At 48.7% G+C, this 57671-nt stretch carries 31 protein-coding genes, 2 tRNA genes and 19 pseudogenes (2 of these 52 cut by a window edge); 22 read left to right on the forward strand and 30 right to left on the reverse strand.

The window, feature by feature from the left end:
* The 4 genes and pseudogenes from topA to JCM16496_RS00220 all read right to left on the reverse strand — a co-directional run.
* Positions 1–2290 carry the 5' portion of a type I DNA topoisomerase gene (topA, locus tag JCM16496_RS00205; RefSeq protein WP_128809367.1) on the reverse strand. The gene continues 119 nt to the left of window position 1, outside the view, so the window shows 2290 of its 2409 coding nt (coding positions 1–2290); the start codon lies at positions 2288–2290; its stop codon lies off the left edge, out of view.
* Positions 2291–2435: 145 nt separating this feature from the next.
* The gene (locus tag JCM16496_RS00210; protein ID WP_025831517.1) at positions 2436–4067 is read right to left on the reverse strand and encodes a TonB-dependent receptor; all 1632 of its coding nucleotides are present in this window, start codon (positions 4065–4067) and stop codon (positions 2436–2438) included.
* A gap of 222 nt (positions 4068–4289) precedes the next feature.
* A pseudogene (locus JCM16496_RS00215) lies at positions 4290–7333 on the reverse strand (tetratricopeptide repeat protein).
* Positions 7334–7532: 199 nt separating this feature from the next.
* A complete protein-coding gene (locus tag JCM16496_RS00220) occupies positions 7533–8063 on the reverse strand; it encodes an NUDIX domain-containing protein (protein ID WP_025831519.1) in 531 nt (176 codons plus the stop codon).
* Between the two features lie 310 nt (positions 8064–8373).
* On the opposite strand from JCM16496_RS00220, the gene JCM16496_RS00225 reads away from it, so the two are divergent.
* The 4 genes and pseudogenes from JCM16496_RS00225 (at position 8374) to JCM16496_RS00240 (ending at position 11038) form a co-directional block, all read left to right on the forward strand.
* The gene (locus tag JCM16496_RS00225) at positions 8374–8868 is read left to right on the forward strand and encodes a 3'-5' exonuclease (protein ID WP_025831520.1); all 495 of its coding nucleotides are present in this window, start codon (positions 8374–8376) and stop codon (positions 8866–8868) included.
* A gap of 78 nt (positions 8869–8946) precedes the next feature.
* A complete protein-coding gene (locus JCM16496_RS00230) occupies positions 8947–9420 on the forward strand; it encodes a hypothetical protein (RefSeq protein WP_025831522.1) in 474 nt (157 codons plus the stop codon).
* 11 nt (positions 9421–9431) lie between these two features.
* Positions 9432–10228: pseudogene (locus tag JCM16496_RS00235) on the forward strand (inositol monophosphatase family protein).
* A gap of 105 nt (positions 10229–10333) precedes the next feature.
* Positions 10334–11038: a ComF family protein gene (locus JCM16496_RS00240; RefSeq protein ID WP_025831525.1), complete on the forward strand. Its 705-nt coding sequence runs from the start codon at positions 10334–10336 to the stop codon at positions 11036–11038.
* Position 11039: 1 nt separating this feature from the next.
* Here JCM16496_RS00240 and JCM16496_RS00245 read toward each other — a convergent pair whose 3' ends face one another.
* The 3 genes from JCM16496_RS00245 to JCM16496_RS00255 all read right to left on the reverse strand — a co-directional run bounded on the left by JCM16496_RS00245 (position 11040) and on the right by JCM16496_RS00255 (position 11999).
* On the reverse strand, positions 11040–11648 hold the full coding sequence (locus JCM16496_RS00245; RefSeq protein WP_244440160.1) for a putative outer membrane beta-barrel protein: 609 nt from the start codon (positions 11646–11648) through the stop codon (positions 11040–11042).
* A gap of 182 nt (positions 11649–11830) precedes the next feature.
* A tRNA-Asn gene (locus tag JCM16496_RS00250) sits at positions 11831–11904 on the reverse strand.
* A 21-nt stretch (positions 11905–11925) separates the two neighbouring features.
* Positions 11926–11999, reverse strand: a tRNA-Asn gene (locus tag JCM16496_RS00255).
* Between the two features lie 81 nt (positions 12000–12080).
* On the opposite strand from JCM16496_RS00255, the pseudogene JCM16496_RS00260 reads away from it, so the two are divergent.
* Together JCM16496_RS00260 and JCM16496_RS00265 are read left to right on the forward strand one after the other, a co-directional pair.
* Positions 12081–13063 (forward strand): annotated as a pseudogene (locus JCM16496_RS00260) (adenosine kinase).
* A gap of 22 nt (positions 13064–13085) precedes the next feature.
* Positions 13086–14851, forward strand: a pseudogene (locus JCM16496_RS00265) (S41 family peptidase).
* A 185-nt stretch (positions 14852–15036) separates the two neighbouring features.
* Here JCM16496_RS00265 and JCM16496_RS00270 read toward each other — a convergent pair.
* The 5 genes and pseudogenes from JCM16496_RS00270 to rpoN all read right to left on the reverse strand — a co-directional run bounded on the left by JCM16496_RS00270 (position 15037) and on the right by rpoN (position 20420).
* Positions 15037–16841, reverse strand: a pseudogene (locus JCM16496_RS00270) (4-hydroxy-3-methylbut-2-en-1-yl diphosphate synthase).
* 180 nt (positions 16842–17021) lie between these two features.
* Positions 17022–17530: pseudogene (purE, locus tag JCM16496_RS00275) on the reverse strand (5-(carboxyamino)imidazole ribonucleotide mutase).
* Positions 17531–17680: 150 nt separating this feature from the next.
* Positions 17681–18061 (reverse strand): glycine cleavage system protein GcvH, encoded by a 381-nt coding sequence (gcvH, locus tag JCM16496_RS00280; RefSeq protein ID WP_025831529.1) that lies wholly within the window; start codon positions 18059–18061, stop codon positions 17681–17683.
* A gap of 112 nt (positions 18062–18173) precedes the next feature.
* Positions 18174–18835, reverse strand: a pseudogene (locus JCM16496_RS00285) (hypothetical protein).
* Between the two features lie 94 nt (positions 18836–18929).
* Entirely contained in the window at positions 18930–20420 is a 1491-nt protein-coding gene (gene rpoN / locus JCM16496_RS00290) for an RNA polymerase factor sigma-54 (RefSeq protein ID WP_025831531.1), read from the reverse strand.
* Positions 20421–20655: 235 nt separating this feature from the next.
* Here rpoN and JCM16496_RS00295 point away from each other — a divergent pair.
* Positions 20656–22028 (forward strand): annotated as a pseudogene (locus tag JCM16496_RS00295) (aminopeptidase P family protein).
* A 96-nt stretch (positions 22029–22124) separates the two neighbouring features.
* On the opposite strand, the gene JCM16496_RS00300 reads toward JCM16496_RS00295, so the two are convergent.
* From JCM16496_RS00300 to JCM16496_RS00345, 12 genes and pseudogenes are all read right to left on the reverse strand, one after another.
* On the reverse strand, positions 22125–23420 hold the full coding sequence (locus JCM16496_RS00300; RefSeq protein WP_025831533.1) for an HlyD family secretion protein: 1296 nt from the start codon (positions 23418–23420) through the stop codon (positions 22125–22127).
* A gap of 24 nt (positions 23421–23444) precedes the next feature.
* A pseudogene (locus JCM16496_RS24805) lies at positions 23445–24643 on the reverse strand (peptidase domain-containing ABC transporter).
* The gene (locus tag JCM16496_RS24810) at positions 24640–25635 is read right to left on the reverse strand and encodes a cysteine peptidase family C39 domain-containing protein (RefSeq protein WP_369346644.1); all 996 of its coding nucleotides are present in this window, start codon (positions 25633–25635) and stop codon (positions 24640–24642) included. The pseudogene JCM16496_RS24805 and the gene JCM16496_RS24810 overlap by 4 nt, the downstream one beginning before the upstream one ends.
* A 9-nt stretch (positions 25636–25644) precedes the next feature.
* Entirely contained in the window at positions 25645–27240 is a 1596-nt protein-coding gene (locus JCM16496_RS00310; RefSeq protein WP_025831535.1) for a cysteine peptidase family C39 domain-containing protein, read from the reverse strand.
* A gap of 9 nt (positions 27241–27249) precedes the next feature.
* Positions 27250–28575 carry a TlpA family protein disulfide reductase gene (locus tag JCM16496_RS00315; RefSeq protein WP_244440161.1) on the reverse strand — a complete coding sequence of 442 codons (1326 nt, stop codon included), beginning with the start codon at positions 28573–28575 and terminating at the stop codon, positions 27250–27252.
* A 278-nt stretch (positions 28576–28853) separates the two neighbouring features.
* The gene (locus JCM16496_RS21200; RefSeq protein ID WP_128809368.1) at positions 28854–29054 is read right to left on the reverse strand and encodes a TIGR04149 family rSAM-modified RiPP; all 201 of its coding nucleotides are present in this window, start codon (positions 29052–29054) and stop codon (positions 28854–28856) included.
* Positions 29055–29129: 75 nt separating this feature from the next.
* Complete coding sequence (locus JCM16496_RS00320) at positions 29130–29531, reverse strand: DUF3244 domain-containing protein (RefSeq protein WP_025831537.1); 402 nt, start codon at positions 29529–29531, stop codon at positions 29130–29132.
* A 115-nt stretch (positions 29532–29646) separates the two neighbouring features.
* A complete protein-coding gene (locus JCM16496_RS00325; protein ID WP_128809370.1) occupies positions 29647–31053 on the reverse strand; it encodes a tetratricopeptide repeat protein in 1407 nt (468 codons plus the stop codon).
* A 137-nt stretch (positions 31054–31190) separates the two neighbouring features.
* Positions 31191–31391, reverse strand: coding sequence for a hypothetical protein (locus tag JCM16496_RS21205; protein ID WP_128809371.1), 201 nt, complete (start codon positions 31389–31391; stop codon positions 31191–31193).
* Positions 31392–31429: 38 nt separating this feature from the next.
* Positions 31430–33149: pseudogene (locus JCM16496_RS00330) on the reverse strand (ATP-binding protein).
* Positions 33150–33649: 500 nt separating this feature from the next.
* Positions 33650–35154: pseudogene (locus JCM16496_RS00340) on the reverse strand (sensor histidine kinase).
* Positions 35155–35196: 42 nt separating this feature from the next.
* Positions 35197–36869 (reverse strand): annotated as a pseudogene (locus tag JCM16496_RS00345) (nucleoside kinase).
* Between the two features lie 83 nt (positions 36870–36952).
* On the opposite strand from JCM16496_RS00345, the gene JCM16496_RS00350 reads away from it, so the two are divergent.
* Positions 36953–38650, forward strand: a complete 1698-nt coding sequence (locus JCM16496_RS00350; protein ID WP_025831539.1) for a Na/Pi cotransporter family protein — start codon at positions 36953–36955, stop codon at positions 38648–38650.
* On the opposite strand, the gene rd is transcribed toward JCM16496_RS00350, so the two are convergent.
* A complete protein-coding gene (gene rd, locus JCM16496_RS00355; RefSeq protein ID WP_025831541.1) occupies positions 38647–38808 on the reverse strand; it encodes a rubredoxin in 162 nt (53 codons plus the stop codon). The two genes, JCM16496_RS00350 and rd, sit on opposite strands and share 4 nt — an antisense overlap.
* A gap of 107 nt (positions 38809–38915) precedes the next feature.
* Here rd and JCM16496_RS24815 point away from each other — a divergent pair.
* From JCM16496_RS24815 to JCM16496_RS00410, 12 genes and pseudogenes are all read left to right on the forward strand, one after another.
* Positions 38916–40080: pseudogene (locus JCM16496_RS24815) on the forward strand (sensor histidine kinase).
* A 91-nt stretch (positions 40081–40171) separates the two neighbouring features.
* Positions 40172–41797, forward strand: a pseudogene (locus tag JCM16496_RS25175) (HAD-IC family P-type ATPase); the annotation flags it as partial.
* A 15-nt stretch (positions 41798–41812) separates the two neighbouring features.
* Positions 41813–42928 (forward strand): annotated as a pseudogene (locus tag JCM16496_RS25180) (HAD-IC family P-type ATPase); the annotation flags it as partial.
* Between the two features lie 3 nt (positions 42929–42931).
* Positions 42932–43552 (forward strand): HAD family hydrolase, encoded by a 621-nt coding sequence (locus JCM16496_RS00370; RefSeq protein WP_025831542.1) that lies wholly within the window; start codon positions 42932–42934, stop codon positions 43550–43552.
* Positions 43536–44477: a bifunctional riboflavin kinase/FAD synthetase gene (locus JCM16496_RS00375; RefSeq protein WP_025831543.1), complete on the forward strand. Its 942-nt coding sequence runs from the start codon at positions 43536–43538 to the stop codon at positions 44475–44477. The genes JCM16496_RS00370 and JCM16496_RS00375 overlap by 17 nt, the downstream gene beginning before the upstream one ends.
* 224 nt (positions 44478–44701) lie before the next feature.
* A complete protein-coding gene (locus tag JCM16496_RS00380) occupies positions 44702–45187 on the forward strand; it encodes a DUF3836 domain-containing protein (protein WP_025831544.1) in 486 nt (161 codons plus the stop codon).
* Positions 45188–45367: 180 nt separating this feature from the next.
* A complete protein-coding gene (locus JCM16496_RS00385) occupies positions 45368–46162 on the forward strand; it encodes a CPBP family intramembrane glutamic endopeptidase (RefSeq protein WP_025831546.1) in 795 nt (264 codons plus the stop codon).
* Positions 46159–46826: pseudogene (locus JCM16496_RS00390) on the forward strand (DUF2975 domain-containing protein). The gene JCM16496_RS00385 and the pseudogene JCM16496_RS00390 overlap by 4 nt, the downstream one beginning before the upstream one ends.
* Positions 46827–46840: 14 nt before the next feature.
* Positions 46841–47482 (forward strand): DUF2975 domain-containing protein, encoded by a 642-nt coding sequence (locus tag JCM16496_RS00395; protein ID WP_025831548.1) that lies wholly within the window; start codon positions 46841–46843, stop codon positions 47480–47482.
* 26 nt (positions 47483–47508) lie between these two features.
* Positions 47509–47964 (forward strand): DUF2975 domain-containing protein, encoded by a 456-nt coding sequence (locus tag JCM16496_RS00400; protein WP_244440164.1) that lies wholly within the window; start codon positions 47509–47511, stop codon positions 47962–47964.
* 20 nt (positions 47965–47984) lie between these two features.
* Complete coding sequence (locus JCM16496_RS00405) at positions 47985–48203, forward strand: hypothetical protein (RefSeq protein WP_025831551.1); 219 nt, start codon at positions 47985–47987, stop codon at positions 48201–48203.
* Positions 48204–48221: 18 nt separating this feature from the next.
* Entirely contained in the window at positions 48222–48422 is a 201-nt protein-coding gene (locus JCM16496_RS00410; protein WP_025831552.1) for a helix-turn-helix domain-containing protein, read from the forward strand.
* 178 nt (positions 48423–48600) lie between these two features.
* Here JCM16496_RS00410 and JCM16496_RS00415 read toward each other — a convergent pair whose 3' ends face one another.
* The 3 genes and pseudogenes from JCM16496_RS00415 to JCM16496_RS00425 form a co-directional block, all read right to left on the reverse strand.
* The gene (locus JCM16496_RS00415) at positions 48601–49023 is read right to left on the reverse strand and encodes a SufE family protein (RefSeq protein ID WP_025831553.1); all 423 of its coding nucleotides are present in this window, start codon (positions 49021–49023) and stop codon (positions 48601–48603) included.
* A 45-nt stretch (positions 49024–49068) separates the two neighbouring features.
* On the reverse strand, positions 49069–50082 hold the full coding sequence (locus JCM16496_RS00420) for a M20 family metallopeptidase (protein WP_025831555.1): 1014 nt from the start codon (positions 50080–50082) through the stop codon (positions 49069–49071).
* Positions 50079–51016, reverse strand: a pseudogene (locus JCM16496_RS00425) (S66 peptidase family protein). The gene JCM16496_RS00420 and the pseudogene JCM16496_RS00425 overlap by 4 nt, the downstream one beginning before the upstream one ends.
* Positions 51017–51274: 258 nt before the next feature.
* Between JCM16496_RS00425 and JCM16496_RS00430 the strand changes: the two are divergent.
* Both JCM16496_RS00430 and buk read left to right on the forward strand, forming a co-directional pair.
* On the forward strand, positions 51275–52195 hold the full coding sequence (locus JCM16496_RS00430; protein ID WP_005834523.1) for a phosphate acyltransferase: 921 nt from the start codon (positions 51275–51277) through the stop codon (positions 52193–52195).
* Between the two features lie 44 nt (positions 52196–52239).
* Positions 52240–53322, forward strand: coding sequence for a butyrate kinase (gene buk / locus JCM16496_RS00435; RefSeq protein WP_025831560.1), 1083 nt, complete (start codon positions 52240–52242; stop codon positions 53320–53322).
* Positions 53323–53653: 331 nt separating this feature from the next.
* On the opposite strand, the pseudogene JCM16496_RS00440 reads toward buk, so the two are convergent.
* Positions 53654–55581: pseudogene (locus tag JCM16496_RS00440) on the reverse strand (MGH1-like glycoside hydrolase domain-containing protein).
* A 20-nt stretch (positions 55582–55601) separates the two neighbouring features.
* Positions 55602–57671: pseudogene (gene lacZ, locus JCM16496_RS00445) on the reverse strand (beta-galactosidase, LacZ type) (it continues 1072 nt past the right edge of the window).

The raw sequence follows: 57671 nt of genomic DNA on the forward strand, positions 1-57671 counted from the left end.
GTTTCACAATTTCCAGACAAGCTTGAAGGTTCAGGTCTTGAGGGATGATGTCTTTAGGAATCTTGTAGTTGCTGCCTTTATAAGCGATGTAAGGGCCATAGCGTCCGTTCAGGATTTCCAGTTCCGGTTCTTCCTCAAACTTCTTGATATGTTTCTGGGCTTCTGCTTCTTGTTTCTTTTGCAAAAGTTCAATAGCTTCTTCCAGCGTAACAGTCATCGGGTCCATTGTCTTGGGTAATGAGGCATACAAGCCGTTGTTCTGGATATAAGGTCCGAAACGTCCCGCACCTACGACTACATTCTTACCTTCGTACTCTCCGAGAGTGCGGGGAAGTTTGAACAGCTCCAGCGCTTCTTCCAGCGTAATGGTCTCGATGGACATTTCTTTTTTTACCTGGGCGAAACGGGGCTTTTCCTCATCTTCGGCAGTACCTATCTGTGCTACTGGGCCGAAACGTCCGATTTTTACAGACACTTGTTTTCCGCTGACGGGGTCTGTTCCCAGAATCCGTTCGCCTGCCTTGTGGGCAGTTTTCGCGGCAAGTGTGTTTTCTACTGAAGGATGGAATTTCTTATAGAATGTTTTCAGAATGGCGGTCCATTGCTTGTCACCTTCGGCTATTTCGTCGAATTGCTTTTCGACGCTCGCAGTGAAGTTGTAGTCAAGGATGTCCGGGAAGTACTCTATCAGGAAGTCATTGACCACAATACCGGTGTCTGTTGGCATCAGTTTTGACTTTTCGGCTCCGGTGATTTCTGTATGGTTGTTGTCCGTTATTTCATCACCCTGCAGGTTAAGCACATTGTAGGTGCGTTCTTCACCCGTTTTTTCTCCTTTTATCACATATTCGCGTTGCTGGATGGTGGAAATGGTCGGAGCATAGGTAGACGGACGTCCGATACCCAATTCCTCCAATTTGCGCACAAGGCTTGCTTCCGTGTAGCGGGGAGGGTGTTGGGTGAAACGTTCGGTAGCGGTGATACCTTCATGTTCGAGCTTCTGTCCTTTTTTCAGAGGGGGCAGTAGGCGTGCCTCATCTTCCTGGGTTTCTACGTCATCGTCGTATGATTCGCGGTAGACACGGAGGAAACCGTCGAATTTCACCACTTCGCCGGTTGCAGTGAAAGTCTCCGTCTCGTTGCTGATAGCAATGGTTACGGTTGTCTTTTCCACTTCGGCATCTGCCATCTGCGAGGCGATGGTGCGTTTCCAGATGAGGTCGTACAGCTTTCTTTCCTGCGGCGTTCCTTCTATCTTGGAGTTCTCCATGTAGGTGGGGCGGATAGCTTCGTGGGCTTCTTGCGCTCCTTTGGTCTTGGTGGCGAAGTAGCGGTTGTGCACGTAGCGGTCGCCCATCAGGTTGGAGATGGTTTCACGGCTGGCGTTGACGGCAAGTTCGGAAAGGTTGACGGAGTCGGTACGCATGTAGGTTATCAATCCCGATTCGTACAGACGTTGCGCCACCATCATGGTCTGTGCCACGGTGAAGCCCAGTTTGCGGGCAGCTTCCTGCTGCAAGGTGGAGGTGGTGAACGGGGCGGCGGGAGTTTTCTTCAGCGGACGGGTAGTGATGTCGCTGATGGTAAAAGTGGCTGCTTTACAGCTCTCCAGCAATTTCCGGGCTTCTGCCTTTGTCTTGAGCCGGTGCGCCAGTTCGGCTTTCATTTCCACTGTTTTGCCGTCAGTGTCCGGAACGAGGAATACAGCGGTAACACGGTAGGATGCTTCGGTCTGGAATGCATGTATCTCGCGTTCGCGCTCTACAATGAGACGGACGGCTACGGACTGTACACGGCCTGCAGAAAGGGCAGGTTTCACTTTCTTCCACAATACCGGTGAAAGTTCAAAACCTACGATACGGTCCAGGATACGTCGGGCTTGCTGGGCATCGACCAGGTTGATGTCAATGTCACGGGGATTTTCTATCGCTTTCAGGATGGCACCTTTGGTGATTTCATGGAAGACGATACGTCTGGTGTGTTCCGGTTTCAGTTTCAGCACTTCGTACAAGTGCCATGCGATGGCTTCCCCTTCGCGGTCCTCATCGGAAGCCAGCCATACGGTTTCTGCCTGCTCGGCTTCTTCTTTCAGCTGGGTTACGAGTTTCTTTTTATCCGCCGGTATCTCGTAATGCGGTTTGAAGTCTTTGTCTACGTCAATACTGAATTCTTTTTTCTTCAAATCACGTATATGGCCGTAGCTGGAAAGGACTTTGAAATCTTTTCCAAGGAATTTCTCGATGGTTTTCGCTTTCGCCGGAGACTCGACTATGACAAGGTTTTTCTGCATAAATTTCTGTTTTTTAGTGACTCCCGCCACTGAATTCGCCCGCAAAAGTAGGAAAAAAAGATTCTTCCCACCTTATAATATAAGGAGAATTTAGCAAAAATGACCTTTTTTGTTCAAATTAGAGCTCCGGCTTGTGCTGCCCCTATTAAAAGAGGAAGCTTACTCCGCCTAAGAAACTGAGACCTTCTGAAGGGTATCCCCAGTAGTACTGGTAATCTTTGTTCAGCAAGTTGTTCACGCGCGCATACACGGAGATACCTTTGAAGAGTTCGTAACTGCCGTTTAGATAGAGATTGCTGACGGGGTCTGCCTTGTTGCCCTCCACGCCCTGGCGTGAGATGTGCTGATAGCCGATGCCGACAAGCAGTGGGGAGATGGGGCGTACCTTGAGATTGAGATTGCCTTCCACGGCCGGTTTGAAGCTTACTACGACATCAGAACCGTCTGAGTCTGTTGTCCAATGGCGATAGACGGCATTGGCGGCGAGATAGAAAATATCCTTGTAGTTGTAGCTCAGGTCAGCTCCTGCATAGAGATTCTTGGTGTCTTCTGCGAGGAAAACATTGCTTATCCCGTCGGACTTGACGGTCGGAGTGTCAATCAGGTCGTTTTTCAAATCTTGATACCCGCCGTATAGGTTGAACCACAATCCGCTGACCGGGCTTGCCTTGAAGCCGATGGCTGCGTTGAGCTGTTCGTAGGTATTGTCAAGCTGCTGGTTTGTAATGCCATAAGGCGTAATGGTTTCCAGACGGCGGAAGTCGTTCTGTAGTCGTCCTCCCTTACCTTGTGCGTAGAGGATGTAGCTGTCCGAGAAGATGTATTGTATTTCTACGTCGGGAGCGGCGCGGAACTTCTTGCCGAAACCGAAAGCCAGGTCGACGTGTGCGCCGAGACGTATTTTCCAGTCGTCATTCTGAAAGAGATAGTATGGATTGAAGTCTACGTCGGTGTGATTCTCGAAACGTCCGTCGCTGTAGAATGTATTGTCCATGGCAAAAGCCATGCCGATGGTCTGCTCATCGGCGATGGAACCGGTGACATCGGCTTTGGTGCGCACGATATTTTCTTTGATATTGTTCACCATGAGGTCGTGTTGGCGCTGGTAGACCAACAAATTGGTTTCGGCGCGGAATTGGAGAGGCATATCGTCGCTCGTGGAACTTACCCCGAAATGTACATCACCCGAAACGAATTTCTGCTTGTTGCTGACGAAGTCGGGCAGGAAGTTGAAATTGCTTTGGTTGAACTTTCCGGCAATATTCAAATCGACTTTGCTGAAGGCATGTACATAATCCATGGCAGCATGGGTACGGTAGTAGAATGAATTCCACTTCCCGCCATTATCCGGCAAGTCCAGTTTGCCATCCATGCCATCCATTGTGAATGTCAGGTTGAGGCGGTCTTTGGGGGATAAGGAGAAGAGGTAGTTGGCGCGTACATCGAGGTTGCCGTAGTTGCCGTATCCCAAGCGTACATATCCGGGCAACGCTTTCGCCTGCGTCTCTTTTCCGGTATAGGCTTGCATGATACCTGCCGGGATATGGGTTGCAGGCATCAGGGTGGCGTCATATTCCACCGCCTTTTTGCTGACGGTAGGAGGTTCCACCTTGGGAAGCACGTTCACTTTGGAGGCGTCCATGATGTCCGGATTATATTCTTGTTCCACGACTACCGTACGGTTCATGGTGGTGTCTTGGGGGTGTGTCTGGGCTTGTGCTCCCAAAGAGAGGGAGGCAAGCATAGTTCCTGCGAGGATATATTGTATCTTTTTCATAATGTGCTATATTTCTTATGTATTAGTATCTTTATTCTCCTCCTTCGGGAAGGAGGAGTACCCGTAGGGGGAGGTGTAGGTAGCACACAGGAAGAGCAATGATATAAATTCATAGTCTTATGCTCTCTACCACCCCGCCTTTCAGGCACCCCTCCTCCCAGGAGGAGGGGAATTTAAAATACTACTATGATATAAACTAAATCTCAACATCTACTTGTTTTCTTACTTCAATTTCTCCAGTCTTTCGTTAATCATGCTTGCTATATCGTCGTCGGCCTGGTAGTTCTGCTGCAGACTCAATAGGTATTGGCGTGCATCGAGCTTCTTGTCCATGGCTACATATACATCAGACAGAAGGATGAAACTGCGTGCCAGCCAGTAGGCATGCGGTGTGCTCTGGTCGATGAAATGAAGGATTTCCTTTTCTGCAGAGGCATAGTTACCGGCGTTGTACCATTGCAGTGCCACCAGATATTTGGCCTCGGCTCCATAAAGGGTACGGGTGTCTTTGGCCAGCAGCTGAAGGTCATCCATTGCCTTCTTGTCGGCTTTCTGGTTGAGGTATGCCTTGGCACGGTAGTACAATGCCTCGTTCCGGAGCTCCGGAGACAGCTTGGCTTCGGCAAGCAAGGCTGTGGCGGCGTTGATGACTTCCGCATCATCATGCATCAGTGCTCCACAGCGCAGTACACCGATAGCGCCAAGCTGGCGGCGCTCTGCCGTGGTGGCTTTGGCCTGCAATTTCTTGTAGTCGGCCAATGCCAGGTCATATTGCCGGCGGTTGAACAGTATTTCTCCATGCATCAGCAAAGCCTCTTCAGAATATGGGTTATCGGGGTATTCCAGCAGTTTTCCGGCATGTTCCAATACCGCCTCGTCATCTTTCTGCTCTTTGCCTATGACGCAGAGGTAGTAGTGTGCATTCAGGCTGAAAGCGCCTCCCGGATAACTTTGCAGATAGCGGGTGAAGCTTTCTTTGGCAGGTGCGGCTTCGCCTTTCATATATACTTTTTCGGCAGCGATGTAAGTCAGCGAGTCTTGCTCACTGGGTTCGAAGCGGATTTCTCCCGGCATTTGGGCGGCAAGGGCGGCAAACTCGTCCACACGGTTGGCATCTACGTAGATGGACTTCAAGTCGCGCATGGCAAGGCGGGCTTCCTCGCTTCCGGGATATTGGGTGACTACATGTTTGTAGGCTTCTATGGCACGGTCATAGTCGTCGTTCTGGTAGTAAAGCAGGCCGATTTCAGCAGCTGCTTTACGGCTGACGGGACTCTCGGGATACTTGCCGAGCAATTCGCGGAAGGTGGCAATAGCTTGGGGGCTGTTGTTGCTCTGTACGTAGGAGCGCCTTTTTCGTAAAGGGCATTGATGGCATAAGGCGAATCGGGATATTTGGCGGCAAGGCGGTCCAGCATGCTCACTTTCTCCGTATAGTTCTTCTGCATGCCATATACCAGTGCCAGCTGATAGACGGCGTAGTCTCCGGCAGGAGTGTTCAAGTTTTCGGCTTTGGCATAGTATTGCTTGGCCTCGTCGAAGCGGCGGACGTGCAGGTTGCAGTCACCGATACGGTTGTAGGCATCTGCCAATGCAGTCGGGTTTTCGCCTTTCTCCTGTTGGACAAAGTTGCGGAAACGGTTCTCTGCCGCCGAATAGTCTTTCTGGTGGAAAGCGATGTAGCCCAGGTTATAGTAGGCAAGGGCGAACATCTCCGTATCCCTCTGCCGGGTGAGTGACAGATATTCGTTGAAGTTGCGGGCAGCTTCTCTCATCCGGTTCAGGCGGTAATAAGACTCGCCGAGCCAGTAGAGGGCGTCTGCCTTGGTCTGGAGGTTGTATTGCCCCAGCGTGACGCTTTGGTCGAAGTAACCGATGGCCTGCTCGAACTGCGTGTTGGCAAAAGACTGGGTCCCGAGTTGGAACAGAATCTTTTGTTTGGCTTCCAGAATGGCTTTGCTGGGATGGGAGATACGGTCGATGGACTTGAGCGCGGCATCATAGCTGCGTGTATTCATGTATACTTCCACCAGGTAGTTGCTGACTTTCTCGGCATAAGGAGAGTTTGGAAACTCGTTCAGGAATTTCTCAAAGACGGTCACCGATTCGCCGAAAGCGGAATAGGAGGTCTCGTGAATACATAAGGCGTAGTTATAGGCGGCTTGTTCCTTGATTTTCGGGTCGGCATTGGAAGCGGCAGCCTGCTCGAAGGCCATACGTGCCTTGGTCTTGTCGGCCAGTTGCAGGTAAGCCAGTCCCATGTGCAGGTAGGCATTTTGGGAGAGAGCGTCGTTCTCGGCAGTCACTTCGCCAAGGATGAGGGGAACTTGCGAATACACGCCGCACCGGTAATAGGACATGCCCAGCATGTAGAGGGCATCTCTTCTACGAGTGGCGGACTCGGCATTGTGTTCCAGGTATTGTCCGAAGGACTTTACGGCTTCGTGGTATTTCCCGAAATGGTATTCGGCTGTACCGAGGATGCGGTTCAGCTCCGCCGTGTGCGTGTAGCTCAGGCCGTCGGGGTGGGCCGACAAAGCATTTTGCGCTACAATTTCCGCCTTGTCGTACTGCTTCTTCAGCAAGTAGATTTCGGCAATGTAATAGGGTACCAGGTTCTTGTACTTGGCATTGTCCTGCAGAGGCAGGAAACCGCTGAGCGCTTCGTCATACCGTCCTTGGGTATATCGGATATAAGAGATGTAGTAAGCACAGTCCGCTGCATATTTCCTGTTGGTGCTGCGCAGGGTCTCGAACCAGATGGCTGCTTCCTTTACATTGCCCGTCTTCAGATGGCAGGTGGCAAGGCGGTAGGTCATGTCGTCACGCTCCTCGGTACCCAGAAGGTCGAGGCGGGCGGAGTTGAACATGGCGAGGGCATCGTCATAATTGCCTTCGAAGAAATAGGAGGAGGCGATTAAGGCATAGATGCGGTTGGCATGGGGAGTATCAGGATATTCGTCCAGGAAGGCGCGGAGCAGGTCTATGCTTTTGGGGTCTCTGAGCTCGTATGCGGCGCATACCAGCATGTATTCCGCTTCTTGCCGCTCTCCGGTATCGGGCAGAGGCTTGCCGTCTGCATTCATCTGGCGTACATAGGCTTGCAACGGAGAGATGGCGGCAGCATAGGCCTTTTGCCGGAACAGCGTTTGTCCTTCCTTGTAGAGTCGCTTGGGAGAAGTACTCTTCTCGCTTGTTTGTGCTGAGGCGAGTAAAGGTGCGCAACAGAGTGCTGTGCACAATATTCGGGAGATTTTATGTTTCATCTTCTTTTGTTAGAATAGGTATTTTACAAAAATACGGGTTTTAACCCGGAAATGTTGCGTTTGTTGTATCTTTTTAAGATATCTGTTCTTCCCCCTCTCTTCTCCTTGTCTTCTCCGTGTCTATACGGAGAGGGGTTATAGGGAGCAGACAGGGAGCAGGTAGGGAGCAGACAGGGAGCAGACAGGGAGTGGCGGCATGTCAGGAACGAACCTCTTGTTTCAGAAAGATTTCAAGTCCTTTGCGGATGGAGCCGAGCCCGAACTCTTCCGTACGGATAACCCTCAGGGGGAGGAAGAAGAGGTCTGCCGCGTCGTCCATCGCCTTGAAGTGCGAGGTGTCTTCCACCGTACAGCGGAAAAACATATCCAGCGTGTGTACGGGGAAGCCGGAATAGATGTAGATATTGGGCAGGGAGAAGAGATATTCGGCCTTTGTCACCTTCATGCCGGTTTCTTCCCTTACTTCGCGGGCCACGCCTTCCTCGCCGGTCTCGGCGGTGTCGATGAAGCCTCCGGGGAGGTCCAGCGTCCCTTTGGCAGGCTCTTTGGCGCGGCGGCACACCAGCAGCTCGTCGCGCTCGTTCAGTATCAAGGCGACGGTGGCGGAAGAGGGGTTGAAGTAGTAGACGAAACCGCAGTCGGCACACTGCTTCGACTTCTCGTTATGAACTTCGAAATGGGCTGAACCGCATTTCGGACAATATTTGAATTGCGAAAGTGGATGTTCCATGATATTTTAGCCTTTGTCCGGGGGACAAAGATAATGGAAACCGGGTGTAGAATGAAAGGAACGGAGTTCTTTTTTTATATACGGATGTGTTTACAATAGGCTGTAAAGGTGTTTACATTATGGGGTAACGGGCTTTACATTCTTAGGTAACGGTCGTTACACTATGAAGTAAAGGCTTTTACCGAATAGAGTAACGACTTGGTAAATGTAAGGCGCCGGTAATTAGGGTTAATAGCATATTTGTTTATTGACTATGTTTCTTGCGCAAATATTATTTCTATCTTTGGGAGTCATTAAACTCTCTGATAGGATGAAAGATTTTGCAGCCATTGATTTTGAAACGGCCAACGAACAGCGTACCAGCGTTTGTAGTGTAGGAGTGGTTATCGTACGCGATGGGGAAATTGTGGACCATTATTATAGCCTCATCCGTCCCGAACCGGAGTATTACACTTATTGGAATACCCGCGTACATGGTCTGACGTTGGCAGATACCCAGGATGCTCCTGTCTTTCCCGTTGTGTGGCAGGAAATAGCTCCACGCATTGAAGGCTTGCCATTGGTAGCGCACAACAAGGCCTTTGATGAAAGCTGCCTGAAGGCTGTTTTCCGCACTTACTGCATGGATTATCCGGATTATGAGTTTCATTGTACTTTGCAGGCATCACGCCGCGTCCTAAAGGGATTGCCCAACTACCAGCTGCACACGGTGGCCGCTTGTTGTGGCTACCAGCTGGAGCAACACCACCATGCATTGGCAGATGCGGAGGCTTGTGCGTGGATAGCCAAGGAGGTGATACGATGATAATGAAAAAGAAACTTTTTAAATTGCCGATTTGTTCTTAACTTTGTCAGGTCAGAATATTAATAAACAGACTGAAAGATGAATGTAAGAGGAACATTTATGTGCTTGCTATGTGCCGGAGCACTGTTTGTGGCTTGTGGTAGCAAGAGTGGAAAGACTGCGGAAGTTGCTGGACAAGCCGATACGGTACATGTCGTTGGTGGTGATAAGGATAAGCATGGTTGCATTGCATCTGCCGGATATACCTGGAGTGAGGCTCAGAAAGACTGTATCCGTCTGTGGGAAAAAGGAGTCCGTATGAATGCCGTGGATGATGCGGGGAAGGTGTTGTTTCTGGTGTTCAGTCCCGATTCTACCCAAGTGGAACTGTTCTTTTCGGAAGAGGAAATGCCGAACGAGATTCTGGAGCGCTGTGGCCTTCCTTCGGGGGGATATGCTTGGAATGTAGAAGATGATGATACGAAGAATGTGCGTTTGGAAGATGGAAAATGGACGGTCAGCCAGCGCGGTCGGCTTATTTACCGGCAGACGGAAGAGGCTGCGGGGAACTAATGTGTAAAGAGATGGAAGATTTGAAGATATTGACAGAGTCTGTCTGCCGCATAGCCCGTGAGGCCGGATATTTCTTGAAAGAAGAGCGGAAAAGCTTCAGCCGGGAAGCGGTACAGAAGAAACAAGCCCATGATTATGTCTCTTATGTAGACAAGGAGTCGGAGAGGCGGGTGGTGGCTGCGCTTCGGGAACTTCTTCCCGAGGCCGGATTTATAGCCGAGGAAGGTTCTGCTGTCTATCACGATGAACCTACTGTTGGGTAGTGGACCCGTTGGACGGGACAACGAATTATATTCATGATAATGCCCCCTATTGTGTCAGCATCGCTTTGCGCGACAAGGATTCTCTGTTGCTGGGAGTTGTTTATGACCCTTGTCGGGATGAATGTTTTTATGCCTGGCAGGGAGGTGGCGCTTATGTGAATGGAGAACGGATGGAGGTCTCGTCTGTCCGGCAGGTGGAGGACGCCTTTGTAGTGACGGAACTCCCTTATAATTCCGACCGGTATGCACGTACCGGTGAGCATCTGATTCATGAACTTTACGGGCGTGTGGCGGGCATCCGTATGACCGGGTCTGCTGCGCTTGCCATCTGCTATGTGGCTGCCGGACGTTTTGATGCCTGGCTTGAGGCGTTTATCGGCAAATGGGACTTTTCTGCGGCTGCGCTGATGGTGCTGGAGGCTGGTGGAAGAATCACTGACTTTGGCGGTAGTGACGCCTTTTTGGACGGACATCATATCATTGCCACTAACGGACCGCTGCATCCGCTGTTCTTGAAGCTGGCAGGCGAGGTCTCTCCATTGTAGAAAATGAGGCGTTGGACTCATTGGAGCTTGTTTGGATTTTACATGGGCTACTCAAGGAAATTCGGACAAGCTCTTGCCCTGTTGCCGTTTTTTTAATACTATACGATGAAAAACATAGTTAAAACCTGGTTCTTTTCTTTTGTCCACCTCTTCTTCCCGCGTCAGTGTGCCGTGTGTGGTGCTATCTTGCAAGAGGGTGAAGAGGGCATCTGCATGAAGTGCAATATGGATATGCCCCGGACAAACTACCATCTTCGTAAGGACAATCCGGTGGAACGTATGTTCTGGGGGAAGATGCCGCTGGAGCGTGCCACTTCTTGTTTCTTTTATCATAAAGGGAGTGATTTCCGCCGCATTCTCCATCAGTTGAAATATGGAGGGAGGAAAGACCTTGGCGAAGTGATGGGGCGGTTTATGGCGGCAGAGTTGTCGGTTGCCGGTTTCTTCAGTGACGTGGATGTCATAGTCCCCGTTCCTCTGCATCCGCGTAAGCGGAGAATGCGCGGGTACAATCAGAGCGAATGTATAGCCCGCGGTGTTTCCGCTGTCACCGGTATTCCCGTGGATACTGTTTCCGTTGCCCGTATGAAGCATACGGAAACGCAGACCCGTAAATCCTCTTATGAACGGTGGGAGAATGTGGAGGGTATCTTTTGCCTGCGTCGTGCTGACGCTTTTGCAGGGAAGCATGTACTGATTATAGATGACGTATTGACTACCGGTGCCACCACTACGGCTTGTGCCGATGCGTTCAAGGAAGTGGAGGGGGTGCGCATCAGTGTATTGACACTGGCGGTGGCGGCCTCATAAGTCAGAAACGATAGCGGCCGCCTGCTACGATTGTTCCGGTATATCCTACTCCGAATTCGGTGAAGAAGGCAAACCGGCTTCCGTATTCGATGCCTAGAAAACTGAATTGATAAGCGAATTTTGTCTTGTGAAAGACTTCTCCTCCAAAACTGTTCCGGAGGAAATAGGCACCGAGCCCTGCTGAGGTATACAGAGAGAATTTGGGTCGGGTAAACCAGTGCCACCGGAAGGTGGGAAGAACATACAGATACCTTCGGTTGTCTTTGGTGTTTTCATCCAAAGCTTCGTAAAGGCTGCTGGCTGTCCCTTTGTTGCCGGTTATTCCTCCGGTTACTCCCAGGCTGATTTTGCGGTTGAATCTATAAATGTAGCTGATGTTCAGGGCACCGTAGTAGTTTGTCTTTTCGCGTGTATAAATTCCGAAACTCAGTACCGGAGCGAAGCACTCCTCGGCCATGCTGTTGGCATCGGTAATGGGCAGGAAACCATAGCTGACGGAAAATTCATGGTGCCGGAACTTTTCTTGGGGCAGAACGGGTATGTCTTGTGCTTTGCAAAATGTACATACAGTCAATCCGATGATTAAAAAGAGTAGGGCTGTTCTCATCATAGTCGTATTTTTGAATTAAATTTCATGGTTCTGCAAATAAAGACAGAAGGTCGAGACAAATTCCCTATAAATATTCCACAAATATATGTTAATTTCATGAAAGATGAAAGATTTCCGTTTGTTCGTTAAGTGCGGCTGATGGAGAAAACAAAAAAGGTTCGCCTGATTGACGAACCTTTTTGCTCTTCCTCTTGGACTTGAACCAAGGACCCTCTGATTAACAGTCAGATGCTCTAACCGACTGAGCTAAGGAAGAATATGCATTCAAGTTTTTTCGCTCTTCCTCTTGGACTTGAACCAAGGACCCTCTGATTAACAGTCAGATGCTCTAACCGACTGAGCTAAGGAAGAATGTTGTTTTTTCTCAAATGCGCTGCAAAAGTAATAGGATATTTTGAAATATGCAATATCTTTGCAAAAAAAATATCGAAGATGGATAAAATAATTGGATTGGGCAACGCTTTGGTCGATGCGCTGGCAATCATTGAGGATGATAATATTTTGACGGAGTTGCAGCTCCCGAAAGGAAGCATGACGCTGATTGATGAAGATAAGTTCTTGAAAATTAGTGAGTTTTTCAGCCGGATGAAGACGCACCTGGCTAACGGAGGTTCTGCCGGAAACGCAATTCGGGCAATGGCATGCTTGGTGCAGGTACGGGATTCATCGGAAAAGTAAGCAATGACTTTTATGGTAACTTTTTCCGAGATAGCTTGCTGGAACGTGGGACAGAGGCGAATTTATTGCTTTCCACTACCCTTCCGTCCGGTGTAGCTTCTACTTTCATTTCTCCTGATGGGGAACGTACTTTCGGCACTTATTTGGGGGCGGCTTCTACATTGAAGGCGGAAGATCTTTCGCTGGATATGTTCAAAGGATATGCTTACCTATTTATAGAGGGGTATCTGGTGCAAGACCATGATATGATTCTCCGTGCCATTGAACTGGCTAAAGAGGCCGGCTTACAAGTATGTTTGGACATGGCGAGCTACAATATAGTAGAAGGAGACCTTGAATTTTTCTCTCTGTTGGTCAATAAATATGTGGATATTGTTTTTGCCAATGAGGAAGAGGCAAAGGCCTTTACGGGTAAGGAACCGGAGGAAGCATTGGACATCATTGCCAAAATGTGTAGCATAGCCATTGTAAAGGTGGGTGCCCGTGGTTCTCTGATTCGCAAAGGTACAGAGATGGTGCAGGTACAAGCGGCTCCGGTAGAGAAAGTGGTGGACACTACAGGAGCGGGCGACTATTTTGCGGCAGGTTTCTTGTATGGACTGACGTGTGGCTACTCGCTGGAGAAATGTGGCAAGATAGGCTCCCTTCTCTCCAAAGATGTGATACAAGTGGTGGGTACGGAGCTTCAGGCTGCACAATGGGAAAAAATCAAGGAAGAAATTTTATTAATTAATTAGCACATTATCATATAGACATATTATGAGAAGAATTTTAAAGATACGCTGGATGGTTGCCTTGCTGATTGTAGCGGGAGCCGTTTGTTTTTGGGGATTCAAGAATGGTGATAGCCGCAGTTTCCAAATAGCAAAGAATCTGGATATATTCAATTCCATTGTGAAAGAGTTGGATATGTTTTACGTGGATACGATTGATCCGAACAAGACCATCCGTGAAGGCATTGATGCCATGCTCTACTCGCTGGACCCCTACACGGAGTATTATCCGGAAGATGACCAAAGCGAACTGGAACAGATGCTGAAGAATTCCTATGGTGGTATAGGTTCTGTGATTACTTGGAACCCGAAACTGAAACGTTCCATGATATCTGAGCCATACGAGAATATGCCTGCTGCCAATGTAGCCTGAAAGCCGGAGATATTTTGATGGAGATTGACGGAAAAGACCTTGCCGGAAAGAACAACCAGGAAGTCAGCGAGATGCTTCGCGGACAAGTGGGTACCAGCTTCAAGCTGAAAGTGCAACGTCCCGGTACAGAGAAACCGTTGGATTTCGACATTGTGCGCCGTTCCATCCAATTGCCGTTCATACCTTATTATACGGTGCTGGATAATAATATAGGTTATATCAATCTCAGCACCTTCTCGGGGAATCCTTCCAAGGAGTTCAAGCAGGCTTTTCTGGACTTGAAGAAGCGGGGAATTACTTCGTTGGTGATTGACTTGCGGAACAATGGAGGCGGCTTGCTGGATGAGTCCATAGAGATAGCCAACTTTTTCCTGCCTCGCGGAAAGACACTTGTGACGACAAAAGGCAAGATTAAGCAAGCCAGCAATACCTACAAGACATTGCGTGAACCGTTGGATTTGGAAATTCCTTTGGCTGTCCTGGTCAATGGCGGAACGGCTTCTTCGTCAGAAATCCTTGCGGGCTCTTTGCAGGACCTTGACCGTGCAGTCATTATCGGTAACCGTACTTTCGGTAAGGGATTGGTGCAGACCACCCGTCCGTTGCCATACGGTGGTACCATGAAGCTGACGACTTCCAAATATTATATTCCCAGCGGTCGTTGTGTGCAGGCTATCGACTACAAGCACCGGAATGAGGACGGCAGTGTGGGACGTATTCCGGACAGCCTTACTACCGTGTTCCATACGGCTGCCGGACGTGAAGTGCGTGATGGCGGAGGCGTGACTCCGGACATTGCGGTGAAGCAGGAGAAGCTGCCCAACATTCTGTTTTATCTTGTCAATGACAACCTTATTTTCAATTATGCCACGGACTATTGCCTGAAACATCCTACCATCCCTTCAGCAGAGAAGTTTGAAATTACAGATGCCGATTATGCGGACTTCAAGGCGATGGTGAAAAAGGCTGACTTCAAATACGACCAGCAGACAGAGAAGATGCTGAAGAACCTGAAGGAGATGGCCGAATTTGAGGGCTATCTGACTGATGCTTCGAAAGAGTTTGAAGCGCTGGAGAAAAAATTGTCGCATAATCTGGACCGTGACCTTGACCATTTCTCCAAGGACATCAAGAGCATGATTGCGGTAGAAATCATCAAACGTTATTATTTCCAGCGTGGAAGCATTATCCAGCAGCTGAAAGATGATGATGATTTGAAAGAGGCTGTAAAGATACTGACTGCTCCGGCAAAATACAAGGAAATGTTGAGTGCTCCGGCAGTGACGTCAATGTCTCTGCAACAAAGAAAAGAGGCAGCCCCGGTTTTTCTGAGTACCGCTACGAGGACGAGTGAGCGTGTTTATGATGAAATAGTATAAGGATATTTCTAAGAATAAGAGGGTGCCAAAACGAGGATAGAACACAAATTATACACGTTGAGTAATGTGAGTTCGACGAATTTGATGGTAAATAACGGAAGGATGTGTTATCAACCGTTTTGACACACCTCCTGTCTATTCGTCGAGCTCACGTTATTAAGCATTACGACATTCTCTTTATCTTCTTATTTTTCAGTATAGTCTCCGTTGCTTTTTATCAACTCTATCAGCTTTTCCACCGCCTCTTCTTCGGGAATGTTCTTTTCGATGCACTCCTTCTTCTTGTAGAGGCTTATTTTACCTCGTCCGGCACCCACATAGCCATAGTCGGCATCGGCCATTTCTCCGGGGCCGTTGACAATGCATCCCATGATTCCTATCTTGAGTCCTTTCAGATGGCCGGTGGCTGCTTGATGCGGGCAATGGTACTTTCCAGGTCGTAGAGGGTGCGTCCGCAGCCGGGACAAGAGATGTATTCGGTCTTGCTGGTACGTACACGTCCGGCTTGCAGGATACCGAAAGCAGTGGCATCCACTACCTTGCCGCTTATGGTTTCTCCTTGGTTGAAGAGAAGGATACCGTCACACAGACCGTCGAAGATGAGTGCTCCCATGTCTGCCGCCGCTTTGATTTGCAGATTTTCCAATTCGCTCTCTGCGTAGTGCTCAAAGAAGACTACCGGATTCTTTAGGCCTTCCTTCATCATCTGGTGTACCAGGGCGCGTTGTTCTCCCAATCGGTTGGGATGATTGCTTTGCGAAACCAATACGACTTCCGGATGATACTTCAGGCAGGCGATGGCTTCGTCATTCAACCCCATATACGTGATGAAGAGGAATTTCAAGGAAGCGCCGCAGCTGCTTAGGAAAGGAAGCTGGTCTCCTTTAAAGGCGGGCCAGGCATTGTCCGGTTCCGTTCCGCCGTTACTGTACTCCATCCAGACATCGGCATCGATGATGCATTGCATGCCTTCCGGAAGTTGTTCGGGGATGGAACGTCCCGTATAGATATAGTCCGGCACGAATTGCGGATTGAAGTCCATGTCCCCGTCCAGGCGTGCGGCAATGACCACAGGCAGATTGTCTCCGCCGATATTGTGTACGGCGGCAGTCTCGTGGCGGGTGGGAGAGAGATAATTGAATTCCGGCACATCTGCTCCGGGGATATAAGGATGGTCGTGGCGCTGCACGATATAGTCCACCAGTTTGCGGGCTACGGGGATTTCCGCCTCCGGGGCTTCGCTCAGGGAAACCCGGATGGTGTCACCTAAGCCGTCTGCCAGCAGGGCGCCGATGCCCAAGGCCGATTTGATGCGTCCGTCTTCTCCGTCTCCGGCTTCCGTTACACCGAGATGTAGCGGGAATCGCATACCTTCCTGCTCCATGACGGCTGCCAGCAGGCGTACTGTCTTTACCATGACCACTGTATTGGATGCCTTGATGGAAATGACTACATCCGTGAAATTCTCTTGCACGCAGATGCGCAGAAACTCCATACAAGATTCCACCATGCCTTCCGGTGTATCGCCATAGCGCGACATGATGCGGTCGGACAATGAACCGTGGTTCACGCCGATGCGGATGGCAGTATGGTTCTCCTTGCAGATATTAAGGAAGGGGACAAAGCGGTCGTGTATCTTCTGCAACTCCTGGGCATACTCTTCATCGGTATACTCCAGATGTTTGAAAGTACGTGCTGCATCCACATAGTTTCCCGGATTGATGCGTACTTTTTCTACATACTGTGCTGCCACGTCCGCTACCTTCGGGTTGAAGTGAATGTCGGCCACGAGCGGCACCATATATCCGTCCTGGCGTAGGCCTATGTTGATATTCATCAGGTTTTCAGCCTCTTTGATGCCTTGGGCCGTGAGACGTACATACTCTCCTCCGGCGTCGACAATACGTTTGGCTTGCGCCACACTGGCTTCTGTGTCCTGCGTAGCGGTGTTCGTCATACTTTGTATGCGGATAGGATTGGAGCCGCCCATAGGGGTGGCTCCGATGTTTACTTCTGATGTTTCCCGTCGGGAATAGTTGAATAAATCCACGGTAATAAGTGATTAGCGTTTAGGGATTAGGGATTAGGAATAAGGGATTAAGGGATTAAGGATTAAGGATAAGTGACTACATGTCATCTTCCTAATCCCTTATCCTTAATCCCTAATCCCTCAATTAGTCTTGTATTCGTACTTCACCTCCTTCAAGTCCTCATTAGCCTTGACTATTTTCTTTTTCAGCCCTTCTTTATAGGCGGCGAATGTTTCAGCCAATGAGGAATCGCTCAGTGCCAGCATCTGTACGGCAAGGATGGCAGCGTTCATGGCACCATTAATGGCAACGGTGGCTACCGGTATGCCCGGAGGCATCTGGATGATGGAGTAGAGGCGTCTACGCCATCGAGTACGGACCCTTTTACGGGAACCCCGATTACCGGCAGTGTGGTATTGGCAGCAATGACGCCGGGCAGGGCGGCAGCCATACCGGCAGCGGCAATAATCACTTTAATGCCGCGTTGGCGGGCATTCTTGGCAAATTCCTCCACTGCTTCCGGTGTGCGGTGAGCAGAGAGAGCGTTCATTTCGAACGGTACATGCAGGTCATTGAGCAATTGCGCGGCCTTCTCCATAACGGGGAGGTCGGAAGTGCTGCCCATGATGATGCTAACGATTGGAGACATGAATCATTAAATTATTAAAGGGTTAATTGTAAGGATGAAGGATTAGGGATTAGGGATTAAGGATTAAGGGGTAGGGGGTAGGGACTGCGCTATCATTCCATCCGGTGCTAATCCCTAATCCTTACCCCTTCACCCTTCATCCTTTTCTTTTCATTCGTTTATCAGCGCTTTGTAGGCTTCGGCATCCAGCAGGCTGTCGAAGTCGGCATCGGCAGCGGGTTTGATTTTGATGAGCCAGCCTTCGCCGTACGGGTCCTGGTTTACCAGTTCCGGCTGGTCGACAAGGGCTTCGTTTTGTTCCAGAATCTCACCGGCTACGGGCAGGAAGAGGTCTGATATGGTTTTTACTACTTCGATGGTACCGAACACTTCGTTGGCTGCAAGGGTTTCGCCTTCGGTCGGGATGTCGACAAACACAATGTCGCCCAGTTGCTCTTGTGCATAATCGGTAATACCTACATAGGCTACATCACCTTCCAGGCGAATCCATTCGTGTTCTTTGGTGTACTTTACATTAGTCGGGAAGTTCATGATCATTAGTTTTTAAGGGTTGATACTTGGTTAATTGACAGTTGACAATTGACAGTTGACAATTTACCGTTTATTGTTTTCACTTTTTGTTTCATTGTTTTTTGTTCTTCGTTTAAAAGAGGAAGATTCGGAACAGTATGTTGCTCAGCGGGTGGAGTACCAGCAGCGAGCAGATAAGCCCTACGGCAAAGCCTCCCATAACTTCGCCCAGGGTGTGGTGTCGCAAGATGATGCGGGCGGTGCCCAGCACGCCAGCCACTAGTATAAATAGGCATAGCACCATACGGGATTGTAGCTGAACAAGGCGCTGAAAGCTACCAGTCCGCCAATGACGGCTCCGGCGCCTGCCATATGTTCGCTCAGTTTCCATTTTAAGTTGACAATGACGCAGATTATCATCACTACCAGGGCGGAGAGTATGATACCGGTCATGTACCACGGGATATTGAGCCGGTGCATCATGAGCAGGCAGAATACATAGGAAGTGATGGTCAGAATAAAGGGAATGTATCTCCTTTTTCGTTCCACCAGTTCTTCCGGACTGAAACCGTTGATTTTGCGGAAGATGAAGATAGTCAGTGTAGGCATCAGGATGGTGAAGCAATACACCACGCCCAATACTATCAACTTGTACTGCAACGGCATGATGCGCAGGTACGAGAATATAAACAGAACCAGAAATGCCAGGAAAGGGATGGAGAACGGTGTGAATACCGCTGAAATCACTTTCGCTGTTCTGATTAAAGTTTTATCTGCTATAATATGCTCTTCCACAGCCTAATTTTATTTACGATTTGACTATTTACAATTTGACTATTTACAATTTACTATTTAAATGCCTTAATCCTTAATCCCTCATCCTTTTCTCTCATCTTCTCAGTCTTGCCACGGGGATATTCATCTGTTGGCGATACTTTGCCACCGTGCGGCGGGCTATGGGATAGCCTTTCTCCTTCAGCAACTCGGTCAGTTCGTCATCGGTCAGAGGCTTTTTCTTGTCCTCGTTGTCAATGCACTCTTTGAGTATCTTGCGTATTTCGCGTACAGACATCTCTTCGCCGTCTTCGGTTGTGTAGCCGTCGTTGAAGAAGAACTTCAGCGGGTAGATGCCGTAGTTGGTCTGTACATACTTGCTGTTGCTCACACGGGAGATGGTCGAGATGTCCAACCCGGTGCGTTCGGCAACATCTTTCAGAATCATGGGGCGGAGCAATGACTCGTCTCCTTCGAGGAAGAAAGGACGTTGCAGGTCTATGATGGCCTGCATGGTGGTCATCAGCGTATTCTGGCGTTGCTTCACGGCGTCGATGAAACCTTGTGCGGCATCCATTTTTTGTTTGAGGAACATCATGGCTTCGCGGGATTCCTTAGACTGGTTGGCCCGGTTCTTGGTGTGTTCTTCCACCATCTCGGTGAAGTCGCGGCTCATGCGCAGTTCCGGCACGTTGCGGTTGTTCAGTGTCACGTTGATGGTGCCGTCGTCATAAGTGTCTACCAGGAAGTCGGGCACAATCTGCTGCATGTTCTTGCCGATGGCTTCGCCGAGCGAGGCACCGGGACGGGGATTCAGCTTGCAGATTTCCTTAACGGCTTGTTGCAGGGTATCTTCGCTGATACCTAATTTCTGCATAATCTTGTCCCAATGCTTGCGGGTGAACTCTTCGTAGCACTGGGTAAGAATATCTTCTTCTATATAGTATTGCGGAGGCGAGGGCATGGGCCGTTGCGCTTCCTTACGTCGAATCTGGATGAGCAGGCACTCTTGTAGGGTGCGGGCGCCCAGACCGGCGGGGTCGAAGTCTTGTATAATCTTCAATACTTCTTCCAGCTCTTCGGGAGAAGCGTCGATACCGGCGTAGATGGCGAGTTCGTCGCTGATACTGTCCAGCGATTTGCGCAGTAGGCCATCGTCATCTAGCGAGCCGATGAGATATTCGGCCAGTTCGCGCTGGTGTGGAGTCAAGTCCTGCTCGCCGAGCTGCTGGCGCAGGGTTTCATAGAAGGAGGTGGCGTCGGAGAAAGGAATTTCTTCTGCCTGCTCCCCTTTGCTGCGGTTGTTCTCCTGCAGCTTATAGTCGGGGATATCGTCTTCGTTCAGATAATCGCTTAAAGAATCATAGCTGGTGTCTCCACCATCTTCCGGGCCGGTTTCCGCATCGGGTGTGTCGGAGTATTCATCGCCGGGAGTATCCTCCTTACCCTCTTCCAGTGCCGGATTTTCCAGAAGTTCGGCACGTACGCGGTCCTCCAGTTCCACGGCGGGAAGTTCCAGCAGCTTTACCACCAGAATCTGTTGCGGCGACAGCGTTTGTATCTGCTGTTGCGCTTGGGTCTGTACTTGTCGGGAGCCTTGTGCCATATTTTTATAAATTATTCTATGCACTCATTGTGCATCTTCTTTCAGATATTTACCGCAAAAATAGTGAATAGTTCGATAACACGAAACCTCTCTGATGATATTTAACAAGAAAAGAACAAACGTTGGCAAAATAGTCTTCTGATTATGAACTATATAGATTAATCTCCTTTTTGTATTATCTTCTTTCAAAGATTATCTATATCTTTGTCCTATAACTACTAAAACAAGGAATGTTATGTTTGCTAAAGAAACGTATGTGCAGCGCAGGGCCCAGCTGAAAAAAACGATAGGCTCCGGAGTGTTACTGTTTTTGGGTAACGATGAACAAGGTTTGAACTATGAGGACAACACTTTCCGTTACCGCCAGGATTCCACTTTTCTCTACTATTTTGGCTTGTCGTTTGCCGGGCTGTCAGCTCTCATCGACATAGATGAAGATAAAGAAATCATTTTTGGCGATGAGCTGACCATCGACCATATTGTCTGGATGGGTACCCAACCCACCCTTCACGAAAAGGCTTCTGCTGTGGGAATTTCCGAAACCCGTCCTTTTGCCGACGTCGTCGGTTATCTGCACAAGGCTGTACAGAAGGGACAGACCATCCATTATTTGCCCCCTTATCGTGCCGAGCATAAGTTGAAACTGATGGACTGGCTGGGTGTTCCTCCGGCACGTCAGGAAGGGTCCGTGCCGTTTATCCGTGCGGTGGTGGCGCAGCGCAACTACAAGTCGGCAGAAGAAATAGCGGAAATAGAAAAGGCATGCGACGTGACTGCTGACATGCACATCACCGCAATGAAGGTGCTTCGTCCGGGCATGTACGAATACGAGGTTGTGGCCGAAATGAACCGTATCGCCGAGATGAACAACTGCGAGCTGTCTTTTGCCACGATTGCTACTGTCAACGGCCAGACCCTGCATAACCACTATCATGGCAACCGGGTGCAACCGGGAGACCTCTTCTTGATTGATGCCGGCGCCGAGCTGCCTTCGGGTTACTGTGGTGACATGTCGTCTACCGTGCCGGCAGACAAGACTTTCACTCCACGCCAGCGTGCCGTCTACGAAATCCAGAACGCCATGCATCTGGAGTCTGTTAAAGCGCTTCGCCCGGGCATTCCCTATATGGAGGTATACGAGCTTTCGGCCCAAGTGATGGTGGAGGGGCTGAAAGAGCTGGGCTTGATGAAGGGCAATGCCGAAGATGCCGTGCGCGAAGGGGCGCATGCCTTGTTTTATCCCCATGGACTGGGCCATATGATGGGACTCGACGTGCACGATATGGAGAACCTGGGCGAGCTTTGGGTGGGCTATGACGGCCAGCCCAAGAGTACGCAGTTCGGTCGCAAGAGCCAGCGTCTTGCCATCCTCTGGAACCGGGCTTTGTGCATACGGTTGAGCCGGGCATTTACTTCATCCCCGAGCTGATTGACCTATGGAAAGGAGAGAAGAAGTTCGTGGACTTCATCAACTACGATAAAGTGGACGAATACCGCAATTTCGGCGGCATCCGTAATGAGGAGGATTATCTGATTACCGAAACGGGAGCACGCCGCTTGGGCAAGAAAATTCCGTTGACACCGGAAGAGGTGGAAGCGTTGCGCTGATAGGTCCTGTCCTATAAAAGAAGAGCCAATTTTATTTTAGACAGAAGAACAAAAGAACATGTTTTTTCTTTTTGTTCTTCTGCCTCAAAGGATGTGTCATAGATATTTCTCCCACAGATACTTCAGCGGACTGAGCAATCTCTCTGTCACACTCCGTTCGTCTGTCATCACTTCTGCCGTGCCGGTCAGTTCTCCTTTGAATTCCAGCTGCTTGCCGTAGGAAGTGCATAAATCTTGCGGCAAGCTTATGGTGACGGTATAAGTGTTTTCCTCGTCGGCAAGCAGGGAGACGGACGTTACCTCCCCCGTCAGGAAACCGAATTCCATGTACGGGTATCCCGCCACGCTGATATTCACCCGCTGTCCTGGCATTACTTTTCCCGAACCTCCGGCAGGAAGTTTTATCTTTCCGATGATGCTTCCCGGAGCTTTGGCTACGATGGAGAACACCTTGTCTCCACTGCTGACGTTCTGGTTCTTCTGCCAGATGTGGTTGTAGGAGAGTATGCCGCTTGCCGGGCTGGTGAAGAGATAAGTCAACCCCCAATCGTTGATGCTGACCAGCAAGTCATTGTATGCCGTCTTCAGTGCCATGTCCAGACTGTTGGCTTCCCGCCTCTGCTCCATACGGGTTTCTATGATGCTTTGCTGCAATTGCGCCTCTTGTATCCTGGCGGACGAGAGGGAGGTCATCAACTGTTCCCGTCCCTGCTGTTTGCCTAAGAGTGCCTGCTTTGCTTCTTCATATTCCGATTGTGCGGTCAGTCCCTCGTCAAAGAGCTTCTTCTCCCGGCTGTGCACGGTCAAGGCTATCTGCACCTGCTCTTTGTCCAGCTCCGTCTGCTTTTTCAAATGGGCAATGTAGTTACGGTACTCCTGCAATTCCCGTTTTGTGGCTTCTATCTTTTCTTCGTATAGGTTCAGTGAGAAGAAGTTCCGATAGTCTGTCAGGCTTTTCAGAAGCGCGGTGTAGGCGTTCTGTATACTGCCCAATGCAAGATTCTCGGGGAAGTAGCGGGTATGGCTGCCGCTGTCTGCCGGATTGAAGGAAGCCAGTTCCCGTTTCAGCAGCAGTACATCTTCTGTCCTGGCCGGGTTTTCCAGTACGGCAATGATGTCTCCCGTCCATACGGAATCGCGGTCTTTCCTGTATACCTCTTCTATTTTCCCGCTCCCCCTTGCCACTATCCAAACCGGCGGGTGCTCCGTGGTGATGGTGACGGATGCGCTTACCACGTCGGGATATTTAAAGAAACAGCCGGCGATAAAGAAGAATGCCAGCACTGCGAAGAACACGGTGATGCCCCAGCGCACCAACGCATGTGGCGGACGTGCCAGTATCTCCTGCACCTCCTCGCTCCGCAATTCTATTTTTTCCTTCCGCCCTTTCATTATCAATTGTCAACTGTCAATTCCCTAAATCTCCAGCTGGTTCTTCACCAGCCTGTAGTACTCTCCTTTCCGTGTCGTCAGTTCCTCGTGCGTGCCTGCTTCGGCTATCCTCCCGTGGTCTATCACCACGATGCGGTCTGCGTGTCTCACTGTGCTCAGGCGGTGTGCCACCACTACCGATGTCCTTCCTTCAAAGAACTTTTGCAGGTTCTCCATGATGGTGCGCTCGTTGCTGGCATCCAGCGCGTTGGTGGCTTCGTCGAAGAATATGAATTCCGGGTCCTTGTAGACGGCGCGGGCAATGAGGATGCGTTGCTTCTGCCCCTGGCTCAGCCCGTGCCCTTCCTGCCCTATCTTGGTGTTGTAGCCCAGCGGCAGTTCGGCGATGAAGCCGTGTATGTTCGCCACTTCCGCCGCGTTCCGCAGCCTCTCCTTGTCTATGTGTTCCACGCCCGGGGCAATGTTTCCGGCAATGGTGTCCGAGAAGATGAATCCGTCCTGCATCACCACGCCGCACCGCTTGCGCCACTCGCGGATGCTGAAATTATCCAATGGGGTGTCGCCCAACAGAATCTGCCCGCTTGCAGGCGGTAGAATCCTAACAGCAGCTTCACCATCGTGGTCTTTCCGCTTCCGCTCATGCCCACGATGGCGGTCTGCTTGCCCGATGCTATTTCCAGACTGATATTGTCCAGCGTGGGCGTTTCGCTGAGCGGGTCGTATTTGAAGCTCAGGCTTTCTATCCGCAGGCCTTTCCCTGCGGGTATCTCCCGTATCAGTTCTTTGGCCGGGTCTTCCTCGTCCGGCTTGTCGCGCACCTCGCCCAGGCGGTTCATGCTGAGGCGGGCATCCTGCATGTCGCGGGCAAAGGTGATGAGGTCGTTTATCGGGCTGTTCAGTTGTCCTATGATGTATTGTACGGAGAGCATCATGCCCAGCGTCATCTGCCCTTGCACCACGAGCGATGCCACCAGTCCCGTAATCACGATGTTCTTGGTCTGGTTTATCAGTACCGCTCCCGAGTCCTGGTACTGCCTCAGGGCAAGGCTCCTGATGTTCACCTTGAACAACCGTGCCTGTATGCGCTCCCATTCCCACCGCTTCTGCCGTTCGCAGGCACTCAATTTTATCTCCTGCATTCCGTTCACCAGCTGCACCACGCTGCTCTGGTTGGCGCTCTGCTGGGCAAAGCGCTTGTGGTCCAGCTCGGCGCGTCGCTTCATGAAGAGCCATACGTAGCTACGTAGAGTGCGCTCCCGCCCATAAAGATGAGGAATATCATGCCGCTGTACATCAGCAGCACGATGCCGAACACCACGAGGTTGAACATGGAGAACACCACGCTGAGGCTGCTTCCCGTCAGGAAATTCTGTATGCGGGTGTGGTCGTTGATGCGTTGCAGTATGTCTCCCGTCATCTTGGTGTCGAAGTAGCCCATGGGGAGCTTCATCAGCTTCATGAGGAAGTCCGATATGAGGGCGATGTTGATGCGCGTGCCCAGGTGCAGCAATATCCATCCGCGTATAAACTCCACGGCACTGCTGCTGAAGGCGAGCATTAGTTGGGCTATGAGCACCAGGTAGATGAAACCGAGGTTCTGGTTGTTGATGCCGAAGTCCACGATGCTCTGCGTGAGAAAGGGCAGCATGAGCTGTATCATGCTGCCCAGCAACAGCCCTAACAGCAGTTGCCCAACCAGTTGCTTGTAAGGTCGCAGGTACGAGTAGAGGAAACCGAAGCCTTTGCTCCCGTTTCTTCTTTCTTCCGGTTCTTCTTCTTGTGTATAAAATTCCGGCGTAGGCTCCAGCAGCAATGCCACGCCTGTGTCTTCTCCGTCTTTTCGGGCACTAATCCAGCACCGGCAAAATTCTTCGCGGGTATATTTCAACTTGCCTGCTCCGGGGTCGGCAACCCATACGCGATTGCTGCTCATACGATAAACCACTACAAAGTGCTGCTGGTTCCAATGAACGATGCAGGGCATCGGGGCTTCCTCCAGCATGTCGTAGTTCACTTGCACGCAGATGCTCCGGAGGCCGAGCTTTTCGGCAGCCTCGCTGATGCCCAGCATGGAAACCCCTTCGCGGGTGATGAATGACTTTTCCCTCAGCCCTTCCAAAGAATAACGCTTGCCATAGAAAGCAGCCACCATGCGCAGGCAGGTGGGGCCGCAGTCCATTACGTCATGCTGAGTATAGTGAGGGAAAGATTTCATTTAATTTCATTAATTATATAAGTAGTCTATATCTTTAATGTTGTAATAGCTTGGCAGTTTATTCCCGTTAATAAATAGGATGGGTGTACTATAAAGCTTGTGGCTTCTGCACCATTTTTCTTGTGCATTAATATAAGAATCGCATTCAGACCTTTCTTGTAAAAACTTAGTATTGCGCATGATTTTGTTTTTGCTGATAGGATAGTCATCAACATACTTTTGCAATGTAGTAATAAATTCTTTAGGAATATTCTGGTAATCAGAGAGTAAGTATTTAGCTATTACTAAAGACTCTGGATGCTTCTTTCTATCCAACAAGAATATCAAATTCAACTTGATGTTATTTTTTCTTTGAAGAATAGGGATTAGTGTTTGCAACTCTTTTATGCAAGAAACGCAGATAGGACTGAAAACCATAGTAATACAAGTTTCTGCATCTGCATTCCCTATAGATAATTTGTCTATTTTGTCTATATCCGTAAGCTGAAGCTCTTGTTGGAAAAGGTATTGTGTAATATTCTCATCATATATCAGTTCGTTGAATTTCTTCTTCAAGACGGTATATTCCTTTTGAGAAGCAATCAACGGTTTAGTGACTGCATAAGCAGATGTTGTGATTAAGAATATTATTATAATATCCATTATGGATTCAGTTTTTAATAGTTCATGAATGTCATTGATTGTTGCGGTACATATACTTAATATAAACAAAAAGATAAAAACAGCTTGTACAGAAAGGCAAAGTGTACACCATTTTTGTGCTATAATTTTTTGATAGAATAGTGAATAACATACATATCCAATGCTAAATAAAGAGAGGATGTTAATAAACGCTTGTGATGTACTGAATGGCAAAACAAGCAATAGGATTAAAAGAAATGTGAAATACACAAATCCTATGTCACTCCAAGAAATAAGCCCCATAAAATAAGCATCTTTAAAATCTAATATCGATGAGCAATCTATTTTACTTTCATTAGATGAACATAATCTTTTGATATGTATATTATATTTGTCAATTTGTTCTATAAACAAAAGAATAGATGTGCCCAATCCTCCTAATACGCTTAAAAAATAGATATAAAAAAGAAAGTCTCCTACACCTTTTAAGGTCAGTAAATAGGTACATAGGACTACTAAACACAATATGAAAAAAGGATATTTCGCTAATTTGATAAAAATATCAAATCTACTTTTTAACGATATGTTGATTTTTCCTGGTAGATTGTCAATAATGAGAATGTTGCCATCCCACATTTTTTCAAAATCTTCTTTTTTTATACTTTCCGTTTTTCCCTTCTCGTCAATGATTTGAACTGATTCGGTAGTGACTTTCGTTACGAATAAGAATAAGTCTATATTTGTTGTACCGTGGACGATGAAAGGTGCAGGCATTTTTGTCAGTTCTTCATAACTGGTATGTATGGCAAAACTATCTTTGCCCATTCTGCGCAATATATATTGGAAAGAGAGGAAGCTGGGAAAATCTGGATGCTCTTTCAATATTTGATATAATGCAGCTGAGTACTTGACACCATAATGGTTAGTGATAATCTTTAGAATGCTCCTTGCATTGTCTTTTATTATTTTCTGGTGTGCATTCATTTCGCTAATTTATTGTTTTAAATACTTGTTTATTATTATTGTAGCTTGTTCGTCGCTTGGTCTTGGGGCATTCATTTCGACAAGGCTGCCTTGCTTGTCAAAAATGATATAGCGGGGAATCAGTTCTAACTTGATTGCTTCTAAGGTCTTGCTGTTTTTGGAATTGGTGATGATAAAATTGTTTTCTATCTCTGCCATGCCTTCTTGCTTTACAGCCTTTTTCCAGCTATCTTTCGTGTCGTTGTAGGCCAGATAAACAAATACCACGTCTTTCCCCTTATACGACTCTCTGAGTTTTGCCGAAGGAGTCATTTCTTCACGGCATGGCACACACCAGCTTGCCCAAAAATCCACATAAATTACTTTGCCCTTGTGCTTTTTCAGTAGTAGGCTCAGATTGGTGGTCTTGCCCTGAATGTCCTCCAGTAGTAATTGGTTGGCATCATCAGATAGGTTGTATTGCTCTTTAATATTGTTGTATAGCGTTGTATCTTGGGTAATCTGGAGGTATTTGTCGAGATAGTGATTGACATCTTGTGCGGAAAAATTCTCGCTGATTTCTCTGATGCAACGTTTAAGCAGGATTTGCATTGATTTAGGTTGGAACGGTTTGGCAGATAGTTCATCGAAAGTTTGACACCAGTTCTTGCTTCCTCCCTGGGATTTGCGTATTGTCGGGATATGCTGGTTGGTGAACCAGAGGTAATGGTTTAGATATTCATGGTATGAGGGATAGGAGGCATACTCATCGGAGATACCGGCTTCCATTCGGCGGTAGAAAGCGGTGTCTTCATTCAACATCCGCCGAGATTCATAATCTTTCAGAGCAAGTAGGTATTGATAGTGATTGTATATCTTGTCCGAGATGATTTGCTGTTGTTTAAAGAGGTTGATAGTGTCCGTATAGGCTGTTTTATAGCTGTTGAACATGGATTGCAATGAGTCCAAAGGGCAATAGTTCATTAATAATGAAGTCCAGTTGTTGGCTCGTATCACGTCAATGTTTTGGGCAATCCGTACCCAGTCGCTTCCCAAACATGTTTTTGCTTCTAAGCCGGAGTGTGTCCTCCCTTTGCGCAATTCATAGTTCATATTATAGATTCTGTTGCGTTCCGGGTGATGTTTGCTGCTCAAAATAGGGTAGTCGAGGCTGTCCATAGAGATGCTAATAGTATCCCCTTGCATTAAAGGATAATAGATAAATTCAAAATCTCTATAATTCAGGGCTAATTCCTTGAAATGCTCGGGTAATTGTAGGGTTATAGTATCGAAATCTGCTTCCGGCATATATTCCCTAAGTACTTCCGTATTGTCGGTATAGAGAACTTTAGGCATGGGTATGTGTTTTGACCTCCGGGAGTTTTGTATGGTTTAGGCTGGTAGTGGTCGAAACATACTACAATCTGTTCTTCACATTTTTTATTGATGGATTGGCTCTGCTGGCAAGAATAGAGAAATATCGCCAGAAAGAAAATGGTATATCTAATCATAACGAATAGGTTTGTATTTTAGGGGATAAAGATGAATCTATGTGAATGACTGTTTCAACCAAACAACGATGAGTAGGAGAACTGCCTCTTGAACAAATTCTCCTACTCCAGTTGTGAAGCTCATTACCCACAATAGCTGCTTGAAGCACAGCTATCACAGCACCAATTTCCTTCCGAGGTAGCCATGAATTGGGCCTGAATTTTGCTAACGTTACATTCTACGGTACCGCTTGGTGATTTGTAACCGCAAGTACCAAAACCACCTTTGATTGCTCTCATCTGAGTCTTGCTGAGAGCTTTTGATTTTAAATCATTGAAATTCATTTCTTTTGAATTTACAGAATTAGCTCTACACTATTAAAGCTTTTCGATTCCGCTTATATTTTAGTGCACAAAATATCATAAATTGAATCCCCCTATTAACAGTGCATCATCTGCTTCAATCTCAATGAGATAGTTACCTGAGCTTTCGCCGTTCAGGTCTATACTGAGGGCTGCAGGATTGCTGTGTGTTTCTGAATAGACGGTTTCGCCGGTAGATTCATTGGTGACAGTGACACTGACAACTGCAATGTTTTCATTGAAGCTGATATCTACTACATCATTATAGAGGTAAGCATCGGCTACCGGCATATATATGCTACGAACTATAGGCCCCCCTTCTTTGTTAATAGGTACATCGTCGTCATCCGAAACTGATTCTTGGAGAAGAATCTTTATACGACCATTCGCTTCCTCTGCATATATTACTATATTGCCAAGGGAGAAAATTGTAAGTAAGATAAGTAATAGTCTTTTCATCTTCATACGTTTTTATTTGTTATTGTTACACAAATATAGACGTATTTTAGCTTATGAATATGTATAAAACATGTATAAAATGGATGTATAACAGCGCTTATACATGTATAAATCGCTAATTAGCCTTAGTATACAGTTCTTTTAGCACCTTTTGTAGAGAAGTTGAACCGTGAGGGAATCCCATCCGCTTCTCAACGATTCGATTTGCCTTTTTGTGGACTGTGTCTCGTTTGCAGTCCAACAAACACCCGAAATAGCTGACCGGCAAATCAGTCAGGTATAGACAGCAGAGATGAATTTCTTCTTGTGACAGGCTGTAATTTGCACATAACTTTAAGGTTATTTGATTCCAACGCCGGTCTGTTTCGGCAATCAGTTGGAACCAGTCTTCCTTTTCCATGTGTAATTCTGAACTTTCATGGTCTTTGTAGTCTTGGATAATTTGTCTCATTTTGGTTTCTACATCCGAATATTTTTGTGTGCTTGTCAAGAGCCGTTCTCGTTCGTAGCTCAGAAGTTTCAGTTCATTACGCAATTGTTTTTTCTGTGCAGCATCATAATGCAGTTGTTCTAACTCTTTTTCTAAAAATGCGATTCGGTCTTCTTTCTGTCGCTGTTCTGCTTCAAGTTTGGCATTTTGTTGTTGTATTTCGGTTTGTATTTCTTTCAGCCTGTTCCTTTCTTCTTGTAAGCGGGCAGTTCTTCTCCGGCTTCTTTTCAGCATGAATAAAATGAAAAATGCTGCCGCGACAACGGACAGAAGGAAGCCATTATATTTACTGATAACCGAATTGTACATCTTTTGTTGATGGGCTATTTGAGCGTTTCTTTCGGCACCAATCATGGAATAGGCTTGTTTATTACGGTTGTTCCGCAAACTATCCATATAAATGGAGCTGGTTTGTTTCAAGTCCAGTGATGCTTCAAAGTTCCCGGAAGCTTTTGCTATATCTGATAATCGCTTGTAACCCCCGGCTCTTATGGCATAGCTCTTATCAGGAAGGGCTTTATATAGATAGAACATTGCAGAGTCGTATTGCAGGTTCTTATAATAGGCATTCCCTAAAATATAGAAAGTATTATAGCACAAAAATGTATCTTCTTGTAGGGCAAAACTTTGCTTGGCGAACTCTACGGCTTTTTTCCCGTTCCCCATTCTGCCGTACAGCGTGCTTAGTGTAGATAGTATGGTTCTGTTCAGATTTTTGTTGTTTGTCGTTTCAGCCATATATTGTGCTTGCAGCATCAGTTTTTCTGCTTTCGGATAGAATGGCTTCCCCTTTTCCATCTGAATTATTCCCTGCTGTGACAAAGCTTCTATTTGGAGTAGTGAATCTCTCGCTAGGATAGCTATTTGCTCCGCTTCCCGGTATATGGAATCTGCTTGCTCGTTTAAATCTTGTGCATAATACAAATAACCTATATTATTGCAGATACGGCTTTGCAAAGAGATGTCTTTTATCTCTTTTGCCAAAGTGTAGGCTGTTAGAAAATTGGAAATAGCTCTCTCTGTTTTCTTCATATCTCTGTAAACACATCCGCAATAGTAGTAACTGCGAATTTGTAAATCTGTATTGTCAGTCTGATTATAATAAGCTATAGCAGAACAAATCAGTGAATCATCCGTCTGCGTAATGTAATTCTTGTCTCGTGCCTGTGTCAACAGCAGGGCATGGTAGGCGCGGTCAGCTTTGTAGTCAGACTGTCGGTTGATATGCTTTCCAAAAGATACAGCGCGCTGTCCGGGCACTCCTGCATCAGCGAGTCGGCTTGCACCAATTGCCGATGGTAGTGCCCGGGGCGTGTACATGCTATGGACGAGAGTATAAGTATTGCTGTTAATATCCGGTTTAGTTTCATTATTTGCGGTTTATTCATGCAAATTAATCAATCGTTTGTCACACCTCCTCCATCCTTGCCAGCTCCCATCCCTGGAACTGCATCACGATGAGGTGCAACTCCGTTCCCCTGCACATCTGCCGCACTTTGCCGCCTTCGGCATAGCCGTGTATTTGTCGCACGGCATCCTCCCACTGTGCCTCGGCTTTCTCTGCGGAATCTTTTGCGGAGAGGTACTTCAGCTCGACGATGTAGCTGTGCGCCACTTCGGGGTATCGGCTGTGGTCGGGCATGAGGAAGAGGTCGCAGAAGCCGTGGTTCAGCTCCACCTCGGGGGCGATGAGGTAGTAGGAATTGATGCTTAGGTAGGCTGTGAAGAAGCCTTGCAAGTTTCGTTCGCCCTCGATGGCGCTGCGCACGGAGGAGTTTTCCTTGTAGGCGCGGGCGATGAAGTGCAGGGAGTCCTGCCACGTGCCGTCGAATGCCATCGTGTAGAAAAAGTCCTTTAAAGCATTGAAACTGATGGTATGCAGGCTTTGATACTCTTCCAAGGCATATTCGTAATATTGCTTGCGCACGTTGTTGTTGGGTATGCCGAGAATGGCACGGTCGCCTCGTGTACCTTTGATTGTGAGCATGCCGTAGTAGAAAAGCAATGAAGGGAAAATATCCGGGTCTATCAGCATCTTGGCAGGGAAGGAGGTTTCTACGTTGGCAATGATTTCCCCCTCTTCCGTAATCTTGCGCAGCACTCCCTTGCGGTCACCGTCCAGCTTGTCAAGTTGGATAAGTTTCTTCATCTTGCCGTAGTCAGTACGGGTGTTGGGATCTATCATCTGCTTGGGGGTGCGGTTGTAGTTCACCCGGTGTTGCAGGTAGTAGAGCACCATGTCGCTGTTGAACATGTGTTCTCCTTGCCGCAGGCTCTCTTCAGCAAAGCAGTAGTTGTCATACCAGGCTTCATCTCCTCAATCATCTCCTCAATATTCCCTTGCAACGCTCCCGCTTCCTGGTAGTATCGGAACATCTCTCTTACATCCTCCTCGCTGAATCCGAGCATGCGGTTGAACTGCGGGTTGGTAGAAAGGTGCCAGCCGATGTTGAATCCGCTGGTGAGGTCGTCGAGGGTGACGGGGCTCACGCCGGTGAGGAAAATGCGGTTGAAGAGTGTCTTGAACTTCTTGAATATGTCCCGATAGAACCCACTGGCATGTGTCAGTGCATGATAGACCTCCTCGCCCTGTTCATTGAGTACCACGTTGGTGAAGTTGTCGTATTCGTCGATGATGAGGTAGAGCGGCATGTTGTTTTCCCTCAATTCGAGTTGGAGCAGGTCCAGCTTGTCGGTCGTGGACTGGGAGGCATAGAAACGTTCTTTAGCCCGTTCGGAATAATACCGGGAGTAAGTGTCCATGAACCCGTCCAACTGTCGGCGGCAATAGAGGTTGAAGTTCTGGGGCAAGGAGCGATGTCTCCCCCCACCTGCGAGAAGTCCAATGAGAGTATCAGGTACTTGCCACGGTTGGGCGTGGGGTGCTGCCCTATCCACAGATTGCCGAACCACTTCTCGAAGTCGTTTTTCTTGCTGATGTCGTAATAGGTGCGCAGCATGTTCAGGAACAGGCTCTTGCCGAAACGCCGGGGACGGATGAAGAAGAGGCTGTCCGGTTGCTGTTCCAGCAGTGGCAGATACATGGTCTTGTCCACATAATACATGTTTTCTTCTATCACTCGCTCGAAGTCTGCCACTCCGTAGGGTATTCTTTTCACGGTTTCCATATCGCTCTCCTTTTACTTGTTGTTGTTCTTGCTTACAAAAATAGTTTATTTACTGATAAACAACAACAGTTGGGCTATGTTCTTTGCGTGTTCTTTGTGTGCGGCACAGGTGTTCCTTGTGCTTTGCATGCGTATTTCTTCTGAAAGGTCTTTGGACTTATCAATGGCTCACCTTAGTGGGCTGGCTTGTTCACTACAGTGGTCTGTCTTGTCCACTACGGTGAACAAAGCAGACCGCCCTGGTGAGCCGTTGTCATATCCTTATGTCTGTCATAAGAAATGCAGGGATTTCTCCTATGGAAGAGAGTGAAGAAAAGGAGAAAGCAGGCGGTTTGGCGAACAAGAAAAGGGGGGTGTGTCAAATTGGCACTTTCTTTTAGGCACACCTCCTTTAAATCCGCTTTCACCCGCCATCGGAACGCTTATGTGTAAGTGCCTTACGAGAAGCGGTGAAGGTGGTGAAGGTGAAATTATAAAACTTTTGTTTGGGTATTGTCAAGTCAAGTATGCAATTCCAGTACGAACCGTGCCCCTTTGCTGTAGCTGCTGTCCAGCGTCAGGCTGCCGTTCATCTTGGTGGCAATCAGCGAGCAGATGGGGAGTCCCAGTCCGTCGCCTTGCGTCAGGTCTTTCACTTCGGTGAAAGGCTTGAAGATGTTGTCGCGTTGCTCTTCGGGGATGCCGCAACCGGTGTCGCTGATGATGAACTGGTGGGTGTGCGCACCGCGTTTCTTGAAGTCCAGCCATATTTTTCCTCCGGCAGGGGTGTACTCGGCGGCGTTCTCCAGCAGGTGCAGCAAGACGCGTTCCAGCTGTTCGGGATTGATTTTCACATTCAGTTTGGGAGCGTTGACGGTAAGGGAGACGTCTTCTTGGGTTTTCCCTTTAATCTTGTCCATGATGCTTTCGCAGAAAGTGGAGATGTTCTTTTCCTGCATTTCATAGGGCTCGGACAAGGTGTTCTCCAATTCGGACAGTTCCTGGATATGGTTGGAGAATGCATGCAGGCTTTTACGCCCGGCAGTGAGGAGTCGAGCGTGTCCAGTGTCGGCTCCATCTGGGTGGAAATGTTCTGGATGAATTTGGTCTTCAGCTCGTTGTGCTCGTTGGCAATGCTGATGGCCTTCTTCTGCTTGCGGGTGAGGATGATGAAACGCAGCAGTACGATGCCGCCGAATATCAGTGCTGAGGCAAGGATGGCGGCGAGTATACATAGCCCGATGATGATGTATTGCTTGGCGCTCAGGGAATCGTCCTTCTCCTGGATGGTGGCAAGGCTTTCGTCGTACTTCCTCTTCAAGACGTTCAGCTCGTCCTGGGCGGTAAGCGCTTTTACGGAGTCGGTCCATAGGATGTACTTGTCGTAGGTGCGTGCCACCAGTCCGGCATTGTTTGCCTTGCGGGCTATGCTGATGAGCGTCTTGTAGCATTCGTCCACCTTGGCGTAGTTCTTCTGTTCTTTGTATTGTCCTATCAGGCGGTTGGTAGCCGCATCACCTTGCGCATTCATGCCGAAGGTGTAGTAATAGTTGGCTTGCGTATAAAGCAGGTCGTTGCTCAGAGAGTCGTTGTGAGAGGCTTTGGCGGTCTCTTCCAGCTTGGTCAGCTGTTCCTTGGCGCGTGCGGGATTTTTCAGGTTGATGTACATCTGCAGGCGTTCCTTGTTGATGCGGAAGCGCAGGTCGGGCATGGCCTTTCCCGTTTTCTGTTCGCCGGTTGCCACCACTTGCTCGGCACCGCGCAGCAGTTCAAAAGCTTCTTTATAGTAGTTCTCCCGGTGGTAGAGGGCGCTGGCATTGACGCCGCATTCCACTGCCCGGGCATACTTGTCTTGCGTGGCAAAGGCATTGTAGGCTTGCAGGAACAGATAGCGGGCTTTGATATATTCCTTTTTCGTAAGATTTTCTTGTGCTTGTTTCATCAATTCGTCTGCACGGTTTTGCGCATGGAGTTGAGTAAAGATGCAGAAAGTCGCTAAGAGAAGTATCGAAATAATTTTTTTCATGTGTACGTTTGTTTTATTTGCTCACAAAGTTAGAATAAAAACTTAGTATTTGAAGCTACTGCCTCCTAAAAATTCTCTCAATAAGGATGTCGGCGGAATTTCTTTGTCCTGCACGGGGGTGAAATATTTGATGAATTTCAGCAACCGGTAGGCTTCTGCGTATTCCGGACAGTTCCGTGGAACACTGGTAAGAATGGGCTCTGCGTGGCAGCGGAGCACGGCGAATTCGAACAAGAGGGCGGAGTTGAACATGACGTCGGCATTTTCCTGGTAGGGGAATATCCATTTGTCCTCGCCGGCACGTACACTGGGCCAGCGCGAAATGGTCTCTTGTGCTGAGTAGCGCGGTAGTTGAAGTCGCGGATGATGCGGCGCAGCAGGCGGTTGTCCGTGGTGGGAATCCAGTTGTGGTCGTCCAGCGAGATGGTGGTCAGGGCGGATACATAAATCTTGTATTTGCTGGCGGCGGGAATCTGCGGTGTCAGCTCGGGGTTCAGGGCATGGATGCCTTCCAGGATGAGGATGGTATGCTCGTCGATGCGCAGCTTGTCTCCCTTGTACTCTTTCTTCCCGAGGTTGAAGTTGAAGCGGGGCAGCTCCACTTCTTCGCCCCGGAGCAATGCCTGCAACTGGGTGTTGAAGAGCTCGAGGTCGAGGGCATAGAGTGATTCGTAGTCGTAATTGCCGTTTTCATCGCGCGGGGTGTCTTCGCGGTCTACGAAGTAGTTGTCCAGCGAGATGGGATATGGGCGCAGGCCGTTGGTCATCAGCTGCACGCTGAGGCGCTTGCTGAAGGTGGTTTTTCCGGAAGACGAGGGGCCGGAGATGAGCACGAGCTTCACCCGGTTGCCGTTTTCGCCACGGTGGTAGATGTCGTCGGCAATCTGGGCTATCTTTTTCTCCTGCAGCGCTTCGGCCACGTTGATGAGGTCGGTGGCATGGCCGTTTTCGCAGGCAAGGTTGAAGTCGCCCACGTTGCCCAGTCCCATGATGTAGTTCCAGCGCAGGTGTTCCTTGAATACGTCGAGCATTTTCTCCTGCTTCACCACATCTTCCAGAACATTGGGGTTTGCCCGGTTGGGGATGCGCAGCAGCAGGCCGTCGTAATACTTCACGATGTCGAACAGCCAGATGTATCCGGTACTGGGCAGCAGGTTGCCGTAGTAGTAGTCTACGGTGTCGCCCAGTGTGTAGTAATAGGTATATAGCGAGCCGGAAGTTTCCAGCAGCTTCACCTTGTCGTCCATGCCCCGTTCGCTGAAGATGCGTACAGCCTCGGTGGTGTGGCATTCCACACGGTGGTAGGGGATGTTCTCGGCAATGATTTCCTGCATCCGCTTCTTGATGGCTGCCACATCTTCCAGCTCTATGGAGCGACCGATGCGCAGGTTGCAGAAGTAACCTTTGGATACCGGATGCTCTACGAACAGTTTTCCTTCCGGAAACAGCTCGCTGACAGCTTTGTAAAGAATGAAACAGAGGGAACGGACATAGGTGCGCATACCCGAGGAGTCTCGTATGTCGAGAAATTCTACATCCTTATTGTTGTATACACGGAAATTCAGTCCTTCGGAACGGTTGTTGACCTTTGCGCTGACCACCTGATAGGGGAAATTGAGATTAAAACCGTAATAAATATCCAAAAGTGAGCTCCCGATAGGGAATTCTTTAGAAATATTATTATTTTTGCAACAAATTTGTAACATGTGTTTCATGATGTTTCGTTTTTAGTGGGTTGACCCGTTAAATATAGGACATTATAACACGTGAAGGAATGAAACACCTTAAATAATTAAAGATGGAATATTCTTTTTATGATTTTTTAAAGCTGCTCGGCTCATTGGCACTGTTCCTCTACGGAATGAAGATTATGAGTGAGGGGCTTCAAAAATTTGCCGGCGACAGGTTGCGGACTATCTTGACCGCAATGACTACCAACAGGGTAACCGGTGTGCTGACGGGCATCCTGATTACGGCCCTTATCCAATCCTCTTCGGCAACCACGGTGATGGTGGTGAGTTTTGTCAACGCCGGACTCCTTACGCTCTCGCAATCCATCGGGGTCATTATGGGTGCCAACGTGGGCACTACGGTCACTGCGTGGCTGATTTCGGTTTTCGGATTCAAGGTCGACATCGCTGCCTTTGCGCTTCCGTTGCTGGCCATAGGAGTTCCGCTTCTCTTCTCTCAAAAAAGTAGCCGAAAGTCTATCGGCGAATTCATCTTCGGTTTTTCATTCCTTTTCATGGGGCTTTCTTATCTGCAAGTCTATTCGCCGGATTTGGGCAAGAATCCGGAAATGCTGGCTTTTGTGCAGGAGTGGACCGACCTTGGTTTCCTTTCCATCCTCATATTCGTACTGGTGGGTGCGGTGATTACGATGATTGTGCAGGCTTCGGCGGCTACCATGGCCATCACCCTTATCATGTGTGCCAACGGATGGATCAGCTTTGAACTGGGTGCGGCACTTGCCATGGGGCAGAACATCGGTACCACGATTACCGCCAACCTGGCGGCGCTGACCGGCAATACGCAGGCGCGTCGGGCGGCATTGGCTCATTTGCTGTTCAATGTGTTCGGCGTGGTGACGGTGCTCATCGTTTTCCATCCCTTCATCCGTTGCGTGTCGTGGTTTGTAACGGAGGTGATGCACCAGTCGGACCCGGGAAGCCAGGTGGCGTTTGAACTGTCTGCCTTCCATACGGCGTTCAACGTGTTCAATGTGTTGCTGCTCATCTGGTTTGTGAAGGGTATCGAACGTATCGTATGCGTGCTGCTCCCGTTGAAGGATTCGGACGAGGAGTATCGCTTGCGCTTCATCTCAAGAGGTCTGCTCTCTACTGCCGAACTTTCTATTCTGGAAGCACGCAAGGAAATCCATCTCTTTGCCGAACGCACACACCGCATGTTCGGTATGGTGAAGGACTTGTTGCATACGGATAAGGACGATGACTTCAACAAACTCTTCAGCCGCATAGAGAAGTACGAGAATATCAGCGACAGCATGGAGCTGGAGATAGCCAACTACCTGAACCAGGTATCGGAAGGTCGTCTGAGTTCCGAAAGCAAGTTGCAGATACGCGCCATGCTTCGCGAGGTGACGGAGATAGAAAGCATTGGCGACAGCTGCTACAACCTGGCCCGTACCATCAACCGGAAACGGCAGACAAACCAGGACTTCACGGAGAAGCAATATGAACACGTGCATTTTATGATGAAGCTGACGGATGATGCCTTGTCGCAGATGATTAAGGTTGTGGAACGTGACGAGCATCAAGTGATTGATGCCAACAAGTCGTTCAACATAGAGAACGAAATCAACAATTACCGTAATCAGCTGAAGAACCAGAATATCCTGGACGTGAACAACAAGGAATATGATTACCAGATGGGTGTTTACTATATGGACATCATTGCGGAATGTGAAAAGCTGGGCGACTATGTGGTGAATGTAGTGGAAGCCAGCAGCGATATAAAAGAAAAGAAAGCGTCTTAGGACGCTTTCTCAAATTCTTCTTTGCCTACTCCACATAAGGGGCAAACCCAATCTGCGGGAAGGTCTTCGAAAGATGTTCCCGGTTCTATCCCGTTTTCAGGGTCGCCCAGTTCAGGGTCATAGACATAATCGCATACAGTGCAAATGTACTTTTCCATAAATTTCTTTTTTAGGTTTATTCTTCTATAATAACGTTTAAAAGTCCTTTTTGTTTTATTGTTGAACAAAAAAAGTTTATATTTGTTCTCTATTAAAACAACATTTTATGAAAATGACCGACAAGCTGTTCCGGGCGATTATGCGGAATCTGCACGCCTATGTACTGCTGATAAACCGCGACTTCACTGTATTCTACACCAATTACTACGATATTACCGGAGCTGTAAAGCCTGTCGAAGCCGGACGGGTGGGAGATATTCTGCGCTGTAACAATGCCTTGTCGGCAGCAGGAGGTTGCGGCACTCACGATTTGTGTAAGCACTGCCCTGTGCGGAATGCCATAGAGAATGCCTTTGTAGTGCAGAAAAACTTCACGGATTTGGCTGCTATTTTGAATCTTAGGGATAGTGAAGGCAGAACTACGGAATGCTATGCTTATGTTTCCGGCGAGTATATGGAGATTGAGGACCGCGACTGCATGGTGATTACCGTGCACGACATTACCCGGCTGAAACAAGTGGAAACTGAATTGAAACTGGCACGTGAGAAGGCAGAGAATGCCGACCGCTCCAAATCGGTGTTCCTGGCGAATATGAGCATGAAATCCGTACTCCGCTGAACGCAATTGTCGGATTCTCGGAATTGCTGGCCTCTGCATCGACGGACGAGGAGAAGACACAGTTCCTGGAAATTGTGCAAAGTAACAATGAAATGCTGCAACAGCTGATTGCTGATATTCTGGACCTCTCGAAGATAGAAGCCGGAACATTGGAATTTGTGTTCTCGGATGTGGACATCAACCAGATGATGTCCGATTTGGAACAACAGTTCCGTATGCGGGTGGCCGAGTTGGGTAGCGGAGTGCAGATTGTCCGGGAGGCTCCTGAGGAGGAATATACTATGCATACGGACAGAAACCGGCTTGCACAAGTGGTATCCAATTTTATGACGAATGCCCTGAAGTTCACCCAGGAAGGCAGTATTACCCTCGGATTCAGACCCTATGAGGAAGGTCTCTATTTCTACGTAAAAGATACGGGAACCGGTATTCCCCAGGAAAAGCTGCCACATGTTTTTGAACGTTTCGTCAAGCTGAAACAGGAAAAGAACGGTACCGGACTGGGACTCTCCATTTGCCAGACCATTGTCCGCAAATTGGGGGGCGAAATAGGCGTGGAATCGGAAGAAGGGGCAGGCTCGACTTTCTGGTTCACATTGCGTGGGAGCCTGCAACCAGACCGAAACTGGTGAGGGAAAAAGAGAATCAATGACAGTCAATTAATCACTAATCATTATTATAGGTATTGTTTTCCCGGATTATTATTGTATTTTTGCGTTCCAAAATTAAACCTAAAGACTTGCATGACTGCAATAAAGGATGATTATTATCATGTCGGACTGACCGACGAGCAAGTGCGGAAGAGCCGCGATGAACATGGAGTAAATTTATTGACGCCTCCTAAACGGCCTTCCTTATGGAAATTGTATCTGGAGAAGTTTGAGGACCCCGTAGTAAGGGTATTGCTGGTTGCCGCTCTGTTTTCTTTGATTATTTCCATTGTAGAAAATGAATATGCCGAGACTATCGGCATTATAGTAGCCATTCTGCTGGCTACCGGTATCGGTTTCTTCTTTGAGTATGATGCCGGTAAGAAGTTTGACCTGCTGAACGCAGTGAACGAAGAAACTTTGGTGAAAGTAATTCGTAACGGACATGTGCAGGAGATTCCCCGTAAAGATGTAGTGGTGGGTGATATCGTGGTGCTGGAAACCGGTGAAGAGGTTCCGGCGGACGGTGAATTGCTGGAAGCCATTTCCCTGCAAGTGAACGAATCGAACCTGACCGGTGAGCCGGTAGTGACGAAAACTACCGTAGAAGCCGACTTTGACGAAGAGGCTACGTATGCTTCCAACCGCATTTTGCGCGGTACAACGGTGGTGGACGGACATGGCACCATGCGTGTGGAGGCTGTGGGCGATGCTACGGAAATCGGCAAAGTGGCACGTCAAAGTACCGAACAGAATACGGAACCTACTCCGCTGAATATCCAGCTGACCAAATTGGCCAACCTGATTGGAAAGATTGGCTTTTCCGTGGCGGGTCTGGCTTTTCTCATTTTCTTTGTAAAGGATGTGGTACTGGTTTATGATTTTTCTTCATTCCACACCTTCCGTGATTGGCTGCCGGCCTTGCAGGCTACTTTACAATACTTTATGATGGCAGTTACCCTGATTGTGGTGGCTGTGCCCGAAGGATTGCCGATGAGCGTAACACTCAGTCTGGCGTTGAACATGCGCCGTATGCTCTCCACCAACAATCTGGTGCGCAAGATGCATGCATGCGAGACGATGGGAGCCATTACAGTGATTTGTACCGACAAGACCGGGACATTGACCCAAAATCTGATGCAGGTGCATGAACCCAACTTCTATGGTTTGAAGAATAACGGGCAGCTGGGGAGTGATGACCTCAGCAAGCTGGTAATGGAAGGTATCAGTGCTAACTCCACTGCTTTCCTGGAAGAAGAGGTGACTGGCGAGAAGCCGAAAGGGGTGGGTAATCCCACGGAGGTGGCACTGCTGCTTTGGCTGAACAGTCAGGGATGCGACTACCTGGCACTGCGTGAGAAAGCTACGGTTATCGACCAGCTGACTTTCTCTACGGAAAGGAAATTCATGGCTACCCTGGTGCAATCCCCCCTGATTGGGAAGAAGGTGCTGTATGTGAAGGGAGCTCCCGAGATTGTTTTGGGTAAATGTAAGGATGTCATGTTGGACGGCAAGCGTGTGGATGCGGTGGAATACCGTTCTACAGTGGAGGCTCAGTTGCTCAACTACCAGAATATGGCCATGCGCACACTTGGCTTTGCATTCAAGATTATCGATGAGCAGGAAGAAGCCCGGTTGAATGAAGGATTGATCAGGAAGAATGAAGAGCCGAACCGTTCCGTTCAGCCGGATGCTAATTGTCAATTGTCAATTGTCAATTGTCAATTGGTAGAAGACTTGTCGTTCCTCGGTGTGGTTGCCATTAGTGACCCTATCCGCGGATGTGCCTGCGGCCGTTGCCAAATGCCAGTCGGCAGGTATCGGGGTGAAGATTGTGACGGGAGATACACCGGGTACGGCTACCGAGATAGCACGCCAGATTGGTCTGTGGAAACCGGAGGATACGGAAAAGAACCGCATTACGGGAGCTGCATTTGCCGAACTGACGGATGAGGAGGCATTGGACCGTGTGATGGACCTGAAGATAATGTCGCGTGCACGCCCCACAGACAAGCAGCGTCTGGTGCAACTGTTGCAGCAGAAAGGTGCGGTAGTGGCTGTGACGGGTGACGGCACGAATGATGCTCCTGCATTGAACCATGCGCAAGTGGGACTTTCGATGGGTACCGGAACCTCCGTAGCCAAGGAGGCCAGCGACATCACGCTGCTGGATGACTCCTTCAACAGTATAGGCACGGCCGTGATGTGGGGACGTTCTTTATATAAAAATATACAGCGTTTCATTGTTTTTCAGCTGACTATCAATTTTGTGGCTTTGTTTATCGTTCTCCTGGGTTCACTGGTGGGTACGACGCTTCCTTTGACCGTCACGCAGATGTTGTGGGTGAACCTGATTATGGATACGTTTGCGGCCCTGGCCCTGGCGTCCATTCCACCCAGTGAGAGCGTGATGAAGGAAAAGCCACGTAAGAGTACGGATTTCATTATAACCAAGTCCATGAGGTATTACATTCTGGGAATGGGTTCTGCCTTCCTGGTGTTACTTATGGGAATGCTCTTCTGGTTTAATAGTGAGGAGGGGGGATGACTACCTACCGGCTGACTGTGTTCTTCACATTCTTTGTTATGCTTCAGTTCTGGAATTTGTTCAATGCGCGTGTGTTCGGCACTTCGGACTCGGCGTTCAAGGGTATTTCCAAATCTTATGGCATGGAGCTGATTATACTTGCCATTTTGGGCGGACAGATACTGATTGTACAGTTTGGTGGAGCTGTGTTCCGCACAGTGCCGCTCGATTTTATGACTTGGATGACGATTGTCGTTTCTACCTCGTTTGTTTTGTGGATAGGTGAACTGGTTCGTCTTATCCGACGTTTAACACAGAAATAGGTGATGGAAAGAATAGGAGTCAAGAATCTTATTATTGATTTTGGCGGAGTTCTGATTGATTTGGACCGCCAGCGCTGTTTGGAGAATTTCAGAAAGCTGGGATTGCCGGATGTGGAAGTCATGTTGGACCTCTATCACCAGCAGGATTTCTTCCAGAAATATGAAAAAGGATTGATTACCAGTGCGGAGTTCCGGGAAGTGATTCGTGGAAGGATAGGGAAACCGGTGACTGATGCCCAGATAGATGACGCCTGGAACAGTTTCCTGGTGAGTATTCCTACTTTTAAATTGGATTTACTGTTGGAACTGCGCAAGAAATATGTGGTCTATCTGCTGAGCAACACCAATGAAATCCATTGGCAATGGTCGTGCCTGCACGCGTTTCGTTACAAGGCTTTCCGTGCGGAGGACTTTTTTGAGCATATCTATCTCTCTTATGAGATGAAGATGGCAAAACCGGATGCCGATATATTTCAGAAAGTACTGGATGAGACCGGTATTCTTCCCAACGAGACTCTTTTCATTGACGATTCTGAGGCCAATTGCCGGACAGCGGAGGCGTTGGGTATTTCTACCTATACGCCAAAGGCCCACGAGGATTGGAGACATGCAGTTGTTTTGTGAGACATCGGACATCGGTTCCCGTCCAAGTGTAGCCACTATCGGTTTCTTTGACGGAGTACATCGGGGGCACCGCTACCTGATAGAGCAAGTGCGTGCGGTAGCTGCCGGGCGTGGGCTTGCTTCGTCGGTCGTGACTTTTCCGGTACATCCGCGTAAAGTGATGCAGGCCGATTATCATCTGAAGTTATTGACCACTTGTGATGAGAAAGTTTCCCTGCTAGCCAAGACTGGGGTGGATTATTGCATGATGCTTGATTTCACTTCTGAAATAGCCCGGCTTTCGGCACGGGAATTCATGTCCATACTGAAGGAACGCTACCGGATACAAGCTTTGGTAGTGGGGTACGACCATCGTTTCGGGCATAACCGCAGCGAGGGCTTTGAGGATTATGTGCACTATGGTCGCGAATTGGGTATGGAGGTGCTTCTTGCGCGCGCGTATTCTTATAGTAAGGAAGCATCGGTAACGGAGGTTACTGTCAGCTCCTCGGCTATTCGCGGTCTGTTGCAGGAGGGAAACGTTTCGGAAGCTGCCGAGTATCTGGGATATGATTTCTTTTTGGACGGTACGGTTGTCGGCGGCTATCAAGTGGGGCGTAAGATAGGTTTCCCTACGGCTAATCTCCGTGTTTCCGATTCTGACAAGCTGATTCCCTGCGATGGTGTGTATGCCGTCCGTGTCTGTGTCGGAGGCAAGGAATACGGCGGTATGCTAAGCATTGGCTACCGGCCTACGTTGGAGAACGGCCCCGATCGCAGTATTGAGGTCCATATATTCCGGTTTGATGCTGACATTTATCAGCAGCCGATGCGTCTTTTCTTTGTGCGCCGCACCCGTCCTGAACTGAAATTCGACAGTATAGAAGAACTTATTGCCCAGCTTCACCGTGACGAGGTGGAGATTAAATCCATTCTTTCTTTATAAACATAAGGCGATAAGGTCATTTATCCCCTTGCAGTTCTATGTATTTTCCCGTTTGAAGTGTTTGTTTTCTGTATATTTATCGTAAAACACGTTTTTTTATTGTTTTTCAATAAATATTTTCTGTTTTTCTTTGTCATATCAAAAAAAGGTCTTTTATTTGCATATCGAAAAACGATAAATGATTATCGAAAAACAAAATAAAGAACTAATAAAACAATAACGGTATGAAAACTTTAGTAATGACAACGATTTTTGTAGTGACAGTAGTGATAAATGCTTTTGGTGGTAATATCCAGGAAAACTTTGCCTATAATGAAGTGATGAACGGAAATCAGGTGGAGTCCCAGATTGTATATAAAGTAGAGAACGGTAAGTTTCTGCAGAACCATTTGAAATACAATTTCACCTATGATGCCCAAGGGCGTACGATACAGAAGGAAGCGTTGAAATGGAACGAGATTGAGCAGGCGTTTGAACGCTTCTATTGCTTGAACTACAATTATACGGAAGCCGGTACGGATGTGGAATATGCCTTGTGGGACAACAAGACGAATGCCTACTCCGATGTGAAAGAAAAAGCTGTTTATCTGCAGGCGGGAGATGACATCAACTACTTGAGTTACAAATGGAGTAAAAAGGACAACGACTGGAATCTGTTGGTGGAACATGCCACTGCAGAGGAAGACGTATTGCTTCTGGCAGTGAAATAAATGAAAAACAATATAGAAATGAGGGAGGGGCTTAGGTTATGAGAAGAGCATTCATGAGTATTACACTATTGGTATTGTCACTTTCTACAGTGATGGTGCTGCTGATGGGACTTGTTGCCACAGCTTGACGGATTGACAGAGAAAATGTGTATCTTTGCGAACTTTTAGACGAATAGAACAATGAAAACGGCAATAAAACTAGTATTGATTTACTTTTTGATGCAGATTGTAGGAGCACTGTTTGCAGGACCTTTCTGTCTGCTGTATACGTATTTCGCTTATGGCGCTTTTGACGCGGGCAAGGCGGGAGAGATTGCTGTGGCACCTACCATGTTGCTGGGTTTCGTTTTCATGGGGTTGTACTTGTGGCGTAAGAACTACCTGACGGGAGACAAACATCTGTACTCTCCGGTGCCGGTCCCTTATCTGGCATGGAGCCTGCTCGCCGGAATGGCTTCCATGTATATAATAGCTGTTCTGATGTCCGAACTCACTTTCTTGCCCAATTTGTTGGACCAAACATTTGACATGCTGCAATCCGGTTGGTTGGGTATTCTCTGTATTTCTGTTTTGGGACCCGTGCTGGAAGAACTTCTTTTCCGTGGTGCCATTACCAAGGAGCTGCTTCGCAGATACAGTCCGGCAAAGGCTATCTTGTTTTCCGGATTGATATTCGGTATTTTCCATCTGAATCCGGCCCAGATAATAGGTGCTTGCCTCATCGGTTTCTTGCTTGCCTGGCTTTATTATAAGACACGAAGTCTGATGGCATGTATTCTGATACACATCATGAACAATGGCTTGTCTGTCTATCTGAGCCTGAAACATCCTGAAATGGAGGATGTGACACATCTGCTGAGTAACCCGTATGTACTGGTTGGGGCAGTGGTTTTCATATTGCTGCTTCTACTCTCTTTGAAACAACTGAATAAATATAATATATCTGATACTAATACAACAACAACTGAATTATGAAAAGAAGACTGAACATTCTCTGCCTGGTGGTAATGCTTGTACTGAGTTACTCGGTATTGGAGCAGGGTTACTATATCTTTCTGGGAGCCAAGATGGGGGCGCAGACCGGACTGGAGTTGGAAAAAAAAGGAAGTGACGTTGCTGCCTGCAAGGAACTGATGAACCTGAAGGTTGTCAACTTGATACCTTCCTCTATAGAGTCGCTCGATTTCTTCAGGGATTCCGTCTACAATGAGAAAAGCAGGAGTTATGTGCCTGCAGCCTACTCTTCGCTGATGGTCAGCGTAGATTCTCATGATTCTGTCGGGAAAGCGGTGGCAAAGTATTTGCTGATATACCTGCATTTGGGCTTTTCTCTTTGGGCGGTAGTATTGTTTATCCGCTTGATAATCTCTATCAACAAGTCCGATATCTTCAACTGGCGGAATGTACGTCGGTTGCGCCGACTGGGAATAGCATTGGTTGTCAGCTTCTGTTGTACCTTTGCGTCGTCATACCTTGATTTTATAGGTATCGATGCAGTATTCTCACTGCATGGTTACGAGCTGAGCCTCTCGGAATTGGTGAGCACTACCACGCCGGTACTTGGGCTTTGTTCGCTGATAGTAGCGAAGTATTCGCCATTGGATTGAAAATGAAGGAAGAGCAGGATTTGACGATTTAATGTGGGGGAGAATTATGAAAAAGATAAGTATATTGGGTATCCTGGCTATATTGGTCATTGTTGCAGAGTTTGCCTATGCGATGATAGCGGGCTGGGTGGATATGAAGAATAGTTTTCTTGAGGGTTACAATAGTGTAAATGTGCATTCGGGAACTTCACAGCCGGAGTATTCCGGTTCATTTGATAAGGTATATGTGGATGTAAGACCTTTGGAAACGACGGCAGTCGATTCCTTGACGAATCGTTTTGCCGATAAGTCAGTACCTTATCAGGTAAAGAGAATAGGTACTGTGATTGTCCCTACTGTCTGGAGTTCCATAATGAACTGCTTTGCCATGTTTGCCATCATTCCTTTCTTTGTGGGAATCTTTTGCCTGATACGTTTGTTGATATCCATTTCAAAGCGGGAAGTGTTTACTTCGGATAATGTAGTTCGGTTGCGTTTCTTTACTTATTCGTTTGCTGCATTGTACGGCTTGATGACTTTGCATGATTGGTTGAATCATCTTGAAGCAGTGAAGCAAGTGGCTCTGCTGGGCTATGAAGTGGTTGCATCGCATGATACAGATTTCACATCCCTGGTTATTATAATTCTTTTCACCGAGATATTTGCCGCCGGGGTGAAGATAAAGGAAGAACAGGACTTGACTATTTAAAAGTGAGAGGAGGGATTATGACACTTATGAAACAAAAGGAACCAAAGAGACGGATAGCGCTTATTATGAATGTGCTGTTTTATTTCTGTGGACTATGTATTGGTGGCGGCATTGTTCGTAATCTGACATTGTGCTATGAGTTGGGAAAGGATGATACTGCTAATTTTATCTGGCACATATTACCCGAATCAGTAACAATGCTGGTGATGACAATATGTGGCTTGTGTATTTTTCTCATTCTCCGCAATGTGAAGAAAGAGGAAGTGTTTGTTTATCAGAATTCATCTTTGATACAAACCATTGGGGTGCTGATAGCATTGAATGGGCTTTTTCAGGCAACTCTCTCCTGGTTTACTCCCGAAGGAGTACCGACTGATACTTCTTATCGGATATTCGTGTTATTGGGAGTTTTCATCATCTTTATGGGCTATCTTTTTGAGATGGGAGTTCGTATGCGTGAGGAACAAGAGTTGACGATTTAAATAAAAGTGAAGAGCGCGATATGAAGAAAAATGTGAAATATGGTCTGTATTTCGTTGCCGGACTTGTGGCGGTTTTATTGTTGGCAAGTATTGTCTATTTTCTCCTCTTGTTTCCGGCCTTTGACGGGAAGTGGAAAGTCTATATTGTAATGCCGTGGATGTATCTGTGCATATATGGTTATTACCGGTTGACGAAACGGTACACTGACTGGTGGTGTGAGTGGGAAAAGAATAATTGATAAATAGAACACAATTATATGATTATAGTAAACCTTGACATAATGATGGCCGAAGAAAGATATCTTTGCGAGCTGGCGGAGAAGATTGATATTACGCCTGCCAATCTCTCTATTCTCAAAACCGGAAAGGCTAAAGCCATCCGTTTCTCTACACTGGAAGCAATCTGCAAGGAACTCGATTGCCAGCCGGGGGATATACTGGAGTTTAAGGAGGGATAAATAGGGAGAAGAAGGCCTTTACATACTACGGTAAACGCCTTTACATACTATGGTAAACGTCGTTACTTCATAATGTAAAAGCCGTTACATTCTGGAGTAACGGCTTTTACATTATAGGGTAAACATCTGGTAAATATAATCTGCTGATTATTAGTTTATATATTGTCGGTCGTAACCTTTAGATGCCTTTCGCTTTGAAGGCCAGCGCATACATTCGCATCTGCTTTACCATAGACAGCAGTCCGTTGCTACGGGTGGGCGACAAGTGTTCCTTCAGTCCTATTTTATCAATGAAATAGAGGTCGGCGTTCAGTATCTCATCCGGTGTGTGCCCGGAGAGTACTTTGATAAGCAGTGAAATGATTCCTTTCACAATCAGTGCGTCGCTTTCGGCCTGGAAAATAATTTTTCCGTCCACTTCGTCTGCCTGCAGCCATACGCGGCTCTGGCAACCTTCAATCAAGTTTTGTTCCGTCTTGTATTTTTCGTCGAGCGGTTCCTGCTCGTTTCCTAAATCAATAAGAAGTTGGTACCGGTCCATCCAATCGTCGAAATCATTGAATTCGGCGATTACTTCGTCTTGCAGTTCGTTGATACTTATCATGGGATTTACTGTTTTACTATTTACGATTTACTATTTGATTGTCTATTTCTCATTATAGATGACTTCCAGCAAGGTCTGTCCCACGGCGTTGAGAGTGCCCTTGTCGATGATGTCCATGGTGTCGTCTATCGTGTGCCAGAAGTCACCGAAGCCGGTGTCGCAGTTCGGGTCATAGTTGATGATGTCCACGCAGGGAATCTGCCGCAGGTTGTATACATACATATGGTCGTCCGTCACTTCGGTACCTTTTTCTTTGGGGAAGAAGTTGCCGAAGCCCAGGCGGTGGGCGGTGTTCCATATCTTGTTCACGTACTTACCGGCGGTTCTTTGGGAGAACTGTTCCTTGTAGAAGGTGGCATTCTTTCCGCCCACCATGTCGAGCAGGATGCCGTAGCGGGCATTATAGCCGTCTACATGGGGTACTCGTCCCCAATATTGCGAGCCCAGGCACCAAGTGTCGGGCTTATAAGTGCCTTTGTAGAAGTAAGGGGCACCATAGTCTTCGGCATCGAAGAAGATGATGTCGATGCCGATGGCTGGAGCCTGCTGTTGCAGTTGGCGGGCCACTTCGAGCAATACGCCTACACCGCTGGCTCCATCGTTCACACCCAGGATGGGGCTGTGATGCTTCGTCTTGTCAGCATCCTGGTCGGCATAAGGGCGGCTGTCCCAATGGGCACAGAGCAGTACACGCCTTTTGCTTTCCGGATTATAGGCGCCGATAACATTGCGCGCTTTCAGGATGGTGTTGTCGTAAGCCACCAGGTCGGCATGCTGGTTGTATACTTTGGCGCCGAATTCTTCCAGCTTCTTGGCAAGGAATTCTCCGCAGGCTTTGTGGGCGGCGGTGTTGGGCACGCGCGGACCAAAATCCGCTTGGGTCTGTATGTATTGGTATGCACTGTCTGCACTGAACTGAGGCACTTGGACAGTCGCTTGGGTCGCATCGCCCTCACTGTCATTATCGGCTGCAGACTTGCTGCTGTTGTTGCTGCATGCCACTATCGCTACAATCAGCAACAGCAGCAACGGGATGAATGTATAATTCCGTTTCATTCTCTTTCTGTATTAAAACTTAGTTTCACTTCTTTCTTTCCAACTTCCAATGTTACCGCAGCACCGTTTATCAGCGGTACGTTCATGCTGACATGTCCGACGGGAAAATCGAAACATATCGGATAATCGTATTCCTTCACCAAATCGGCCAATGCACCATATAGGTCTTTTCCCAGGGACTTGTTCTCCTCGTATTCGGTGAATTGTCCGATGATGAGGCCGGAAAGCTTGTCGAGGACACCGCCCAGTTTGAGATTGTACATCATGCGTTCCACCGCATGCGGGCGTTCTCCCACATCTTCGATGAAGAGGATGGTGCCTTCGGCGGGAATGTCGTACGGAGTGCCGCGCAGCCCGTAGAACACTGACAAATTGCCACCGCGCAACACGCCTTTTCCCTTTCCTTTATGATTTAGTTTGTGCCCCGGACAGACATAACTGAATGCTTCCGTTCCTCCCAATGCCTGCCCGAACAGAACATCCTTCAGTGCTTGTGTGCAAAAGTCGTCTTCCGGTTCTACTGTGAGATGCGCGCCATGGGGGCGTGCAACGACGCGAAGCCGTTCTGCTGGAACAGATTATGGAGGGCGGTGATGTCACTGAATCCGATGAGCCATTTGGGATGCTGCCTGAACTTGGTAAAATCCAGTTTGCCTATCAGATGCACGGCTCCGTAACCGCCCCGGCTACAGAATATGACTTTGGCTTCTTCATCATCCATGGCTTCCTGCAGGTCTTCGAGGCGTTGCCGGATACTTCCTGCATACGTTCCGTTGGAACTCCCTGCGTGCTTTGCGAATACGACTTCCAGCCCCCAGGACTTCAAACGTTTGTAGGCGCCTTTCAGGAAAGATTTGTCAATCTTGCTGGAAGGGGAGAGAACAATGACACGGTCACCTTCCTGCAGATACGGAGGGAAAATAAGACTACCCATACTATATTATCAATCTATTTTGGGCAAAAGTACACAATTCACCACAGATATCACAGATTAACACGGATTTTTAACAGAAGAGAGGGAGGTTATATATGATATATAATCAACAGAGTAACTCAAATTCTGTTCAAATCCGTGTCAATCTGTGTAATCTGTGGTGAACATATCAAAATGATATTAAACATATAAAATTTCAACGGGGAAAATGCTGTATTTCTCGACATTTTTTTAGATATTTGCTAAAAATCTAACGTTATGGAACCGATACGGAACTTTGCCCAGTTAACAGCCCACCTGAAAACCTTGAATAAGAGGAAACGTATTGCGGTAGTTTGTGCCAATGACCCTAATACAGAATATGCCATATCCCGTGCCTTGGAGGAGGGGATTGCGGAATTTCTGATGATTGGCGATTCTGCCATATTGGAAAAATATCCCACCTTGAAGAAATATCCTCAATATGTCAGTACCTTGCATATAGAAGATTCCGATGAGGCTGCACGTGAGGCGGTGCGTATCGTACGCGAGGGTGGAGCGGACATCCTGATGAAAGGCATCATCAATACCGACAATTTGCTACGTGCCATTCTGGACAAGGAACATGGTTTGTTGCCTAAAGGAAAGATTCTGACCCATCTGGCCGTGATGCAGATACCTACTTACGATAAACTGCTCTTTTTCTCCGATGCTGCGGTTATTCCCCGCCCGACGCTGCAACAGCGCATTGAAATGATTTGGTATGCCATCCATACTTGCCGCCATTTCGGGATAGAGCAGCCACGTATCGCGCTGATTCATTGCACGGAGAAGGTAAGCGCCAAATTCCCCCATTCCTTGGACTATGTGAATATTGTGGAACTGGCGGAAGCCGGAGAGTTCGGCAATGTCATCATCGACGGTCCGCTGGATGTGAAGACCTCTTGTGAGAAGACGAGCGGTAACATCAAAGGCATTGTATCACCGATTGACGGGGAGGCGGATGTGTTGATATTCCCAAACATCGAATCGGGCAATGCTTTTTATAAGGCTGTATCTCTGTTTTCTCATGCCGATATGGCCGGGTTGCTGCAAGGACCCTCATGTCCGGTGGTATTACCGTCGCGTAGCGATTCCGGTTTGTCCAAATATTACAGCATTGCCATGGCTTGCCTGACCAGCGGGGTGAAAGAGCCTTGATTGTAATTAGTAATTTGTAGTTCGTAATTTGTAAATCGTAATCAATGAAAATACTGGCAGTAAATCCCGGTTCCACCTCGACAAAAATTGCTGTCTATGAGGATGAAACTCCCCGTCTGGTACTCAACATCCGGCATTCGGTGGAGGAGCTTTCCCAATTTCCCCGCATCATCGACCAGTTCGAATTCCGCAAGCACTTGGTGCTGGAAGCGCTGGAGGCCAATGGCATTCCCTTTAAGTTCGATGCCATCGTCGGCCGTGGGGGATTGTTGAAACCCATTCCCGGTGGTGTGTATGCCGTGAACGATGCCATGTTGGACGATATGCTCCACGCCATGCGTACCCACGCCTGCAACTTAGGTTGTCTGATAGCCCACGAACTTGCCGCCATGCTGCCCGGCTGCCCCTCTTTCATAGCCGATCCCGGCGTGGTGGACGAGCTGGACGATGTGGCACGCATCACCGGTTCGCCTCTGATGCCCAGCATCACCATCTGGCACGCCTTGAACCAGCGAGCCATCGCCCGGCGCTATGCTGCCGAATGTACCGCCGCGCATCCCGAATCTCCCGTGCGTTACGAAGACCTCAATCTGATTGTCTGTCACTTGGGTGGAGGCGTTTCCGTAGGAGTCCACCGCCACGGTCGTGCGGTGGATGTGCCCAATGCCCTCGACGGTTTCGGTCCTTTTTCGCCCGAACGTGCAGGCACCCTGCCCGCCGGGCAACTGATAGACCTTTGCCACTCGGGGCGTTACACTACCGAAGAATTGAAGAAACGTATTTCCGGCAAGGCGGGACTTGCCGCCCACTTGGGTACTACCGACATTCCCGCCATAGAGAGGCGCATCGCCGGGGGAGACACCCATGCCGCTTTGGTGCTCGATGCCATGATTTACCGCATTGCCAAGGAGATAGGCGGTGCTGCCGTTGTGCTTTATGGCAAGGTGGACGCCATTCTGCTTACGGGAGGTATGGCACATTCCGAGTACATCACTTCGCGGTTGCAGGAGCGTGTCTCTTTCCTTGCTCCCGTCCACGTCTATCCCGGAGAAGACGAATTGGAAGCATTGGTAATGAATGCGCTGGGAGCTTTGCGTGGAGAGCTTCCGATACAGGTTTACCGGTAGTAATTATATAATTCACCACAGAGGACACAGAGTCCCACAGAGTTATTTTTTATAGTAGAACAGAAATGGTTTGCGAAAAGATACGGAGTAACTTACTTCTCCTCCTCCGGGGAGGAGGAGTACCCGTAGGGGGAGGTGGTAGCGATACACACTGTACTATTTTTCATTACTTTATGCTCCCTACCACCCCGCCCGTTGGGCACCCCTCCTCCCCGGAGGAGGGGAAGTAAGATACTCGCTCTATTCGCTTTTCTTTTCGCAAACCATTTCTGTTCTACTATAAAAAATAACTCTGTGGGACTCTGTGTCCTCTGTGGTGAATCAACTCCGATTACTTACCGTAATCGTCGTACATCATCAACAGATGCGAGGAGCTCCAGCTGAAGTGGGGAGCTTTCAGGCGTTCGCCGGTATGGGTTCCGTAGTTCTCATGGATGGGAGCACCCTCTTTCAGCCCGCTCAGGCGGTCGAAGACTTGCAGCGTATATTCATCTGCCAGCCGGTTGTAGCCGTAGTTGCGCAGTCCGCGGATGGCAAAGTAGGTTTGGTCCAGCCAGATGGGGCCACGCCAGTAGCCGCGCGGATTGTATTTGGGATTGTCGGCGGCAATGGTCGGGAAGGGGATATACGTGGAGAACTTTGCCGTATCTTGAAGCATGGGCAGCATGCTGTCCACTTGCGCTTGTGTGGCAATCCGGGTCCACAACGGAGTGTAGGCTTCGCAGCCCGGCTCTTCGATGAATGAACCGTCCTTCAGGCGGCGGTCGCAGAAGAAGTTGATGTTCTTGTCAAAGAAATAGTCGGCTACCTGGCTACTGTAGTCCGGTGCGTCGAAAGGTATCTTCAGCAGGCTGGAGAATTTCTTCAGCAGTTTGCATTCCAGTGCCAGATAAGCGTTTAAGTCCACACTCTCCTGATCCATACTCCAGGCATCCTCGTAGCCTTCGTTTTTCAGCATCACGGCGCCGTCGAAACGGATGGCGTTGTCCATGCCGCTTTCCCATGCGGCAGCTTCCAGTGTTCCGTCGGTAGCACCGTATTCGCACATGCCGTTGCGGTTGTGGTCGCGCTTCTCGTACCACCATTTATAATAAGAGAGCAGTTGCGGATACATCTCGGCAACGAAGGCGGTGTCACCCGTATGGGTAAATATTTCATCGACAGCCCAGCATACCAAGGGAGGCTTGCTGTCACGGGCATTGTTCTCGGAGGGGTCGGTGTAGATACAGTCGATAATCATGCCGTCCGGTTGCTGGTAGTCGAACATGGCCCGGATGTTGTTCTTGGCCAGTTCGGGGTCGAACTTGGCGGTTCCGGCGCTGAAGCGCCAGGTGTCCCATGCCCAAAAGCCGACGAAATAGCCTACGGCATGGCTCGGTATGATGCCTTCGTGAAGCAATCCGCCGCGGTGTGTCCGCCAATTGGAGATGAGCGTGGTGACGGCTTTCACGGCGATGCGGTCATACTCCGGTTTCATGTCCTTGCGCAGTATCTTGGTGAGGTAACCTTCCCAACGTTCGGCATTGGCTTGCAGGGCGGGGGCGGGATTATTGAGCAGGCCCGGCAGGTTTTGCAGGCTGGCAGTCATCTCCTTTTCGGAAGTGAAGAAGGAGATAGCTACGTTGACGGGGTAGCGCGGAGAGCGGACAAGGGCTGTATAGTTATTGTCGGTCTTGGCCAGCTCTACATTAGGAGTGAAGGTCACGGTCACGGTTTCGCCACTGGGATGACGGGCGATGACGGAGTTCTGTTCTACGCTGACGGTGATGTCTTTGCCCCATTGGCTACCGGAGAGCAGCAGGTCTTCAGCCGTGTCGGCTTCGATGCGCAGCAAGGCGGTCGAGGCACTTGTGAAGTTGAGCCGTTGCGTGATGCTCCCGTGGGTGGAATGTGCCGACATATAGAGCTCGCCGGGGTAATAGCAAGTGGAATCCGGAACAAAAACGTCTTGTGCATCTTTGGCAAAGCCTACGACGGCGGCTGACTGTGCCATCCACTGGCGGCGGAACATATCGAGCTGAAGGGGCCGCAGAAGCCGTTGACCCATTGTTGCCGTTCGGGCAGCGTGAAGCCCATCCACGAGCCGGCATCGGTGAACCAACCATAGCAGCGGTGCAGGGTGTCGGGAGTGTAGGAGATGTCCAGTATGTCGGCGAAGGCATACCGTTTCTCCGTAGTGCTTTTCATGCCGGGAGTGCAGGCTGCGATGCCTGCGGCCAACAATGTGAAGCAGAGTATGCGTATAAATTTGTATTTCATATGAATGAGGTATTTAACGGTTATTTGTGCGCTTGTTCCGCCGCATCATCCTCCGGTGCGAGAGGGGCGAGCGTGAAGCTGTATTTCCATTCGTGCGGAGTGATGGTGTACTCGGGATGAACTTGTGCTCCCCAGGTATTGTCACCGCCTACGCCCATCTGCTTGTGGTCGATGTTGAGCCATACCATATCTTTCTTCTGGATGCTTCCACCGTGGCGGCGCTCCATCTGTGAGGGACGGTATTCAATGTCTTCCATCGGGAAGTTCCAAGCGCTTACGCTCAACGGTTCTTCGCCCGTTACCAGCAGGCCTTCGCCGGTTGCATTACGCAGGGCCACCCAGCGTACGTCACAATGATTGGCCGTCTCTTGGGCTCGTACATACGGATGGAACTGTTCCCAGACTGTTGCGTTGTATAGGCCTATCAAGGCTCCCGTCTTGCGGTCGGCATACGTCTCTTGCGGACCACGGCCCAGCCAGGTCATCATTTCATATTCGGCAGGGAGTATCATGCGCATGCCCAGACGAGGCATCTCGCTCAATGGCTTCTTGCCGGGGGTGAAGTGCATGGTTACCTGAACCTTGCCGTCGGGAGTGATTTTGTAGAGAGTCTGCAAATCAGCATCTTGTTCTTCCATGCGGTAGGTCGCAGTGACAGTAGCCGTTTGTCCGGCTTCCGCCACTTCGATGTCCTGCAGTTTGGCATCGCGTCCGGCGCTTCTCCAGGTGCCGCAGCGTATCAGGTGCTCATTGGGAATATCATTATCGGTCAACGGGCGCCAGAAGTTGGGTTGCGGCCCCTCCTTAATCAGATTCTTTCCGTTGTAGTTCAACTCTGTCATTTCACCGTTTCGGGTAGAGAAAGCTACCTGGAAGTTGTTGCCTTTCACGGCCAGTGTTTCGTTGTTGCGGTCTACGGTCAGTGTTCCTTCCACCGGCTGAACGGTTTTGGCTGACGGCGCAGAAGGCAATTCCCATTGTTCGATGGCAACCTCGTGTCCTTTCGGTACTAATGGCGCTTCGTGCTTGGTGAATGCACGCAGTGTGAGGAAATACTCCTTGCCGTCGGCAGGCAGCGCTTTCAGTGGCAATTCTATGTCAGCAGAGTTTCCGGGAGCAATCTTGGGGAAGTCCGTCTCACCGTTCTGAACGGTCTTGCCGTCGCATTCCACTGCCCAGCGGAGGGTATATCCTTCCAGTCCGATGAAATCGTGCCAGTTGGTGACCTTTATCTTGTTCGGGGTGAAGGCGAGCGGTTCGAAATGGATATATTGCAACACCTTCTTCACTTCGTAGATGTGCGGGTGCGGAGTGCGGTCGGCAGCAATCAGCCGTTGGCACAGAAGTTGGAGTCGTTGACGACGCCTACAAATCCCATGTCGCCGCCAAAAGCCAGATGTCGCGCTGGTTCTCGTCCTTGATGGCAAACGTCTGGTCCACCCAGTCCCAAATGAAACCGCCTTGCAGCTGGTCGTACTTGTAAATCAAGTCCCAGTAGTCCTGGAAGTTACCTACGCTGTTACCCATGGCATGGGCATATTCGCAAAGAATCATGGGGCGGGCATCACGCTGGTTGATGTGGCGGCGCAGGGCCCAGATGCGTGCATACATGGGGCAATAGATGTCGCTCTTGGAGTTGTAGCCACCCCCTTCGTATTGTACGGGACGGGTGGGGTCTATCTTCTTGGTATAGTCATACAGCGTTTCGAAGTGCTTGCCGTAGCCCGACTCGTTGCCCATGGACCAGGTGACGATGGCGGAGTAGTTGCGGTCGCGCGCAATCATACGGCTCATCCGCTGCATGAAAGGCACCTCCCAGTCGGGGTAGTTGGCAAGGGTCTCATCCTTGTGGAACATCATGCCATGGCTCTCGATGTTGGCTTCGTCTACCATATAAAGTCCGAATTCCGTGCAAAGCTCGTACCACGCATAGTTGTTCGGGTAGTGGCAGTTGCGTACACCGTTCAGGTTGAACTGCTTCATCAGCTGGATGTCGTGTATCATGGACCCCACGGTGATGGTACGTCCCTTGTGCGGGTCGTGCTCGTGACGGTTCACCCCCTTGAAGAGGACGGCCTGGCCGTTAATCA

This window comes from Bacteroides rodentium JCM 16496 (genome assembly GCF_000614125.1).
Lineage (GTDB): Bacteria > Bacteroidota > Bacteroidia > Bacteroidales > Bacteroidaceae > Bacteroides > Bacteroides rodentium.

Excerpts from the sequence above, each read along its gene's own strand:
- JCM16496_RS00210 (WP_025831517.1), bottom strand. The coding sequence starts at position 4,067 with ATGAAAAAGATACAATATATCCTCGCAGGAACTATGCTTGCCTCCCTC.
- JCM16496_RS00220 (WP_025831519.1), bottom strand. The coding sequence starts at position 8,063 with ATGGAACATCCACTTTCGCAATTCAAATATTGTCCGAAATGCGGTTCA.
- JCM16496_RS00225 (WP_025831520.1), top strand. The coding sequence starts at position 8,374 with ATGAAAGATTTTGCAGCCATTGATTTTGAAACGGCCAACGAACAGCGT.
- JCM16496_RS00230 (WP_025831522.1), top strand. The coding sequence starts at position 8,947 with ATGAATGTAAGAGGAACATTTATGTGCTTGCTATGTGCCGGAGCACTG.
- JCM16496_RS00240 (WP_025831525.1), top strand. The coding sequence starts at position 10,334 with ATGAAAAACATAGTTAAAACCTGGTTCTTTTCTTTTGTCCACCTCTTC.
- JCM16496_RS00245 (WP_244440160.1), bottom strand. The coding sequence starts at position 11,648 with ATGATGAGAACAGCCCTACTCTTTTTAATCATCGGATTGACTGTATGT.
- gcvH (WP_025831529.1), bottom strand. The coding sequence starts at position 18,061 with ATGAACTTCCCGACTAATGTAAAGTACACCAAAGAACACGAATGGATT.
- rpoN (WP_025831531.1), bottom strand. The coding sequence starts at position 20,420 with ATGGCACAAGGCTCCCGACAAGTACAGACCCAAGCGCAACAGCAGATA.
- JCM16496_RS00300 (WP_025831533.1), bottom strand. The coding sequence starts at position 23,420 with ATGAAAGGGCGGAAGGAAAAAATAGAATTGCGGAGCGAGGAGGTGCAG.
- JCM16496_RS24810 (WP_369346644.1), bottom strand. The coding sequence starts at position 25,635 with ATGAAATCTTTCCCTCACTATACTCAGCATGACGTAATGGACTGCGGC.
- JCM16496_RS00310 (WP_025831535.1), bottom strand. The coding sequence starts at position 27,240 with ATGAATGCACACCAGAAAATAATAAAAGACAATGCAAGGAGCATTCTA.
- JCM16496_RS00315 (WP_244440161.1), bottom strand. The coding sequence starts at position 28,575 with ATGCCTAAAGTTCTCTATACCGACAATACGGAAGTACTTAGGGAATAT.
- JCM16496_RS21200 (WP_128809368.1), bottom strand. The coding sequence starts at position 29,054 with ATGAATTTCAATGATTTAAAATCAAAAGCTCTCAGCAAGACTCAGATG.
- JCM16496_RS00320 (WP_025831537.1), bottom strand. The coding sequence starts at position 29,531 with ATGAAAAGACTATTACTTATCTTACTTACAATTTTCTCCCTTGGCAAT.
- JCM16496_RS00325 (WP_128809370.1), bottom strand. The coding sequence starts at position 31,053 with ATGAAGAAAACAGAGAGAGCTATTTCCAATTTTCTAACAGCCTACACT.
- JCM16496_RS21205 (WP_128809371.1), bottom strand. The coding sequence starts at position 31,391 with ATGAAACTAAACCGGATATTAACAGCAATACTTATACTCTCGTCCATA.
- JCM16496_RS00350 (WP_025831539.1), top strand. The coding sequence starts at position 36,953 with ATGGAATATTCTTTTTATGATTTTTTAAAGCTGCTCGGCTCATTGGCA.
- rd (WP_025831541.1), bottom strand. The coding sequence starts at position 38,808 with ATGGAAAAGTACATTTGCACTGTATGCGATTATGTCTATGACCCTGAA.
- JCM16496_RS00370 (WP_025831542.1), top strand. The coding sequence starts at position 42,932 with ATGGAAAGAATAGGAGTCAAGAATCTTATTATTGATTTTGGCGGAGTT.
- JCM16496_RS00375 (WP_025831543.1), top strand. The coding sequence starts at position 43,536 with ATGCAGTTGTTTTGTGAGACATCGGACATCGGTTCCCGTCCAAGTGTA.
- JCM16496_RS00380 (WP_025831544.1), top strand. The coding sequence starts at position 44,702 with ATGAAAACTTTAGTAATGACAACGATTTTTGTAGTGACAGTAGTGATA.
- JCM16496_RS00385 (WP_025831546.1), top strand. The coding sequence starts at position 45,368 with ATGAAAACGGCAATAAAACTAGTATTGATTTACTTTTTGATGCAGATT.
- JCM16496_RS00395 (WP_025831548.1), top strand. The coding sequence starts at position 46,841 with ATGAAAAAGATAAGTATATTGGGTATCCTGGCTATATTGGTCATTGTT.
- JCM16496_RS00400 (WP_244440164.1), top strand. The coding sequence starts at position 47,509 with ATGAAACAAAAGGAACCAAAGAGACGGATAGCGCTTATTATGAATGTG.
- JCM16496_RS00405 (WP_025831551.1), top strand. The coding sequence starts at position 47,985 with ATGAAGAAAAATGTGAAATATGGTCTGTATTTCGTTGCCGGACTTGTG.
- JCM16496_RS00410 (WP_025831552.1), top strand. The coding sequence starts at position 48,222 with ATGATTATAGTAAACCTTGACATAATGATGGCCGAAGAAAGATATCTT.
- JCM16496_RS00420 (WP_025831555.1), bottom strand. The coding sequence starts at position 50,082 with ATGAAACGGAATTATACATTCATCCCGTTGCTGCTGTTGCTGATTGTA.
- JCM16496_RS00430 (WP_005834523.1), top strand. The coding sequence starts at position 51,275 with ATGGAACCGATACGGAACTTTGCCCAGTTAACAGCCCACCTGAAAACC.
- buk (WP_025831560.1), top strand. The coding sequence starts at position 52,240 with ATGAAAATACTGGCAGTAAATCCCGGTTCCACCTCGACAAAAATTGCT.